This window comes from Belnapia mucosa, assembly GCF_016775475.1.
GTDB classification, from domain to species: domain Bacteria; phylum Pseudomonadota; class Alphaproteobacteria; order Acetobacterales; family Acetobacteraceae; genus Belnapia; species Belnapia mucosa.
The window spans coordinates 1-57,671 of sequence record NZ_JAEUXJ010000017.1; the positions used below are offsets into that span (position 1 = coordinate 1).

The 57,671-nt window shown below is 68.3% G+C and carries 38 protein-coding genes and 6 pseudogenes (1 of these 44 running past the window's edge); 30 read left to right on the forward strand and 14 right to left on the reverse strand.

What is annotated here, in order from left to right; translation table 11 throughout:
• Positions 1-513: 513 nt before the first annotated feature.
• From JMJ55_RS25160 to JMJ55_RS31735, 3 genes are all read left to right on the forward strand, one after another.
• On the forward strand, positions 514-2,739 hold the full coding sequence (locus JMJ55_RS25160; RefSeq protein WP_202828377.1) for a hypothetical protein: 2,226 nt from the start codon (positions 514-516) through the stop codon (positions 2,737-2,739).
• A 187-nt stretch (positions 2,740-2,926) separates the two neighbouring features.
• Positions 2,927-4,003 carry a hypothetical protein gene (locus JMJ55_RS25165; RefSeq protein ID WP_202828378.1) on the forward strand — a complete coding sequence of 359 codons (1,077 nt, stop codon included), beginning with the start codon at positions 2,927-2,929 and terminating at the stop codon, positions 4,001-4,003.
• A 2-nt stretch (positions 4,004-4,005) separates the two neighbouring features.
• The gene (locus tag JMJ55_RS31735; protein WP_202828379.1) at positions 4,006-4,788 is read left to right on the forward strand and encodes an SH3 domain-containing protein; all 783 of its coding nucleotides are present in this window, start codon (positions 4,006-4,008) and stop codon (positions 4,786-4,788) included.
• A gap of 300 nt (positions 4,789-5,088) precedes the next feature.
• On the opposite strand, the gene JMJ55_RS31210 is transcribed toward JMJ55_RS31735, so the two are convergent.
• The gene (locus JMJ55_RS31210; RefSeq protein ID WP_236034038.1) at positions 5,089-5,379 is read right to left on the reverse strand and encodes a hypothetical protein; all 291 of its coding nucleotides are present in this window, start codon (positions 5,377-5,379) and stop codon (positions 5,089-5,091) included.
• A gap of 347 nt (positions 5,380-5,726) precedes the next feature.
• Positions 5,727-5,906: pseudogene (locus tag JMJ55_RS32120) on the reverse strand (hypothetical protein); the annotation flags it as partial.
• A gap of 81 nt (positions 5,907-5,987) precedes the next feature.
• Here JMJ55_RS32120 and JMJ55_RS25180 point away from each other — a divergent pair.
• The 3 genes and pseudogenes from JMJ55_RS25180 to JMJ55_RS25190 all read left to right on the forward strand — a co-directional run.
• Positions 5,988-7,019 carry an IS110 family RNA-guided transposase gene (locus JMJ55_RS25180; RefSeq protein ID WP_202828439.1) on the forward strand — a complete coding sequence of 344 codons (1,032 nt, stop codon included), beginning with the start codon at positions 5,988-5,990 and terminating at the stop codon, positions 7,017-7,019.
• 369 nt (positions 7,020-7,388) lie between these two features.
• Entirely contained in the window at positions 7,389-7,694 is a 306-nt protein-coding gene (locus tag JMJ55_RS25185; RefSeq protein WP_202828381.1) for a hypothetical protein, read from the forward strand.
• 39 nt (positions 7,695-7,733) lie between these two features.
• Positions 7,734-8,048 (forward strand): annotated as a pseudogene (locus tag JMJ55_RS25190) (IS110 family transposase); the annotation flags it as partial.
• A gap of 214 nt (positions 8,049-8,262) precedes the next feature.
• Here the strand turns inward: JMJ55_RS25190 and JMJ55_RS25195 are convergent.
• Positions 8,263-9,933, reverse strand: a complete 1,671-nt coding sequence (locus tag JMJ55_RS25195) for a hypothetical protein (protein WP_202828382.1) — start codon at positions 9,931-9,933, stop codon at positions 8,263-8,265.
• Positions 9,934-10,141: 208 nt separating this feature from the next.
• Here JMJ55_RS25195 and JMJ55_RS31215 point away from each other — a divergent pair.
• A pseudogene (locus JMJ55_RS31215) lies at positions 10,142-10,288 on the forward strand (IS3 family transposase); the annotation flags it as partial.
• A 114-nt stretch (positions 10,289-10,402) separates the two neighbouring features.
• Here the strand turns inward: JMJ55_RS31215 and JMJ55_RS25200 are convergent.
• The 3 genes from JMJ55_RS25200 to JMJ55_RS25210 form a co-directional block, all read right to left on the reverse strand.
• A complete protein-coding gene (locus JMJ55_RS25200) occupies positions 10,403-11,113 on the reverse strand; it encodes a peptidoglycan-binding domain-containing protein (RefSeq protein ID WP_202828383.1) in 711 nt (236 codons plus the stop codon).
• 347 nt (positions 11,114-11,460) lie between these two features.
• The gene (locus JMJ55_RS25205; RefSeq protein ID WP_236034039.1) at positions 11,461-12,255 is read right to left on the reverse strand and encodes a Crp/Fnr family transcriptional regulator; all 795 of its coding nucleotides are present in this window, start codon (positions 12,253-12,255) and stop codon (positions 11,461-11,463) included.
• Between the two features lie 305 nt (positions 12,256-12,560).
• Positions 12,561-13,172, reverse strand: a complete 612-nt coding sequence (locus tag JMJ55_RS25210) for a hypothetical protein (RefSeq protein WP_202828385.1) — start codon at positions 13,170-13,172, stop codon at positions 12,561-12,563.
• A 735-nt stretch (positions 13,173-13,907) separates the two neighbouring features.
• Between JMJ55_RS25210 and JMJ55_RS25215 the strand changes: the two genes are divergently transcribed.
• The 18 genes from JMJ55_RS25215 to JMJ55_RS25300 all read left to right on the forward strand — a co-directional run bounded on the left by JMJ55_RS25215 (position 13,908) and on the right by JMJ55_RS25300 (position 39,091).
• Positions 13,908-15,908, forward strand: a complete 2,001-nt coding sequence (locus tag JMJ55_RS25215) for a serine/threonine-protein kinase (RefSeq protein ID WP_202828386.1) — start codon at positions 13,908-13,910, stop codon at positions 15,906-15,908.
• A 66-nt stretch (positions 15,909-15,974) separates the two neighbouring features.
• Positions 15,975-17,621, forward strand: a complete 1,647-nt coding sequence (locus JMJ55_RS25220) for a serine/threonine protein kinase (protein WP_202828387.1) — start codon at positions 15,975-15,977, stop codon at positions 17,619-17,621.
• 50 nt (positions 17,622-17,671) lie between these two features.
• Positions 17,672-18,589 (forward strand): type VI secretion system protein TssA, encoded by a 918-nt coding sequence (locus JMJ55_RS25225; RefSeq protein WP_202828388.1) that lies wholly within the window; start codon positions 17,672-17,674, stop codon positions 18,587-18,589.
• A gap of 46 nt (positions 18,590-18,635) precedes the next feature.
• The gene (gene tssB / locus JMJ55_RS25230) at positions 18,636-19,148 is read left to right on the forward strand and encodes a type VI secretion system contractile sheath small subunit (protein ID WP_202828389.1); all 513 of its coding nucleotides are present in this window, start codon (positions 18,636-18,638) and stop codon (positions 19,146-19,148) included.
• Positions 19,149-19,169: 21 nt separating this feature from the next.
• Positions 19,170-20,675 carry a type VI secretion system contractile sheath large subunit gene (gene tssC, locus JMJ55_RS25235; RefSeq protein ID WP_202828390.1) on the forward strand — a complete coding sequence of 502 codons (1,506 nt, stop codon included), beginning with the start codon at positions 19,170-19,172 and terminating at the stop codon, positions 20,673-20,675.
• A gap of 66 nt (positions 20,676-20,741) precedes the next feature.
• Entirely contained in the window at positions 20,742-21,224 is a 483-nt protein-coding gene (locus JMJ55_RS25240) for an Hcp family type VI secretion system effector (protein ID WP_202828391.1), read from the forward strand.
• Between the two features lie 98 nt (positions 21,225-21,322).
• Positions 21,323-22,132 carry a type VI secretion system accessory protein TagJ gene (locus tag JMJ55_RS25245; protein WP_202828392.1) on the forward strand — a complete coding sequence of 270 codons (810 nt, stop codon included), beginning with the start codon at positions 21,323-21,325 and terminating at the stop codon, positions 22,130-22,132.
• The gene (gene tssE, locus JMJ55_RS25250) at positions 22,125-22,865 is read left to right on the forward strand and encodes a type VI secretion system baseplate subunit TssE (RefSeq protein ID WP_202828393.1); all 741 of its coding nucleotides are present in this window, start codon (positions 22,125-22,127) and stop codon (positions 22,863-22,865) included. The genes JMJ55_RS25245 and tssE overlap by 8 nt, the downstream gene beginning before the upstream one ends.
• Positions 22,862-24,772, forward strand: a complete 1,911-nt coding sequence (gene tssF, locus JMJ55_RS25255) for a type VI secretion system baseplate subunit TssF (RefSeq protein ID WP_202828394.1) — start codon at positions 22,862-22,864, stop codon at positions 24,770-24,772. The genes tssE and tssF overlap by 4 nt, the downstream gene beginning before the upstream one ends.
• A complete protein-coding gene (gene tssG, locus JMJ55_RS25260) occupies positions 24,736-25,812 on the forward strand; it encodes a type VI secretion system baseplate subunit TssG (RefSeq protein WP_202828395.1) in 1,077 nt (358 codons plus the stop codon). Before tssF ends, tssG begins: the two co-directional genes overlap by 37 nt.
• A gap of 19 nt (positions 25,813-25,831) precedes the next feature.
• Positions 25,832-28,480 (forward strand): type VI secretion system ATPase TssH, encoded by a 2,649-nt coding sequence (tssH, locus tag JMJ55_RS25265; protein WP_202828396.1) that lies wholly within the window; start codon positions 25,832-25,834, stop codon positions 28,478-28,480.
• A gap of 363 nt (positions 28,481-28,843) precedes the next feature.
• The gene (tagH, locus tag JMJ55_RS25270; RefSeq protein WP_202828397.1) at positions 28,844-30,487 is read left to right on the forward strand and encodes a type VI secretion system-associated FHA domain protein TagH; all 1,644 of its coding nucleotides are present in this window, start codon (positions 28,844-28,846) and stop codon (positions 30,485-30,487) included.
• A complete protein-coding gene (tssJ, locus tag JMJ55_RS25275; protein WP_202828398.1) occupies positions 30,484-30,957 on the forward strand; it encodes a type VI secretion system lipoprotein TssJ in 474 nt (157 codons plus the stop codon). The genes tagH and tssJ overlap by 4 nt, the downstream gene beginning before the upstream one ends.
• Positions 30,954-32,306: a type VI secretion system baseplate subunit TssK gene (gene tssK, locus JMJ55_RS25280; RefSeq protein WP_202828399.1), complete on the forward strand. Its 1,353-nt coding sequence runs from the start codon at positions 30,954-30,956 to the stop codon at positions 32,304-32,306. The genes tssJ and tssK overlap by 4 nt, the downstream gene beginning before the upstream one ends.
• Positions 32,307-32,338: 32 nt before the next feature.
• Positions 32,339-33,709 carry a type IVB secretion system protein IcmH/DotU gene (gene icmH / locus JMJ55_RS25285; RefSeq protein ID WP_202828400.1) on the forward strand — a complete coding sequence of 457 codons (1,371 nt, stop codon included), beginning with the start codon at positions 32,339-32,341 and terminating at the stop codon, positions 33,707-33,709.
• Between the two features lie 50 nt (positions 33,710-33,759).
• Positions 33,760-37,383, forward strand: coding sequence for a type VI secretion system membrane subunit TssM (tssM, locus tag JMJ55_RS25290; protein WP_202828401.1), 3,624 nt, complete (start codon positions 33,760-33,762; stop codon positions 37,381-37,383).
• A complete protein-coding gene (gene tagF, locus JMJ55_RS25295; protein ID WP_202828402.1) occupies positions 37,380-38,195 on the forward strand; it encodes a type VI secretion system-associated protein TagF in 816 nt (271 codons plus the stop codon). Before tssM ends, tagF begins: the two co-directional genes overlap by 4 nt.
• Positions 38,196-38,252: 57 nt before the next feature.
• Positions 38,253-39,091, forward strand: a protein-coding gene (locus JMJ55_RS25300) for an IS5 family transposase (protein WP_202828403.1) whose coding sequence is annotated in 2 segments (ribosomal slippage) — positions 38,253-38,640 and positions 38,640-39,091 — 840 coding nt in all. Because the reading frame shifts where the segments join, the coding sequence is not laid out codon by codon here.
• Positions 39,092-39,193: 102 nt separating this feature from the next.
• Here the strand turns inward: JMJ55_RS25300 and JMJ55_RS25305 are convergent.
• Positions 39,194-40,426, reverse strand: a pseudogene (locus tag JMJ55_RS25305) (IS3 family transposase).
• Between the two features lie 907 nt (positions 40,427-41,333).
• On the opposite strand from JMJ55_RS25305, the pseudogene JMJ55_RS25310 reads away from it, so the two are divergent.
• Positions 41,334-42,333 (forward strand): annotated as a pseudogene (locus JMJ55_RS25310) (IS630 family transposase); the annotation flags it as partial.
• Positions 42,334-42,385: 52 nt separating this feature from the next.
• Here JMJ55_RS25310 and JMJ55_RS25315 read toward each other — a convergent pair.
• The 4 genes and pseudogenes from JMJ55_RS25315 to JMJ55_RS25330 form a co-directional block, all read right to left on the reverse strand.
• Positions 42,386-42,562, reverse strand: a pseudogene (locus tag JMJ55_RS25315) (IS5/IS1182 family transposase); the annotation flags it as partial.
• Between the two features lie 101 nt (positions 42,563-42,663).
• Positions 42,664-43,362, reverse strand: a complete 699-nt coding sequence (locus tag JMJ55_RS25320; RefSeq protein WP_202828404.1) for a hypothetical protein — start codon at positions 43,360-43,362, stop codon at positions 42,664-42,666.
• A 4-nt stretch (positions 43,363-43,366) separates the two neighbouring features.
• The gene (locus tag JMJ55_RS25325) at positions 43,367-46,987 is read right to left on the reverse strand and encodes a DUF4123 domain-containing protein (protein WP_202828405.1); all 3,621 of its coding nucleotides are present in this window, start codon (positions 46,985-46,987) and stop codon (positions 43,367-43,369) included.
• Between the two features lie 37 nt (positions 46,988-47,024).
• Positions 47,025-47,363 carry a PAAR domain-containing protein gene (locus JMJ55_RS25330; RefSeq protein ID WP_202828406.1) on the reverse strand — a complete coding sequence of 113 codons (339 nt, stop codon included), beginning with the start codon at positions 47,361-47,363 and terminating at the stop codon, positions 47,025-47,027.
• A 298-nt stretch (positions 47,364-47,661) separates the two neighbouring features.
• Between JMJ55_RS25330 and JMJ55_RS32125 the strand changes: the two genes are divergently transcribed.
• Entirely contained in the window at positions 47,662-48,204 is a 543-nt protein-coding gene (locus JMJ55_RS32125) for an IS4/Tn5 family transposase DNA-binding protein (protein WP_202828407.1), read from the forward strand.
• A gap of 47 nt (positions 48,205-48,251) precedes the next feature.
• A complete protein-coding gene (locus tag JMJ55_RS25340; protein ID WP_202828408.1) occupies positions 48,252-48,596 on the forward strand; it encodes a hypothetical protein in 345 nt (114 codons plus the stop codon).
• Between the two features lie 208 nt (positions 48,597-48,804).
• Here the strand turns inward: JMJ55_RS25340 and JMJ55_RS25345 are convergent.
• Positions 48,805-49,643, reverse strand: a protein-coding gene (locus JMJ55_RS25345) for an IS5 family transposase (protein ID WP_202828409.1) whose coding sequence is annotated in 2 segments (ribosomal slippage) — positions 48,805-49,256 and positions 49,256-49,643 — 840 coding nt in all. Because the reading frame shifts where the segments join, the coding sequence is not laid out codon by codon here.
• A 373-nt stretch (positions 49,644-50,016) separates the two neighbouring features.
• Between JMJ55_RS25345 and JMJ55_RS25350 the strand changes: the two genes are divergently transcribed.
• Positions 50,017-50,784 carry a hypothetical protein gene (locus tag JMJ55_RS25350; protein ID WP_202828410.1) on the forward strand — a complete coding sequence of 256 codons (768 nt, stop codon included), beginning with the start codon at positions 50,017-50,019 and terminating at the stop codon, positions 50,782-50,784.
• Between the two features lie 215 nt (positions 50,785-50,999).
• Here JMJ55_RS25350 and JMJ55_RS25355 read toward each other — a convergent pair whose 3' ends face one another.
• Together JMJ55_RS25355 and JMJ55_RS25360 are read right to left on the reverse strand one after the other, a co-directional pair.
• Positions 51,000-52,871, reverse strand: a complete 1,872-nt coding sequence (locus tag JMJ55_RS25355; RefSeq protein WP_202828411.1) for a type VI secretion system Vgr family protein — start codon at positions 52,869-52,871, stop codon at positions 51,000-51,002.
• Between the two features lie 274 nt (positions 52,872-53,145).
• A complete protein-coding gene (locus JMJ55_RS25360) occupies positions 53,146-55,275 on the reverse strand; it encodes a S41 family peptidase (RefSeq protein ID WP_202828412.1) in 2,130 nt (709 codons plus the stop codon).
• A gap of 248 nt (positions 55,276-55,523) precedes the next feature.
• On the opposite strand from JMJ55_RS25360, the gene JMJ55_RS25365 reads away from it, so the two are divergent.
• Positions 55,524-57,671 carry the 5' portion of an ATP-binding protein gene (locus tag JMJ55_RS25365; RefSeq protein ID WP_407927559.1) on the forward strand. 1,236 nt of this gene lie beyond the right edge of the window, so only the first 2,148 of its 3,384 coding nucleotides appear in the window; the start codon lies at positions 55,524-55,526; its stop codon lies off the right edge, out of view.

The following is a 57,671-nucleotide window of genomic DNA, read 5'->3' on the forward strand; positions in this document are numbered from 1 at the left end:
CCGCCCAGAACGCTTCTCCTATGTCACCTTTTCAGGCCCAAGTTCGCCAGACGCGGCTTTCAAAACAGCCTGTAAGTGGGAACGACTTTCAGAAAGCTATGAAGCAGGACCATCCTCTAGCGATGGAGTATGTGGCTCGCCTTCTGCGACGCACAGTTAACCACCATGGTCCAGTAAAAAGACACGAAATAGATTCATGGCTGCGCAGGGACGCCGTGGCAGAGTTTCGAACCTTATTAGATGCGCCCTAAGCCCGACTCATGTGAGGCATTTCGGCAAGCAATGTCGTCATTCTCGGCGTCGGACGGGCAGATATCTGCAGGTATGCTTTCGATTCAAGCAGAAGATTAATAAAAAGACCGGAGGGAGATTAAAATGGGGCCCACGAATCAGGAAGATCGGCATCGTGGCTTCCGACCTCGAGCTTGGGCCGCCACAGTTAGAAAGATAACTGCCGGCCTAGCACGTTGGCTCGCTAAGATCGCCTTCGTCGTGTTAGCAAGCATCTGTATTGTGGCCATATTTGGCTTTGCCCTGATATTTATATTCCCCAACGCCACCGTCGGCGAAGCCGCTGACTTCCTGCTGACCAATGCCCGTCCGCCTGAGGACAGAGAGTTGCCGCCAACTGCCTACGCAGTGCCCTACGCGGCTGCCGACCTTCAACGCATCGGCGGGCAGGGACATGGCCTGAGCTGCAGCATCGATCCGTTCATTGAGCGGCTTGTCTTCGCCCCATCGTGGATCGAGCAGGTCATTCGTCCTGCCCGGACGGGGAGCGAGGAGGAAGCTTCGATTTCCCTGCAGATGCGCCAAGCATGTGCCTTCCACGACCTCTGCTACCGCCACGGCGCCGCGACCTACGGCTACACCCAAGCCGACTGCGATTACCTCCTACTGGAGCACGCGTATCGGATCTGCCAATACATCTACGGGCCGCAAAACGTTAACTACTGCATCAGGAGATCTCGACTGGTCGTGCTCGGCGTCCGCATCGGCGGAAGGGAGTTCTTTCGGCCTGCCGACGCCATCGCTGAAGTCGATAGCACGAATACTAGTCCTGACGGCCCTTGCCGCGTTGCCGACTGGTCGCTCGTTGCCGACGCCTGTGCATCTTCGTATTTCGAGTTCGACCCCTACCCGATACGTGCTACGAACTACACGGTTTATCGCGTTGCTGACGCTCCCGAGCATTGGGCAAATGAGGTTCGCCCACAGAAGGCGCTCTACGTCTTCCGCGTGAGGCCGTCAGGAACCCAGGTACTGATTTTGGGCTGGGCCAATGGAAGGCATCCTGAGGTCTGTGACGGGTATGAACTGCCCGGCACTTACGGGTTCCTCAACATCGCACCGCAAGTAGTCGCATCCGTGGCGGGAGATGAGTGGTTCACTTGGTGGCGCCGACATGACCTCGCCGGGACGGGCGGCAGTTTCGCGTTCCTATCGCCACGTCGTGCTAGGCTGGCTGACTGGAAGCGCCTCTTCCCTGGAGCCAAAGAACTTCAGGCTGACCTATCGGAGGCGGCGATGTGCACGCCGCTGCCGCCGGTGCTGCATGACGACGGTCCTCCAGCCTCCTTCGAAGTCAGAGTTCGCCTCAAAAATAGCAATGAGCGCAACAATGATGATTTCGATCCGAACTTCTCGGAGATACACACCGCTCCGGGGATAGCGCCACATGCCGGTGTTCGTCTGATGGCGCTCCGGACTACCTTATGCGGACGACTCCCTTGCCATCTGGACGTCGTCTTCAACCCAACGGGACCTGAGATCCAAGAACAGAAAGTAGAACCTCTCATCGCGCGCGACGCACTGAACCGCAATAAAGAAAGAGGGGATGTTGTGGATTTCTACCGCAACTTCCAAACCGCCCCGATCCCCTTGACCGGACCGACCCCAGACAGACCGGTGCTTGCATGGATGGTGCGGGGCGATAGAGACGGTCAGGCTTATACGAACTCGGCTCTTCTCAGGCGGTTGCGCGTTTTCGAAGAAGATCGGGGTGGCAGCGCAGGAGTAGTTCGGCTTACCGGTCTTCTTGAAGAACACGAACCGCTCGCGGTTCTCGCCAGGACTACGATGCATCCCAGACTGGTCTCGATTGCAGCCGGCCGCGTCGATGCTGGCCGGGTGTCTATCCGCGAATGGGCCCTGCCGCCGCAGCGCACAGTTGAGGGGCAGCCGACGCAGACAGAGTTCAGTCGTCTGCGTATGTCTGCTCCGGCCTTTCATGGGGCCCGGACGGAGACGGTCCGTGTCACGACAGTGAAATCATCAGCACCACTGCGCAGTTCGGAATGCAACGATCCGAATGATTCGTTGGATTGGACGTGGATGACGCGACCGCCAACAGTGATGGCCTCCAAATTCGGCGAGGTGAGGAGTGACGCAATGGTCGTCTTCACACGCTTGGCGCTGGGCGAGTATCGCCAGGAATCGGAGGTCCCTCAACCTGCCGCCAATTTCGCACTTGAGGTGAGGCTTCTCAAGCTTGCCGTTGGACCGTCCTGCGAGATGTCAGAAATTATCGTCTACTCGCCGGAAATTTCCCTGACGGCCGCCAAAGAGGGTCCGGAAGCCAACAAGCCTCTCGCCGAACGCAGGCTTGCTCTCTTGCTTGCGCAAATGCGGTCACGTCCTGTGTTGCCGGCTTATCTGCAGCAAGGGGGAAGGCTGCATCTGATTATTCCTGATCCTAAGACTCCGGGCCGTTCCCTCCTTCTCAGGACGACGGAGTAGTCTTTGCATCGTACGCGACCCCGACAGAGTGCCCGCGGCCGCCCTCGCGTTGGTTCACCATTCTCTGCGATCTTGACATTGTTCGGGCTGAGCTTTGAAGATATGCGCCAGGACAAAAAAGGCAAGAAGGGCAATGGCTGGAGGAACTGACGCCGACCCACCGAAGTGGTGGGTCAGGTGGATATTATTGCCGACCCTGCTTCTGGTGCTGGTAGTTGTACTCCTCGCCTATGCAGTCGGCTGGATTGGCGGTTCCCCAGCTGCATCAGGAACCTCCGTCACGACTGGGGGCGGCATAGGTCCATCCGTCCAGATTCTGCTCGTCGCGATGGTGTTCCTAGCTCTTCTCGCCGGCGTCGCGGTCGTGTTCCGTGCGTCTGGGATGCAGTACCAGCCTGAAGCGTTCGGACTTCCAGCCGGCACCATCAGCGCCCTGCTAGCGCTAGGACTCCTGATCCTCTTCAGCGTCTTTGGGCCGCAGATGGTCGAGAGGGTATTTTCGGCGCAGAATGCCCCTTCGACAGCGCTCCATGCGGTCATGGTCGGGCCAGGCGTCGTAGGGGTCGAAAGCCTGCCCCCAGATGACCGCTTCAGGCGGATACAGCAGGAAGCAGAACTCCAGACACAGCGATTGCGGAGTTTGGGACTTGTGGTCGTCCCCCAGCCCGTGCGGGAACCGAACAGCCCGCCGGATATCAGGCTGAACTTGTACGAGCCGCACGACAACGCGCGCGGCATCACGTTCGCCCGTGAATTCCTGACCATCCTCGCAACCTTGATGACTACCATCATCGGTTTTTACTTCGGTTCGCGTTCCACCATTGCAGCGGTAGCTGAGGAGCGCAAATCCGGCGCCTCGAGGGCTGACGCGGCTCCCGTGAGTGGCCAGACGGGCGCGACCCCGCCGGAGGCGCAGCGTGGCAAGCTGACCGAGTTGGCGCGTTCGCTTGATACGGCCAAGAAGGCCATCGCGGACACGACCGCGCCGTTGACAGCCGAGAGGAGGGTGGAAATCAAGGCTCAGCTGGACGCAGCGGACGCGGCCCAGCAGGAGGCAGCCTCCCGCAGGACGGCGGCGGAGGCCGCAATCGTCAAAGTCGAGGAACTAAGCCGTAAGGCCGGGGCCGGCGACACCTCTGCCAAAGCGGACCTCCCAGGCGCACAAACCGCCGCCGGTCAGGCGCTATCCGAACTGGCGACGGCCGTTGCTACGGTTGAGCGGCGCCAGGGAGAACTCTCGACCGCAGAGCAGGCGGAGGGCTAGAGATGACTGTTGGAACCTTGCTGGCCGTCACCGCCTCCAGCGGTCTCCACCTGCGGGCGGAACCCGAAAAAGCAGCAAAGAGCCTACGTGTCCTGCCGACCGGGGCACGAGTCGTGGAAGCAGAGCAGCAGCGAGGGACGCCGGCGGAATGGGTTCGGGTCCTAGCCGACGGCGCCCAGGGATTCGTCGCGGCTACTTTTGTCGCCCCGGTTGCGACGGTACTCGCGGCGCCATCCCGTTCTATGTCACAGCCGATCGCGCCCGACCGTCGTAGTTCGGATCCCTTGCTCCTGCACCCGACGTTCCGGGCGAAGGCGCTGGCGGTAGTCGATGCCCTTAACGCCGAAGGCATCCCCTTTCGACTCTTCGAAGCCTATCGCGCTCCATCACGGCAGGCCTACCTCTACGCACAGGGTCGCACGCGGCCGGGGGACATCGTCACCAAGGCTGTCCCGTGGGCGTCCTACCACCAGTATGGGCTGGCCGGTGACTTCGTGCTGTTCGAGGACAGCCGCTGGAGCTGGGATGCCGCAGGTCACCGCCGCGCTTGGTGGGACAGGCTCTGGGTCATTGGCGAGGAGAACGGTCTCGAGGCCCTGAAGCGGTTCGAGCGCCCTCACCTGCAGTTGGCGAGGCTCGAGGTCGGGGACCTACAGGCAGGCAGATTCCCGAGCGGAGGCGACAGCTCTTGGCTCGACAACTTGGTTTGGCAGATTGAGGCCTGGGCCGGCCCGGAGCGGGCCCCGCCGAGTCCCGGCGAACGACCTGCTTTATCCGATGCCTGACTACCGTCTTCCGAACGTGGAGCCCCCTGCTTCAGTAGCTGATCCTGCTTTCCATGTGGCGAGCGATGATGGGCTCTGCGACGGGATTGAATGACTTCTGACGTGATCGTCCGTGCCAGCACAAAGGCCAAGCCTTTGGAACCTGCGACAGCCATTCCTGCTGACGTCGCGCCTCAACAGCCGTGTCCAGCTCCGGGTCTCAGCCAGCGCTGTACCACAAGCAGCGGCCAATCTTTGCCGACAGTGTAGCGGCTGGATGAATGCTGGCTTTCCCGCAATTCCCGTGCCGGCGTTGCGCTGTCATGCGGCATGTATCACGCGGGCACGGAGCAGCGCGAAGCCTGCTCGGTCATATATGGTGCGCTTGATCACCTTGATGCGGCAGATCTGTCCCTCGGCCGGGCTGGTCGTCCAGGGCAGGCTGAGCGCGGTCTCCACAGCGGTGATATCCTTTTGCAGCTCGGCGACGAGGTCGGAGAGGTACGTCCTCTCCGCGACGGCGAGAAGGTCTGCCAGGGGCTCGTCACTCTTCTTTCGTAGGACGCCTCCAAGCCGCTTCGCGGCAGCGGCTGTGGCTGCCAGCGTGGGCACCTGCTTCGAGCAGCCGCGCGGCGAAGGCCCGGTCGGGCCGCGACAGGGTCCGAGGTTCGGCCGTCAGTAGCCGCGCCACGCGCCGGCCCGAGGGCGGTCGCCATGGCTTGCCGTTGGCGGTCCGGGGTGCCCGAGATCCGTCCGGCTCCGCCCTGCGGCGGTCTGTTGCCCAGCTGCGGACGATGGCGTCGCGGCCCGGAACGTCCAGTGCCTTCAGTTCCCGCCATAGCAGGGGCGGCGTTGTGGCACCCCTCGGCCCAGCGGCGCTCCAAATGGTCACGGTAGGGGTCGAGCACGCTGCCGCGCTGGGGCTGCCGCCAGGATGGCATGGCGCCGGCGCGGAGCCACCGCCGCAGTGTCTTGCGGTCGACGCCGAGCTGGCGGGAGATCGCGCTCAGCGAGGCGCCCGCCGCGTGCAGGCGCGCCGCCTCGTCGAACCGGCCCTGCCGACGCGCGCGTGCCGCAATGCTCGGGCGCCGTGCAGTGTAAGATGGCGTAACGGGCCGGCCGCCGGCGTAGGCAGCCAAGGTGGTCGTCCCTCAGACTGATGGTGTCACGACCGGGGTCGGGCCGGGGTGGCCTGCCCCAAGCATCAGCGAGGGATGATGATGGACCATTACGCTGGGATCGATGTGTCGCTGGAACTGAGCAGCATCTGCGTGGTGGACGCCACCGGCCGGATCATGCGCGAAGCCAAGGTAGCGAGCGAGCCCGAGGCGCTGATCACCTGGCTGCGCGGGCTTGACCTCGAGCTGGCGCGGGTGGGGCTGGAGGCCGGACCGCTATCGCAGTGGCTCTACGCCGCGATGCGCGAGGCCGGCCTGCCGGTCGAACTCCTTGAGACCCGACACGTGCGCGACGCGTTCAAGGCAATGGCGGTCAAGACCGACCGGAAGGATGCGCGCGGCATCGCCCAGCTGATGCGGCTCGGTTGGTTCCGACCCGTGCACTGCAAGTCGGCACCGGCCCAGGAGACCCGGGTCTTGTTGTCCGCGAGGAAGGTGCTGCAGACGAAGCGCATCGACGTGGAGATGAGCTTGCGCGGTCTGCTACGCGGCTTCGGGCTGAAGGTGGGGCCAACCACTGCTCGGAATTTTGCCGGGCGGATCCGGGAGCTGGTCGAGTACCACCCGTGCCTCACGGCTGTTGCCGAGGCGTTGCTGGCTGCGCGCGAGGTGCTCGGGGTGCAACTGGCCGGCCTCGAGAAGCGCCTACGCGACGCGGCACGGACCGATGATAGAGCACAGCTGCTGATGACCACGCCCGGCGTTGGCGTCATCGTGGCGCTCACCTTCGTCTCGGCCGTCGACGACCCCGGGCGCTTCCGATCTTCGAAGGCCGTCGGTGCCCACTTCGGCTTGACGCCGCGGAAGTACCAGTACGGGGAAACCGACGTGACCGGGCGTATCTCGAAGGCCGGCGACGCTGGCGTCCGGACGGCGCTCTACGAGGCGGCGAATACCATTCTCACCCGCGCCGTGAAAGGTTCGGCGCTCAAGAGCTGGGCGGCCCGCATCGCCGCCCGTACAGGCATGAAGAAAGCGAAAGTCGCCTTGGCGAGGAAGCTCGCGGTGGTGCTGCACCGGATGCTCGCGGACGGCAAACCGTTCGTCGCCGATCGCGCTGCCCTGGCGGCATGAGACAGAAGGAGAGATAGCGGGTTCGGGCGGGCAAGGCATCAACCGCCTGAAGCGAGGTCCCGTCGCCGGGACGCTGGATCAGGTCAGGCCGTATACGGTCAGGCAGCGCCGCAAGGATGACTGCGCGTTGTAAGATTGGCCGACCTGCTCCTCATCCAACACCATCAGGTGGCGGCCATGCGCCGACCCCGGACAGAAGCGAGACACCGGCGAGGGGATTGGCGCTCAAGAGGGTTGACTACCGAAGGCCCGTTACAGAAGGCCGTATGTCCGCCGTCAAGCCCGGGATGGTTCGTCCTAAGATGCGTGTGGTGAATCCGAGGGTGGCCCACGCGAACCGGGTCATTCTCAGAGCAGGGAGGACGGACCATGACAGAGACTGGCACCGTTTTCGTGGGCATCGACGCGGCCAAGGCCAAGCACGCGGTGGCGGTGGCCGAACCTGGCCGGAGCGGCGAGGTGCGGTATATCGGCGAGACCGACGCGGCCGCCGACGCCGTGCGCAAGCTGCTGACGCGCTTGGCTGCGAAGTATGGAAAGCTGCACATCTGCTATGAAGCCGGTCCGACGGGGTACGGGTTGTATCGGCAGGTCATCAGCCTTAGCCATGATACCAAGAAGTCGAAGTTCCGACCTGCGGTCCGTAAGGCTGGTGCTTCAAAAAGTACCGGGTGACCGGTGGGCCCAAAGGTGGAACCTTCGTGCGCTTGGTATGATTGCACCGTTGTCGCGCCATCACAGATCCCGCGCAAAGCCGGAGGCCGGGTTAAGACCAACCGCCGCGATGCGGTCCAGCTGGCGCGCTTGCTGCGCGCGGGCGAACTGACTGCAGTCTGGGTACCCGACGAGGAGCATGAAGCGATGCGTGATCTGGTTCGCGCGCGGGAGGCAGCTGTCGACGATCTGCAACGCAAGCGGCAATTGATATCGTCGCTGCTGCTGAAGCATGGCCGGGTCTACTCCGGCAAGACGACATGGGGTGCGATGTACGTGCGCTGGCTGCAGGAGCAGAGCTTTGCCTACCCGGCGCAGCACGCCCGCAGTAAGATCGGGAAGCCCCGGGACGCATAAGCGGAGATGCGGTAACCAACCCGCGGATGGGAGCATGATCACCGACGTCCATTGGCCCCGCCCCTCCCCTACGCAACCACCTTGGCCCGCTGTCGATAGCGGGCGATGTCGCGCGCCAAAATGCATTGACTGCGGACATCAGAGCGTCTCCTAGGGACGTAGTATTTCACCCTCACCTGCAGACAGGATCGTCTGTCTGTTCCTGGGGGGAGCGCCGGGAGGTTCGACAGACCGGAGGGATGCGGCTCACCTCGAGATACAATTCCCGAATGAAGTCGAGCAAGTGGACGCTGGAGTGATCATTGTGCCCGTCCATAACATTCGGTTCCGCCCGCACATTCCAAACGACGGAATTCGGGACGGCTGGCAGGCCGTGATTGAGTTGCTGAGTCTTCAACCGCAAGCCTGAACAAAAATCCCGCACTCCTCGATTTTCCGTCGCCGCGAAATTTCTGATGAACTGCTTGGCGTGTGCCACTTCAGCCTGCAAATTCGTCTCGGCAGCGGCGTTCAACTCATGCCTGGCTTCTTCGCTCCCCCTTTCATTGTTGACCCTTTCGAAAAAGCGACCAAGATTCGTCCACCCTTCGCAAGTTCCCCTCTCATAGCCTTCAAACCTCAGAAGATGAGTGATATAGCTGTCGGTATGACCAGGGGTGCTGAAGAAAGTCTTTGCTTCTTCGTTTCCTACTGTCTCCTCCATGAGCCAATTAACACGGCGTCCCCAGCCAAACGCTGTGTGCGTAGCAAAGTCGGTTTCAGATGTTACCGAAACAAGCATTGGTGTCTGATAAGAGGTGCTCGCGCTCGGTCTTGATGCAATGCGGTGCAGAGGTGTGAAGCGAGACGCTTCGAACGCCGGGTTCAGCAGAACGACCAGATCGGCGTAGCGAAGGTTAGCTGGCCCACTCTGGTCGATAGAGTGGTGATGGGCCACTGTCTCCAGGAGAGCTCCTGCCAACGAGTTGTAAAGGATCCAAGCTCCGAAGCTGTGCCCCACCATGACCGTGTTGACACGCGCCTGCGGGCGAGCCGGGGTTGGGACCCATGAGCAATCGTCGAAACCCGGCGGGGTGCGGCCGTCGTGTAGCTGGGTTCGGTTCCTTTCGCATCGGAAATTGCGAAGCCGATTGAAGAGCTCGCGCGTCGAACCTTGCGCCACACGCGCCGCTGCCTCCTTTCTTCCCCAAAAGGTGAGCAGTTCAAGACTCGAAAACGATGTCGATAGCCCGCGCCAGCCGACATAAACTCCTACCACTCTACGGCCGGTCTCCCGCTCCGCATGAGCGGCCGCCGCCAGGAGATTTCTAAAGGAGATAACATTTCCATTGTCATAGCTGGCGTTGTGGCGCCAACCATGCACGAACACTATGAGGCTTATGCCCTTGCCGCTTTGCACTGCATCGATTTCTTTCAACCCATCGAGGGTGCGGTCGATTTGATAGGGCGCGCTGCCGACATCGTTCAGACCTTCCGGGTATTGCAATCCTTGATCGGTGAATTCAGCAAAGAAGAGATCATAATCGTCCCGGCGCTCCCAAATCTGGTTTCCACAGCCATTGCTAGCTTCATCCCTCATGGATGCGGGTGTAGCATTTAGGTTTTGGGGAGGGCATTTATGTCCGTTTGCAGTCCAAACTGTCCGGAATGGGCGTGGATCGCCGGGATCAACTAAGAAGTTGATGGTCAAAAAGGCCAGGAGCAAGGTCAGGATCACCCCGCCAATCCAGGCGAGAAAACCTCTAAAGGCGCGCCACTTCCGCCCCTTCGGCTGTGCGGCTGCACCCGGTGCCAGCTTGGCAACTGGCTTAGCTACCCCATTGCCTACCGGATTATTATTCATTGCAAACCCCACCTCCTCTTCAGTGCGAAGAGAAGCTAAGTCGTGCCGCGTTTCCACCCCTTTTTGTGTGCATGTCGCGTGCAAGGGGCGTGCCCTGAGCACTTCTTCTCCATCGAACGCCGGTCGGCCCTTGAGGCGTGGATTGCGCCGCTAGACCAGATGTCCGTCTGAGGCGGGCCACCCCGCCTCAGACGGACATCTGGTCTAGAATACCGTCCGCCCACATGCTTCTCTTTGCTTTAGGCCACCAGCGCCGGAGGTGGTTATTCCAACCATCGCCGCTTGGCCCGCAGCGCTACGCCGACCGGCGCCGCCAAGCACACAAGGCGTGGTGCCTAGGCCAACATTGAACTAACATTCGACGCGGACCACCCGATGGGGGCCGATCAGTGTCACCTGCTCAAGGCAGCTGACTTGCCGATAGTAATGATGCTGCAAAGCAAGTTTCGATCACCCTGCTTGCGCAACTCTACTCAGCTTCGAGGTCAACGCCAAGTTTAACCGCTGTGACAGTCCCAACTTGTCCATCAACAACGAGCCCCTTCATCGCTTGGAAGGCAGCAACAGCCGCAGCCGTATTTCCTCCAAATTTGCCATCAATCGGGCCAGGGTCAACGCCAGCGCTGGCAAGTGCGCGTTGTATGGACTTGATTACGGACCGTCGCATATTGGGGGCGCCAATTTTGTAAAGTATCGCAGGTAAGTCGACTTCGAGCCCATCATCGGGTAAATCGTAGTCAAACTTCGGCAGAAGGATGCCAGTATCCCAGTAACGGCCGGCCGCTTTGTCTGCAACAACTCCGTAAGCTTTTCCTTTTGCTTCGACTGTGCCTCCTTTCCCGTCACTGACCGCGATGTGGCCCATCGCCCCTTGTTCGGGCGGGAAGCGGAGAAGAACCCCTCCTATCGTTCCGGCTGCAAGTTTCCAGTCTACCCGCTTTCCAAGCTTTGCAGAATCCGACTCCCAAGCGCCAGTATAAGCTTCCGCAACCGCTGGATTTCCGTTGTTATTTAGACATCCATAAAGATAACCTCCAACTTGGTAGACAAGCCACGACATGAACTCCGCGCAGTCCCACGGGCCGTGCCAGTTGGGATTATTTTTAGGCACGAGTACGTTTACGTACTCCTCGCCGATCCTAGTCCTAGCAAGTTTTAGCAACTCGAGACCTGACGGCATTTCAACCTCCTAAAGTTATTTTTAAAAGCATCACATATATCTGTTAGCCTGCATTATTCACGATGGCTGGCGTACATAGCGTCTACACCGTGCGCCACGGCGGGAAGGCCGGAGGGGGGCAGATGCCGCCAATGGCACCCGGTGCGCGCGAGATGAGCGGTTTCAGGAGCTGGAACTGCTCATCTGTCAAGGCTGGCCGGAGCCGAATTTCCCAACCAGTGCGCGATCAGTTGGCGTCCTCATGGCGGTTCCCGAAGGCAAGAAGCCGCCCGCAACGCTGCTCAACAGGGCAAGATCAGCCCGTCAAACCAGTGCTCTCACCCGTTCGCAAACAGATTCTCATAGCGTCAGTTATCCCGCCCATGCAGCTTCGCCTCGATTGCCGCCTGGAGAACCTCGGGCCGCAGCACCACGATGGCGCGGCGGCTCGTCTGGATCATCGCTTGACGGGACAGTTCCGAGAGTTCCCGCGACACCGGCTCCCGCCGGGCGCCTATGCGGGCGGCGATGACATGGTGCGGAGGTGGTGGGCTGATGACGCGCTCGCCGCCACTGCCGCGCCTGCGGGACAGTCGCAGGAGCTCCGCATAAAGCCGATGCCGCACCGGCAGCACCGTGAGTTCCACCAGGCGGTCGCTCTGTGTCCGAATCCGGTCGGTCAAGATCCGCATCAGCCGCAGGGCCGCGTCCGGGGACTTGAGGATCGTCGTGAGGAAGACCGTGGCGGGAATGACGCACAGCCTAGAGCGGTGCAGGGCGGTGACGTTCGCCGAGCGTGGCGTTCCGCGGATAGCCGCAAGTTCGCCAAAGAGTTCCCCGGCGAACACGTCGCTCAGGAATACCTCCTGGCCCGCCGGCGTGCGGACAAGCACCCGCAGGCTTCCGTCCTCGACGAGGAACACATCCGTGGAGAGGTCGCCATAGTCCAGCACCGCTTCGCCGGGATCGACCCAGCGCCAGCGGACCTGGGCCGCAAGCTGGGCGATCTGCGCCTCCGGCAATCCGCGGAACAGCTCTTGGCGGGCGAGCTCGGCGGCGCTCCTGGCGAACCGGCCCGCCGGCTCGTCATGCCCGGAGTGCGGCTCGGCGGAACCTATTCCCGCGCGCGCCGACCATTGCCCGGCAGCTATGTCGGAGGCCAAGTGGGCCAGGTCCTCTCCGCGGCTCCCGCCTTCATCCGGATCAAAGCCCCGCGCCGCTGCAGGCCGTTGCTGGACTACCATTTTCCGGCACTCCTTCTTGCTTCAATGCCCGTCTCCAACCAGCACACTCTTGATCGGATACGAACAGGAAGCGTGTGCGAAATAGCACAGGGTCGAGGCGGAACCCCTTACCAGTCCTGCGCACTGCTCCGCCCCGCGCAGCCCGTCCCGGCTCGGAACAGGACGGGAGCGCGGTACAGGCGGCAGGACAGTCGGCGTGCCGCCTGCTCCCGTCCGCTCGGCGCTCATGCCGCCGGCCCGCAGCCGGGCTGGCGCAACTCGGCGGGAAATTGCCTGACCATCCCGCCGACCTCGTCCCGCAGCCCTGGCTCGCCGATGTTCAGGGCTTGGATGACCATCGTGGCGCACCGCATCTGCTGAAGCCAGTCCCTGGCGAAATCCGATGCCTGGGGCGAAAGCGCAGGTCCCACCGATGCCGTTCGGTAGGCGGCAATCGCGGGCGTGGCGACTTCGGGGAAGTAGCGCCTCGCCGCTTCCGCCGCCGTGCTGCGGCTGGCCGGATCGCGCGGGATCACCTTCGTCTGCTGCCAACTCCGCACGAGCGGAGCGAGCTTCGCTACCCATTGGCCATGCGCCAGTATGGGTCGCATGAGCCGCAGCTTCGCGCACCCGTCGGCGAGATCGGCCGGTGCCGGTTGCCCATTCGCCCCGCCCGCGCCACCACCGCAGGCTTGTTCGCCAAGCTCTGCGGCGCTCTGCCCTGCGGCGAGCGCCTTGGCGTCGCCGTTGCTGCCCAGCCCGGCACCCGCCGCGAGCGACAGTAGCTCGATGCGCTCCGCGGAGGCCGGACCATGGCGGCCGGCTTGGCGCAGCGCAAGTTCCGCGATCTCAGCCATCTGCGGACCGATCTGACCGGTGCAGTATGTCCGCGTCGCCTGGCCGGGGCCGGGTGGGCGCAGCCTCAGGGCCGGCTGGGCAGCGCCCGGCTGCTGCGCCGATGTGTCACGGCAGACGGCATGGTCGTAGAGCGTGACCTGCTCGAATCTCTGCCGCAGCTGGGCATGCTTGTCCGAGGCGCAGGCCCCGAGAGCGAGCAGGGCGACGGGCGCCGCGACGCAGGACCACCAGGTCCTTGCTGATTGCCTTCCGACCGGAGGCCACATCCGTTTCCTCCCCTGGCGCGTCCCCCGACCCGCTGGTCCTTGCCTCGGCGGCTCCGAGGCGGCGGCGGCAAGATCCCGCCTGCCGCCGCTCCGGACACGGCTCCGTCACCGGGGTGCCGGTGCGCGGCCTCGAGGCATCGCGTGCTGCGTGCCATCCTTTGACCACATGCCGGGCCGGTTTCGAAATGCGCTGGCCTGACCCGTCAGTGCTCAACAATCTGCCGGCTCGCCCATATCAACAGAGTCCGCGCGAACCGGATGCGTAACATTTAGGAATGCAGTCTTGTCGATACCATGAGCTTCGGGGGCGGGACAAACACCAATTCTACACCTCCTGCCGCGGCGCACCCCCCCCGGGATTCTTCCGTGCCCCATGTCCGGCCGACGCCCGCCCGGCGGTGTGCCCAATGGCACAGGCATCCGGCGCACCGGGCGATATGGGAGCGGGCCGAACCGTCGGGGATCGACATGCGAAGCAGCGAGGATGCGCAGGAGCTCCCCATCCGTGCCGGCGCCGGCGCGCCTCCCGCATCCCACGCCTTGCTCCCGGCATGCCTCCCTCCGGAGGTCGAGCGGCGGTACGAGATCGGGCAGCGGCTCGGGGAGGGGGCGGCCGGTGTGGTCTACGACGCCCTCGACCGTAACCTTGGGCGGCGCGTCGCCATCAAGCTGGTCCGGCGCCCGCTGGGGGGCGGCCCCTCACCGGATTCGGCCTTCGGCCGGCTACGCGTGGAAGCCCAAGCTGTGGGACGCCTATCCCACCCCCACATCGTGGCCGTCTTTGACCGCGGCGAGTCATCCGAGGCTGCCTGGATCATCATGGAATTGGTGGACGGGGAGTCGCTCGAAGCCCTGCTGGATCGCGACGCATGGTTTCCGCTGGCAGAGGCCGCGCGGATCATGGAGCAGCTCCTGTCCGCACTCGCCCACAGCCACGCGCAGGGCGTGGTGCATCGCGACGTGAAGCCCGCCAACATCATGCTTGCCCGAGACCGGCAAGTGAAGCTCGTGGATTTCGGCGTCGCGCAGGCCGGTGGCTGCCCGGCAGGCACGCTGACCGGGACCGTGCTGGGGACGCCCAGTCACATGGCACCTGAGCAAGTGCGCGGCGAGCCGACCGACTACCGCGCGGACATCTGGGCGGCTGGTGTCGTGCTGTACCGGCTGCTGACCCGGGCGAAGCCCTTCGCTGGCGATCTCTCCGCGGTGACCTACCGCATCCTGCACCTGGATCCGCCCGCGCCTTCCCAGGTCCGCGGGGCGGCGGTGGCGGCTTTCGACCCGGTGCTCGGAACCGCGCTGGCCAAGCGGCCGGAGGACCGGTACCAGAGCGCTGCCAGCTTCGCCGCGGCGATCCGCGAGGCCGCGAGCCTCGCAACCGCTGCGTCGGGTGCCACCACGGCATCGCCGCCCACCGGGACGATGGCATCACATGCGCCAGGACCGCACCGGCGGAACGGCGAGGGCCCGCGTGGCATGCAGCGATGCCTTCCCCGCGGCGGAAGGGCGGGCCGATGGCTCAAGGCGGCGACGGCGGCTGCGGTCGGTGCGTCACTGCTGGGAGGCGACCCGCGAGACCGGCCGCACCATCCGAGTCCACCCACCGAGCGCGACGACGGCCGGGCGCTGCCACAGGTCCTGCTCCAGCCTCGGGAGCCCGTCCTGCCTCCCTCCGGGGGCGAGCCGCCGCAGCCGCCGTTTCGCCCCCCTATCGAACGATCCGCCGCCGCCACCACGCCGCCTACGCCCAGCGGCGCGACCGGCACGGCGGCGGTTACCGCCGCGGGCCATGCGCCGACCTGGGAGGTGCCGCCAGAGGCGCAGAAGGTGCGGCCCGGGACCGAGGCCAAGCCGGATCCGCGGCCGGCCCTGCTTCAGCAGGGGCGGCAGGTGACGATCTGGTCAGGCGCAAATCTGCGGGCGGACCCGCGGGCGCGGGCAGCGGTGCTGCGCACCATCCACCCCCGCACCCAACTCCGACTCTTCGCCGGATCCGGCGAGTGGCTGCAGGTCGGCGAGCTGGAGCCCTGGGGCTGGGTGCACGAAAGCCGCGTCCGACGCACGCCGAGGCCTCCCCCGGCGCCGCCTCCGCCCATGATGGACGCCGCGGCCGCCGACGCGGTACCCGATGCGGAGACGCTGGTGCAGCACGGCGACGCCATGCTCGCCCTCGGCGACCTCGGGGCCGCGAGGGCATTCTACGAGCGCGCCGGCTTTGTGTTCGGCCACGGGGCGGGCGCAGCGGGCGGCCCCTCGCAGTCCCGGTGGCCATCGGCCCAGGCCGAGCCGGACGCGGTGCGTGCGCGGCCTGGCGGCGGCGCGGAGGCGGCGTCACCCCGCCGGAGCCTCGGGCGCAGCAGGGACGAGCAGGCGGACGATGTCCTGCCTGTGCACTCCTCCGAAGCGCACCCTCCCCTGCGTGCCGGCCCTTGGCGCGCACAGGCCGGCGCCGCGAATCCTCCCATGTGACCGAGGGCACAGATCCGGGTTCGTCCCCGGGGCCAGCCTTGGACATCAGCGTGCGGAGGCGGTGCCATGAACTGCATCGAGGACCGGACCGGGGCAGGGCATGCCGTCCAGACCCGCCTTCGCCTGCCACCGCCGCACCTCCCTCCGGAGATCGCCGTCCGGTACGAGATCCGCCGCAGGGTCGGCACCGGCCCGGACGGCGCGGTCTACGAGGCTCTCGACCACTTGGTGGACCGGCGCGTGGCGCTCAGGCTGGTGCCTTGTCCCGGCGCGGAGGAGGCGCAACCGTATAGGCACGGCGGATCCGGCATCCTGCCGTTTGTGGCGGCGCGGACCGCCGCACGGCTCGTGCACCCCAACATCCTCCGCATCTATGACCTCGGCCGCTCGCCAGAGGTGGCCTGGATCGTGATGGAATTCGCCGGTGGCGAGTCGGTCCGGAGCCTGCTCGACCGTGGCAGCCGCATCGCTGCATCCGACGCCGTGTTCCTGACGAGCGACGTCCTCGCCGCACTGGCCTTCGCCCACGCGCAGGATGTGCTGCACGGAGACATCAGGCCGGAGAAGCTGTTTCTGGTGCCCGATGGATCGGTGAAGGTCACCGGCTTCGGCCGTCCCGACAACCGGGCCGGGTCCGGGACGGGGAAGGCCACCACACCGGCCGCGGCGGGCTACCTCTCGCCGGAGCGGCTGCGCGGCGGAGCGGCGGACCGGCACGCCGATCTCTGGGCGGCGGGAATCGTGCTGTTCGAATTGCTGACCGGCCGGCGGCCTTTCGAGGACGGGGACGCGCCGCCCGCAGGGCACCGGATCAGCGAGGAGGACGGGCTCCTACCGGCCCTGTGTCGGGCCGGCGTGCCACCCGTCATCGGCCAGGTGGTGGCGCAGGCATTGGCGACGGACGCCGCCGCCCGATTCCCGAGCGCCGCCTCTTTCGGCCGAGCGCTCCAAGCGGCCTCGGCCTCGGCAAGCACCGAGGCGACGGCCATCCTGAGGCCGGGCGCACCGCATGCTGGCCGTGGCGATCGCCTGCCGGCGCCGCCACAACTCCGGGTTTGGGGCGCGCGGGCGGCCACGCCAGGCCGGATCCTCGGCCTTCCACTGCGGGCGAGCGGGCGCGCCGGCGGTGCTGCCGCCGCGCTCGCGCTCTGCGGACTCGCCGCGGCGCTCCTGCCCCGCGGCGACGCGCTTCTCTGGCTTCCGCCCCCGCCGGCCGTGGCGGTGTCCGGGCCGGCCGTCGAGGCAGGCCCACCCCCGTCGGACGCGGGTGGGCAGGGGTCGGAAACCTTGGTGCAGGCCGTGCCGCCCCGCTCCGCCGAGGAGCCTGCACCGGCCACGCCGTCGGAACCGGATCGCCCTGCCGTTGCCGCACCGCTCCCGGCTGTGGGTGCGGATCAGGCGGAGCCGGCGCCTGCCGACCCAGTCGCTCCGGCGCCATCCGCAGCGCCGCGGATTCCCTCACCCTTTGCGCCAGGCAGCGCCATACTCATGCCGGTGGGGGCCAATGTGCGGGCCGGTCCGCAAAGGGACGCGAGGGTGGTCCGCCTAGTCGGCCGCGGCACCCGCCTGCAGGTCTTCGAGCGCAGCGGCAACTGGGTCCTCGTCGGCGGTGGCAACGACGGGCCCTGGGGCTGGGTGTATCTGCCCCGGCTCGGGAACCCGGCCGCTCCGGCACCGCCGGCAGGTGGTCCGGCCGCACCGGGCGGCCGGTGACGTCCCGGCGGGCGCCTCACGCCAACCTCACATAGCGAGATGCATCCCGCATGCCCTTCGACCCCGCCGCGCTGCTGGCCCCGGTGAGTGATGCCTGGCCCTGCGGCGAAGCCTTGGACGACATTCCAGCCGCTGGCGAGCTCAGGGCCCTCGCAAGCTCGCCGCAGCGCGCCAACTGGTCGCGACAGCTGGAGCGGGCGGTCGCACTCGCCGCCAGGTCACGCGACCTTCGTGCCTGGATTTGGCTTGCGCGCGCCGCCCTAGGCGCGGAAGGAGTGGCCGGCCTTGCCGCCGGCCTGCGCCTCATCGCGGACGGGCTGCAGCGGTACTGGGAGATCCTGCCGCCGCAGCACGCGGACGAGGCGGACCCGCGTGAGCGCTTCATGGCCCGGCTCTCGGCGTTGACGCAGCTTGGCGTCACTAATTTCGGCTGCTCCCTGGACCAGATTCTCGGCAGCGGCCGCACGGTCATCGACCTGCGAGCCGACCTCGAAGCGATGGCCGCGGCGGCGGCGGCGGACGAGGCGACGCGCCATGCCGCCGCCGAGGCGCGGGCCGCGATCGCGGATATGAGCCAGACCTTCGCAGCGCGCTTCGGACCCGGGCGCGATCCGCAACTCGGGTTCGAGGTTCTGGCCGCCGGCCTTGCGGCGCTGGAAGCGCGGCTCGCGGCGGGCGGCGGCCCGGCTACGGCCGGCCCGCCGGCGGCGGCGGCGGCGGGTGCCGCCGCCGCGCCCACGGGCGGCCAGACGCTGCGTTCGCTGGCGTCGCGCGAGGAGGTCGTCCGGGCGCTTGACCTAGTGCTGGACTACTACGCGTCCCACGAGCCCTCGAGCCCTGTGCCCCTGCTCGTCGGCCGCGCCAAGCGGCTCGTGCCGCTCTCTTTCCTCGACGCAATCAGGGACTTGGCCCCGGGCGGCCTCAGGGAGCTCCAGGCCGTGACAGGAGTCACAGACGGGAAGGACTGACCGGCCGCATACCGGGGGAGTCCATAGGCGTTCGGAGGAGAGACCAATGCCGCAGGAACAGGGTCAGAAATTCATTCAGCGCAACCGGGCGCCGCGCGTGCAGATCGAGTACGACGTCGAGATTTACGGATCGGAGAAGAAGATCCAACTTCCCTTCGTCATGGGCGTCATGGCGGACTTGGTGGGCAAGCGCGAGGAGCCGCTGCCGGCGGTCGCCGAGCGGAAATTTCTCGAGATCGACGTGGACAACTTCAATGACCGGCTGCAGGCCCTGCGCCCGCGGGTCGCCTTCACCGTCCCGAACGCGCTCTCCGGCGAGGACAACATGGCGGTCGACATTACCTTCGGCAGCCTGGACGACTTCGCTCCGGACGCCATCGCCCGCAAGGTCGCGCCGCTCAGGACGCTGCTCGAGGCGCGCGAGCGCTTGGCGCACCTGCTCACCTACATGGACGGCAAGGACAACGCCGAGCAGCTGATCGGCAGGCTGCTGGCGGACCGGCCGCTGCAGCAGGCGCTGGCCACGGCTGCGGCCGCGCCCGCCGGCGAGAACGACTGACCCGAACCGCGAGGAGGACACATGTCCGATCACCAAACACTCGAGCAGGACCGCGCCGCGCCGGGCGAGGCGGTGGAGGCCGACCGGTTCGACTCCCTGCTAAGGGGTGCTTTCCGGCCCCGCGACCGCGAGCAGGAGGCGCAGATCCGCAGCGCGGTCGAGGTGCTCGTCGGCCACGCGCTGGAGAACGCGGCGCTGATCTCGGGCGACGCGATCAGGACCATCCAAGCCATGATCGCAGCCCTCGACGAGAGGCTGACGGCGCAGGTCAACCTTATCCTGCACCACCCGGACTACCAACGGATGGAGGGCGCTTGGCGTGGCCTGCACCATCTGGTCAATAACACCGAGGTGGACCAAACGTTAAAAATCCGGTTCATGAGCATCTCCAAGGCCGAGCTTGGTCGGACGCTCGAGAAGTTCGAGGGCGCGGCCTGGGATCAGAGCCCGGTTTTCAAGAAGGTCTACACCGAGGAATACTCGATGTTCGGCGGCGAGCCCTTCGGCTGCCTCGTCGGCGACTACTACTTCGACAACAGCCCGGGCGACGTCGCCCTCCTCGGCAACATGGCCAACATTTGCGCCGCGGCGCACACGCCCTTCATCGCCGCTGCGGCACCCACGCTCTTCGGCATGGAGAGCTGGCAGGAGCTGATGAACCCGCGCGACTTGGCCAAGATCGCCGGCACGCCCGCCTACGCCAAGTGGACCTCTCTGCGGAAGAGCGAGGACAGCCGCTACATCGGGCTGACCGCCCCGCGGGTGCTGGCGCGGCTGCCCTACGGGGCGAAGACCAGGCCAGTGGAGTCCTTCGACTTCGAGGAGGACGTCAGCGGCACGAACCACAACCGATACTGCTGGATGAACGCCGCCTACGCCATGGCGACCAACATTACCCGCGCCTTCAAGCTGTACGGCTGGTGCACGCGGATCCGCGGCGTCGAGGCCGGCGGCGTCGTCGCCAACCTGCCGGTCCATACATTCCAGACCGACGACGGCGGAGTCGCCATGAAGTGCCCAACCGAAATCGCGATCGACGACCGGCGGGAGAAGGAACTCGCTGATCTGGGCCTGATGCCGCTGCTGCACCGCAAGAATACCGATATCGCAGCCTTCATCGGCGCGCAGTCCCTGAATAAGCCCGAGGAGTACGAGGACCCGGACGCCACCGCGAACGCCCACCTCTCGGCGCGCCTGCCCTATCTCTTCGCGGTGTGCCGGTTCGCGCATTACCTGAAGGCGATGGTGCGGGACAAGATCGGCACCTTCAAGGAGCGCGAGGACATGCAGGAATACCTGCAGTCCTGGATCACCAGGAACTACGTCGACGGCAACCCCGAGGTTTCAGGAGATGCCGGCAAGGCGCGCCGCCCGCTGCGGGCGGCCGAGGTCGTGGTCGAGGAGGTCGAGGGCAACCCTGGCTACTACAACGCCCGTTTCTACCTGCGACCGCACTACCAACTCGAGGGCGTCAACGTGAGCCTGCGGCTCGTTTCAAAGCTGCCTTCGGTGAAGGCAGCAGCCTGATCGGCGCGGAACACCCCGCCACCGAGTCACCACGCACAACCAGCCCCCATCAAAAGGAATCCTGCCATGTCGCACGATATCTTCATCAAGATCGAAGGCGCGAAGGGCGAAGCCAAGGACGGCGCCCACAAGGAGGAAATCGACGTGCTCGCCTGGAACTGGGGCATGTCGCAGTCCGGCTCGCGCCACGTCGGCGGCGGCGGCGGCACCGGGAAGGTTACCATGCGGGATATGCACTTCGTGCACTACATCGACAAGGCGACCCCCAACCTGATGCTGTTCTGCTGCAACGGCAAGCACATCCCTAGCGCGGAGCTGACGGTCCGGAAGGCCGGCGAGAAGCCCGTCGAGTACATGAAGGTGAAGATGACGGACGTGCTCGTCGCTTCCATCGACACCGGCGGCTCCGGCGAGCAGGAGCGCCTGACCGAGACGGTCAACCTCAACTTCGCCAAGGTCGAGGTCGAGTACACGCCGCAGAAGGCGGACGGCTCGGGCGAGGCGCCGGCCACCATGGGCTGGGACGTGGCGAAGAACGAGAAGGTCTAGCGGTGCGCCCCGCCGTGGCAGGGTGCCGGCGCCGCCCGTGTCCGGGCGATGCGGCGGCGCCGGGCTTCGGTCGGCGCCGTCTGGCATCGGAGACGTGCATGACGAACCCTGCCCTACCGTCCGGGACCTCGCTGCGCGAGGAGGTCGTGGCCGCCGTGGCCGCCATCCGCGCGGCGCCGCAATCTCCCGCACCACGGATCGCCCTGTTCCAGCTCGCGGCCGTCCTCGGCGACTGGGAACGGGCCCGGGCACAGCTCGAGACCCTGGCGGCGCTGGACCCGGAATTCACATCACTGGCCAGGGTCTATGGCGGGCTCATCGCCTCGGAGCGGGTCCGCGGACGGGTCTTCGTCGGCACAGAGCGCGCACGGGTGCTGGGCGAGCCGTCGCCATGGCTCCTCCTAATGGTCGAGGCCCTCTGGCTCGAAGGCAGGCGGGGCGCCGCCGGCGAGGCGCAGGCCCTCCGCGCTCAGGCACTCCGAGACGCCGCAGCGCGGCCCGGCCAGATCGGGACGGAGGAATTCACTTGGATCATGGATGCCGACCCACGCCTCGGCCCCACGCTGGAGGTGGTCGTCGAGGACCATTACCAGTGGCTTGCGCTTGACCGGGTTCGGGAATTGCGGGCCGAGGCGCCGCGGGCGCTCCGGGATCTCGTGTGGCAGCCGGCCACCATCCTGCTGGCGGGCGGCGCCGAGGTCCAGGCGTATCTCCCCGTGCGCTACCCGGGGTCGGAGGCCGAGGAGGCGGATGCCGTCAGGCTCGCGAGGGAAACCCGCTGGACCGGCGCGGCCGGCTGCCAGCGGGGCCTCGGCCAACGCGTCCTCGCTACGGACCGGGGCGACCACGCCCTGCTCGACATTCGCAGCCTGCGGCTGGACCAGGACGCGGAAAACCGAGATGCTTAGCCCCTTTCCGCGGGAGCGCCTCCAGCCATCCCTCTTCGACCGGCTTGAAGACGGCCTTGCCCCAGTGCTGGCGCAGCTCGACCGGGACCTCCGCGCGCTGGATCGGGCTCTAGACGGGGCGCAGCGCGCGGCGCTGGCGCGGTTGCTCGAGGCGGAGCACCCCGGCGGCGGAGCCGCACGGCCGGGAGGGGCCGAGGCGGGCGGCTTCGACACCCTCGGCCCAGAGGACCGGGCGCTGCTGGACCGCGTCCTCAAGGCGGAGGGCGCGCGGCGACTGCAAATGCGCCGCGGCGCGGCGCTCTCCGCGGCCGGGCTCCGCGACGCGGTCCTGCGCGACCTGCGGAACCTCCTCAACACCACCGCTGCCGAGGCGCGCCCGGAGGAGGGGGAGCCCACACTCCCTGGCCTTCCATGCGTAGCGGCCAGCGTCCTGAACTACGGCATCCCCGCGCTCGCCGGGCGCGTGCACGACGCCGAGGGACTGCTCGCGCTCGCGCGACACATTGAGCGCGCAATACGGCGGCACGAGCCGCGCCTTCGGAACCTGCGGGTGCGGCCCGCCTCCGAGACACCCGCGTCGCTGGGCGCCGCCGCGCCGGCCGCTTGCCCGGTCGCGCTGACCATCGAGGGCGAGCTCTGGGGCTATCCGGTGCCCGAGCACCTACTCGTCCGCACCGTCCTCGACTTCGACGCCGGCCGAGCCGAGCTCACCGGGCTGGATGCGCCGTCGTGATCAAGGATCCCCGCTTCCTCCGCTACTACGAGCAGGAGCTCCGCTTCCTGCGCGACCTCGGCGGCGAGTTCGCCAGCGAGCACGCGCGCGTCGCCAACCGCTTCGGGCTCGACGCCGACACCTGCGCCGACCCGCATGTCGAATGGCTGCTCGACGGCTGCGCCTTCCTCGCAGCTCGCGTGCAGCAGAAGCTCGACGGCGACTACGCGGTGCTGACCCAGCACCTGCTCGAGATGATCTACCCGGACTACCTGGCGCCGACGCCGGCCACCGGCATCGCCGTGCTCGAGCTGGCGCCGGACGCGCCGCCGTTGGAGCAGGGCTTCACCCTACCGCGCGGCAGCCGCTTGCAAAGCCGCCTCCTGCCGGAGGAGGGGAGCCGCTGCGTGTTCACCACAGCGCAGGCCGTGACCACTTGGCCCATCGAGATCACCGAGGCGAGCTACCTCGCCCCAGCGGCGCTGGCGGCCCGCGGCCTTGGCGCTGCCGCTGGGCGAGCGCGCGCCGGCCTCCTGCTGCGACTGCGCACGCGGCACGGCATCCCCCTGGCGGGCTTGGCGCTCGACCGCCTGACCCTGCACCTCGCGGGCCGGGACCGGGTAGCGCAGCTGCTCTACGAAGCCCTCATCGGCCATTCCAGCGGGCTGGTGGGCTGGCTGGAGGACACGCGGGGCGGGACGCCGCTGGCGCTCGACGGGCGCGTGTCCCGAGTTGGGTTCGCCGAGGACGAGGCGCTCTTCCCACCCTCGCCCCGCGGCTTCTCCGGCTTCCGCTTGCTCCGCGAGTATTTTACCCTGCCGGACCGGTTCCTCTTCGTCGCGCTCGACGGACTCCAGCCGCTCCTGCGGCGCGCCGGTGCTGGCACCGCGGCCGAACTGGTCGTGCTGCTCGACCGCTTTGAGCCGGCGCTGGAGGGCGCGGTGACCAGGGACCGGTTCGCCCTCTTCGCTACCCCGGTCGTGAATCTGTTCCATCGCCGCGCGACGCCGATCCAGGTAGAGCCCAACGAGGAGCAGCACCACCTCGTGGTGGACCGCTCCCACCCGCTGGACCATGAGGTCTTCGCGGTCACCGGCGTCCAGGGCTTCGGGGCGGAGGGCCGGGAGGCCTGCACCCTCGGCCCCTTCTACGCCGTGGCGGCGCGCGACCGCTCCGCCCCTGCGGGATACTTCACGCTTGAGCGCCGGCCGCGGCTACTTGGCGAGCGCGAGCACCGGCTGCGCGCCGCCCGATCCACCTATCTGGGCAGCGAGGCTTGGCTCGAGCTCTGCAACGCGGAGGGCGGCCCGCTGCGCCGGGATCTGAAGCGCCTCGACGTCGAGGTGCTGGCGACGAACCGCGACCTGCCGCTGCGCCTGCCCTTGCCGGCCGGGGCGATCCACCTCACCCCCGACGATGGCGGCCCCCTCGCCGGCGCCCGCATCCTCGGCACGCTCACCGCCCCGCGCCCCTCCCCAGCGGCGGTCGAACCACGCGGCGGCATCTGGGGGGAGGTCGCCTGGCGCCTGATCGGGCACCTCGCGCTGAACTACCACTCGCTCGTGGAGGGTCCCGGGGACCGCGGCGCTGACGCCCTGCGCGGCCTGCTCGAACTCTATGCCGGCGCGGCCGGGGCCCCGCAGCTCGTGCGGCACGCCGAGGCGGTGCGCGGCGTCGCCGCGCGCGCCGTGACCGGCCGGTTACCAGGCGGCGGGCCCATCACCTTCGGCCGTGGCCTGGAGGTCACGCTGGAACTGGCCGAGGCTCCCTTCCAGGACGGGAGCGCCTTCGTCCTCGGCGGCGTGCTGGAGGCATTCCTGCGCCGCCACGTGGCGCTCAACAGCTTCGTCGAGACCGTGCTGCGCACCTCCGAACGCGGGGAGATTATGCGATGGCCGAGCCATACCGGCAGCCGGCATCTCGCCTGACCCCCAACGGCGCGGCGGGGCCTTCCGTGCAGCGGGAGAACCACGAGCTCGCGCCGTTGCTGGCGGAGCCCGAGCGCTTCGGCCTCTTCGCGGCCCTGCGGCTGATCGAGGCGGCGCACCCGGACCGGCCGCGGCTCGGCGAGGCGCGGCGGGCCTGCGACGAGCCGGTGCGCCTCGGCCAGCCTCCGCACCTGCACTTCCCCCCGGCTGCCATCGCCGGCTTCGAGGCCGCCCGTGGCGGGCGGCCCGCCCGCCTCCGCACCTACGCCTTCGGCCTGTTCGGCCCGCAGGGGCCGCTGCCGCTGCACCTCTCACGCGAGGCGCTCGCCCGGGTCCGCCACCGCTCGGACCCGGCGCTGGCCGAGTTCTGCGACGTGCTGCACCACCGCCTGCTCTCGCTCTACTGGCGGGCCTATGCAGGGGCCCGGCCCGCGGTGGAGCAGGACCGGCCGGGCGCGGGCCGGTTCCGGCACCGGCTCGGCGCGGTTGCCGGGCTCGCCGGCCCGGGCTTCGCCGATCGTTCGGCGCTGCCGGACGGGTTCTCGCTCCATGCCGCCGGGCTGCTCGCGCTGCAATCCCGGCCGGCCGAGGCCCTCACCCGGCTGGTGTCCCTCTACTTCTCGGTGCCGGCCGGGGTGCGGGAATTCGTCGGCGCCTGGCTCGACATACCGCCCGGGGCACGGACCTACCTCGGCGGCCTGGGCTCGGCCACGCCCCGGCTCGGTCGGGACACCGTAGTCGGCACCCGCGTCCATCTGCGCGAGCACCGGTTCCGCCTTATCCTCGGCCCGCTCTCGCTACCCGACTTCCTGCGCTTCCTGCCGGACGGCGAGGCGTGGGAGCCGCTGCGGGCCATCACGCGGCGCGTCCCCGGCCCCGAATTCGACTGGGACCTGCAGCTCGTGCTGCGGCGGGAGGAGGTGCCCGCCACCGTGCTCAGTGCGGGCACCGGCGGTGTCCGGCTCGGCTGGACGAGTTGGATTGCGACGCGGCGGCGGGAGCGCGACGCGGACGACGTGGTGCTGCTCGGCAGCGGGTGAGGCAGGTAGGGAGGCAGGGATGTCCACGATCAGCCGCGACGTCGTCTTCGGGAAACTCGGCGGCACCGCCATGCGCACTCTGCGCGAGGCCTTCGACTTGGCCCGGCTGCGCGGCGACGGCCCGCTCGAGCCGGTGCACTGGCTCGCCATCCTGCTGCGAACTGAGGGCAGCGACTTGCCGCTCATCCTGGAGCGGCTGGGGGCGGCGCGGGAGGAGGATCTCCATGCCCAGGCGCGGCGCGCCCTGGATGCGCTGCGCGGCGCCCGCTCCGCGCGGCTCGATTTTGGCCTCGACCTGGAGCTGGCGATCGAGCGCGGCTGGATCAGCGCCAGTCTGGTGTTCGGCGGTGACCGTATCCGCACCGGCCACCTCCTCCACGCCATGCTCGAGGAGCCTCGGCTCAGGCGCCTGCTCACTGAGATCTCGGGCGCCTTCCGCGGCATGGACGCCGCGGCGCTGGCGGCACGGTTCCAAGAGCTGACCCGCGGCTCCGCCGAAGCGGCGGAATCGGCTGCCGCCGAGCCGTCCCCATCCGCCGCTGCGGCGGCCAACGCGGCGGCGCCGCCTGGCCGGCAGGGAGGCGCCCTCACCCGCTTCACGCGGGACCTCACCGAGGAGGCTCGAGCCGGCCGGATCGATCCCGTCCAGGGCCGGGACGCCGAGATCCGCGAACTCGTGGACATCCTCATGCGGCGGCGGCAGAACAACCCGATGGTTCTCGGCGAGGCCGGCGTCGGCAAGACGGCGCTGGTGGAGGGTCTGGCCCGACGCATCGCCGCCGGCGAGGTGCCAGAGCCGATGCGCCGCGTCCGCCTGCTCGCACTCGACGTCGCGGCGATGCAGGCGGGAGCCTCCGTCCGGGGCGAATTCGAGAGCCGCCTTAAGGCCGTGGTGGAGGAAGTGGCGGCCTCGGAGCGCCCGGTTGTCCTGTTCATCGACGAGGCGCACACGCTGATCGGCGCCGGCGGCGCTGCCGGGACGGGCGACGCGGCCAACCTGCTCAAGCCGGCGCTGGCCCGCGGCACGCTGCGTACCATCGCCGCCGCCACCTGGTCGGACTACAAGCGGCATATCGAGCGGGACGCCGCCCTCGCCCGTCGCTTCCAGGTGGTGCAGGTGGACGAGCCCACGGAGGCGGCGGCCACCGGCATCCTGCGCGGCATGGCGGGCGTGCTGGAGGCGCATCACGGGGTGCAAATCATTGAGGAGGCACTGGCGTCGGCGGTGCGGCTCTCCTCGCGCTATGTCCAGGGTCGTCAGCTTCCGGACAAGGCGGTCGCCCTGCTCGACACTGCCTGCGCACGCGTCGCGATGAGCCAGGGCGCGACGCCGCCGGCGCTGGAGGACACGCGGCGGCGAATCGCCGACCTCGAGCTTGAATCCGCGGCGCTGTCGCGCGAGCGCCGCATCGGCCTGCCCGATCCCGACCGCGAGGCGGAGATCAACCGGGAGCTCGCGGCGGCGCGCCACGCGCTGGCCGGGCAGGAATCGCGCTATGCCACCGAGCGGGAGCTGGTCGGCCGGATCCTGGAGCTCCGCGCCGAGCTGCGCGATAGCACGGTCATCGACAGCGGGGCGCCGCCGGAGGGTCTGGCGCGGCTCCGTGGCCTGCAGGAGGAGCTGGTCGCGCTCCAGGGCGAGGCGCCGCTGGTGCTGCCGGCGGTGGACCGCCAGGCCGTGGCCACCATCGTCGAGGCCTGGACCGGTATTCCGGTCGGGCGGATGCTCACCGACGAGATCGACGCCGTGCTCGGCCTGGAAGGAGCGCTGCGGCGCCGCGTAGTCGGACAGGATCACGCCCTCGGGCAGATCGCCCGGCGCATCGAGACGGCCCGGGCCGGTCTCGAGCACGAGGGCAAGCCGAAGGGCGTCTTCCTGCTGGTCGGCCCCTCGGGCGTCGGCAAGACGGAGACCGCGCTAGCCCTGGCCGAGCAGCTCTTCGGCAGCGACGCGCATATCATCTCCATCAACATGTCCGAGTTCCAGGAGGCGCACACCGTCTCCACCCTCAAGGGTGCGCCCCCTGGCTATGTCGGCTACGGCGAGGGCGGGCGCCTGACCGAGGCGGTGCGCCGCCGGCCCTACAGCATCGTGCTACTCGATGAGGTGGAGAAAGCGCATCCGGACGTCCACGAGATCTTCTTCCAGGTCTTCGACAAGGGCGTGATGGAGGACGCCGAGGGGCGCCGGATCGACTTCCGCAACACGCTCGTCATCCTCACCTCCAATGTCGGATCGGAGCTGGTCATGCGCCTCGCCGCCGATCCCGAATTGCGGCCGGAGCCCGAGACCTTGGCCCGGGCGCTGCGCGAGCCGCTGCTGCGGGCCTTCCCCGCCGCACTGCTCGGCCGCCTCACCGTCGTGCCTTACCTGCCGCTGGACGACGAGACGCTGGGCGACATCATCCGGCTCCAGCTCGGCCGCATTGCCGGACGCGTCGCGCGGGCTCAGGGCGTGCCCTTAACCTACGACGACACGGTGGTGGAGTTCATCCACAGCCGCTGCACCGAGGCGGAGAGCGGTGGGCGCATGATCGACGGCATCCTCACCGGCACCCTTCTGCCCGCGATGAGCCGCGAGATCCTGGAGCGGCTCCGGGACGGCCGGCCGCTCACCCGCATCCATGTGGGCGTCGCAGACGGGCGGCTGGTCTACGCCTTCGACTGACCGCGCGCCGCCTCCGCCCCAGCCCCGCTGCCACCGCCGTCGGGCGGCCCGGGGCTGTGAGCAACGGCACAGATCCCGCCGCGCCGCCGTCGCATGGTTGCGGCACGCCGCCGAGGCGGGACACCGCGGGCTGGGCCGGAGCACAGGCCGGGCCGGAGTGGGCCGGGGACCGCGGCGGGCAAGCGGTGGAGCACGCGGGGAGCATGCGCATGCAAGGGAACCACGGTCGCCGCCCGAGGGGCGGGAGCCCGATCCGGACGCAGCCGTCGGCTTATGGCCCGGCGACCTCGCGGCCGAGCCGGCGGCCCTGCCACGCCGCCACCACGGCGGTCGCCCCTGCAACCGGCGACCGGAGCCCGGATCATGGCCTCGCCTGACCCCGGCGCCGCCGCGACGTGGCAGGCTGCGGCCCCAGTAACCAGCCTACTTGCCATTGTCATCGAAGAGACCGGCGAGCGGCGCGAACTGGCGGCGAGCGGCACACTCTCCGTCGGGCGTGCCCGGCACAGCGACCTGCTCCTGGCGGAACCGGGCCCGAACCCGACCGCCTCCCGCCGCCATTGCGTCTTTGCTCTCGGACCAGACGGGGCCAGCGTGACCGACCTCGGCAGCACCAACGGGACACGGGTGAACGGCACCGCCGTCGTCCCGTACGAGCCAACGCCGCTTGAGGGCGGCGAGGTAATCGAGATCGGCGCCCATCGCTTGGCGGTCGTGCTGACGCAGCGCGCGCCACAGGCGGAGGCCGCGGACCTCGTCGGCGGCGATTCCTCGGCGGATCCGTCTGCGGCCGGAACCGGCCAGGCGCCCGGCTGGCGGCCACCCGCCCAGGACTGGCCGGAGGACGAGGCCGGGACCGGGACGCAGGCGTCCTCGGGGGGCCTGCGGGGGGACCCGCTGGCGGGCGCCTTCCGCGAGGCGCTCCGACCGCTTCTGCGCGGCGACAGCGGCACCGCTGCCCCTGCCACGCCCGCTTGGCCGCGGCCGGGCGGCGATGCGCCGCAGCACGAGGCGCTTGTCCCGAACCTCGCCGCGGCGGCCCCACGGGCCGAACTGGCGGATGCGTCCGCAGCGGTCGCCCTGCAGCCGGAAGGCGCTTCCCTTGGTCCCGTGACCGCGTGGCACAGGGCTGATCCCGTGCTCGAACCACTTGTGGCGGCGGAGGCGGATGGCCCGGCGCTGCCGGAGCCGGCGCGCGACCCGTTCGGGCCCGGCCCCGCCGGCGGCGCCGCTGCGCCGGCTGGCCTGGACCGGCGGTCCGCGCCGGGCGAGGCCGGGTGGGATCTCCCGCCGCTCGCGGACCTCTCCTCCATCGCCCCTACGTCTCCGGCCGAGCGAGAGGCGCACTGCACGGCGGTTCCGGACTCCCCGCTGCTCGCTGCTTTCCTCGTCGGGGCGGAGCAGCCGGCATCCCTCGTCCAGGGCAGGGACCCGGAGGAATTCTTCCGTGACGCCGGCCGGATCTTCGCCGGCCTCGCCGACGGCCTGCGCAGGCTGCTGGCGGTGCGTGCGGCGGTGAAGAACTATGCCGGGCTGGAGCGGACGCAGATCGGCCCGGTCTTGAACAACCCGCTCAAGCTCTCGGTCAACGGCCGCGAGGCCGCTGGCGCGCTGCTCGGTGCACGAGGGGAGGGCTACCTGCCCCCGGCGGCGGCCGTGGAGGCGAGCCTCCGCGACCTGAAGGCACATGAGCTGGGTGTGCTCGACGGTGTCCAGTCCGCCCTCGAGCAGGCGCTCGGCGAATTCTCGCCCGCCGCGCTCGAACACCGGTTCGGCAGCGCTGGTGGGCTGGCGGCCCTAGTCCCAGGTGGCCGGCGCGCCCGGATGTGGGACCTCTATCAGGAGCGCTACGCCGAGGTCGCGGCCGCCGCGCGCGCCCACCTGCTGGGCCATCCGAGCAACGTCTTCCGCGCCGCCTATGCCCGCGCCGCAGCCGCGGCCACCACTCTTCCGCCACCGCCGCCACCGCCGCCGGGCGGGACCGCCTCCGGGGGGGGGGGCGCATGAGGCGGCGCTCCCTGCCCGCCCTGGCGGCCAGCCTCGCCGGGCCTGTCCTGGCTCCCCCGAGCTGCGCCAGCCGGCCCATGCCGACCCGGCTGGCGCTGCGCGTCTCGGCGAGCGACGACGTCAACCCCGATGGCGCCGGCATGCCGAAGCCGATCCGAGTGCGCATCCTGCAGCTCGCCGGCATCGCGGCGCTGTCGCGGGCGAGTTTCTTCGCCCTCGACGCCGACCCGGCGAAGGTGCTCGGCACCGACCTCCTGGCCTCCGAGGACGTGCTCCTCGGCCCCGGCCAGGCAGTGACCCTGGAGCAGGAGGCGAAGCCCGGAACCCTGTACCTCGGTGTGGTCGGGGCATTCTTCGCCATCGAGAGCGCGCGGTGGCAAGCCTGGGCCCCGGTCAGGCCGGGCGCCAGGAACGCCTATGTCGCCCGGCTCGGTACCGCCGCGGCGGCGATTACCAAGGGGGAGACATGAGCAGCTTCGGTCGCGTCCTCTGGTCGGAGGGCATGCTCCTCCGCACCCAGCACCTGCAGCAGCAGGACCGCTGGGCCGAGGGCCTGGTGCGCTCGGCGACACTCGGCCTTCGGCACCATGGCTGGGGCTTCCGCACGCTGCAGGTCGAGCAGGGCCTGCTGGCCCAGGGCAGGCTCGCGCTCCGTCGCGCGAGCGGGGTGATGCCGGACGGCACCCCCTTCTCCTTCCCGGACGGCGGCTCCTGCCCGGAGCCGCTGGAGATCGCCGCCGGGGCAGCGCAGCCGGTGGTCGCGCACCTGGCCCTGCCGGTGCAGCTCGCCGGCGCGCCGGAGATGGATCCGCCCGGGCGGGAGCCTTCCGGCCTGCGCTACGCCGCGCGTGAGGTCGAGATCCGCGACAGCGTGGCGCAGGCCGACGCGGCCACGGCGCCCCTGCACGTCGCGGAGCTGCGCTTCCGCCTGCTCGACGGCACGGGGGCGCCGCGCGACGCCTATGTGACCCTGCCCGTCGCTAGGGTGGCTGCGGTGATGGCCGATGGGACGCTGGTGCTGGACGAAGACTTCCCGGTGCCGTGTCTCGGCTTCGGGACCTCGCCCTACCTGGCCGGCGTCGTCGAGGAGCTCGTCGGCAAGCTGGAGAGCATCGCCCGCGAGCGGGCCGCCTTCGTCACCGGCCGGCGCGCCCATGGCGCCGGCGACCTCGCCGACTTCATGGCGCTGCAGCTCTGCAACCGCTACCTCGCCGGCGCGCGGCACCTCGCGGCGCAGCGCGCGGCGCACCCGGAAGACCTCTACCGTTGGATGCTCGAGCTGCTGGGCGAGGCCTCCAGCTTCGCGGTGCAGGATCCGGTGGCGCCCGCGGTCGAGCCCTACCACCACGCCGAGCCCTGGCTCTCCTTCCGGCCGCTCGTCGCCGCGCTGCGGCGCGTGCTGCTCGACCTCGCGCGGCCCGACCGGCGGGCCATCCAGGTCCCGCTCCGCCTGTTTTGGAGCGGCGCGCGTGCGGCGGAGGTGCAGGACCGGTCGCTCTTCGCAAAGGCGCATTTCTACGTCGCTGTGCAGGCCCCTGCGGCGCCGGAGGTGATCCGGCAGCGCCTGCCTGGGCAGATCACCGTGGGCCCGGCCGAGGACCTGCAGAGCATGGTGCGCTCGGCGGTGCCGGGCATCGCGCTGCGGCACGTGCCGACGATCCCGCGTGAAATCCCGGTGCGGCGGCAGATGGTCTACTTCGAGCTCGACCGAACAAGCGAGCTGTGGGGCCGACTGCAGAATTCCGCGGGGCTCGCCATTCACGTCACCGGCGAGCTGCGCGAGGGCATGGAGATGGAGTGTTGGGCCGTCCGCGGCTGACGCGCGGCCGGCGGCAGGGGAGTGCGCGTGGCATGGACGGCAGCAGCGATCCCTTCGGCCCGATGGACGCCGACACCACTTGGCTCACCCGGCCGATGCCCGGCGGGCGGGCGGCGCCGGCCCAGGCGCCGCCGGCACCACCCGACCGTCCGCGTGAGCCGACACCGCCGCGGCCACCGCACCGCGCCGGGTCCGTCGCCGCCATCCTCGGAACCCCGGGGCGGGGGCCGCTCGTGGAGTGCGCCTTCGGCCTGCTCTCGGTGGTGCCGTTGCTGCGCGCCCACACGCCGCCGGCGCCGCCGGCGCAGATCCGAGTCCAGCTAGAGGAGGAACTCCGGGTCTTCGCCGATCGGGCGCAGTCGCGGGGCGTGGAGCAGCGGCAGGTCGCGCTCGGCCACTATGCGCTCTGCGCCCTGCTGGACGACGCGGTGCTCAACACGCCCTGGGGCGCGCACGGGACTTGGCGATCCAGCAGCTTGGCTGGTGCCCTGCACCACGATGCCGCTGCCGGGGAGCACTTCTTCGGCTACCTGGAGCAGGCTCGGCGGCACCCCGAGCGCAGCCGTCCGGTCCTTGAGCTGATGGGGGCCTGCCTCGCACTCGGCTTCCAGGGCCGCTACCGCATCGCGCCACAGAGGCGGCTTCCGGCGCTGCAGCAGATCCGCCGCGACGTTCTTGCCACGCTGCGCCGCCTCGACGGGGCGGGCGAGGGTGAGGATCTCTCGCCGCACTGGCGGGGTGCCGCCCTCGCCCCCGGGCCCGCCGCCCGGCGCATCCCGCTCTGGGTCTCCGCCACCGGGGCGCTCACCCTCCTAGGCCTCGCCTATGCCGCCCTCCTCCTGGGGCTGGGTGCCGCGGGCGAGCGGCTCGACGCCGCCATTGCGGCCCTGCCGCCGGCCAGCCCGGTGGCCATCCTGCGTTCCGCCGCGGCAGAGACCCCGGCGCTGACGCCGGTGCCGGTGCCGGCCGATTCCGGGCTCGAGGCGGGAATCCGCGCCTGCCTCGCGAAGTCGGGCTACGATGAACCCGGAGCCGTTGGTGGGCTGCCGGAGGGGCTGCGCCTCCGACTTCCCGATGCGGGCCTCTTCGCCTCGGGCAGCGCCGAACTGCGGCCCACGGTCCAGCCGCTCCTGCTCTGCCTGGCGGAGAGCCTGAAGGGGGCGGAGGGGCGGGTCGCCATCCTCGGGCACACCGACGATCGGCCAATGCGCACTCCGCGTTTCCCGAACAACTGGGAACTCTCGCTGGCACGGGCCGAGGCCGTGGCCGCGGTCCTCCGGCCCATGCTGGGTGGCGAGCGGCTCCGGGTCTTCGGCCGCGCCGACACTGAACCGGTGGCGCCGAATTACACCGAGGCGGGGCGGAGCCGCAACCGGCGCGTCGAGGTGCTCCTCCTCCGATGAGTCGGCCGGTGCCTGCTCCGCTCCCCCCACTCCCTCCCGAGGATCCCGGGATGACGCCCCTCGCTGCCCCGTCACTGCTGTCCGCCCTCCGTGCCCCCTCCTGGGTCTGGACCCTGGCCGGCACCGCCATGCTCGCGCTGCTGGTCTGGCTGTTCGGCGACCTCCTCGGCCTCGGTAATGCGCATCCGCTCGCCAGCCCGGAGGCCCGGCTCCTGGCCATCCTCGGCATCGCCCTGGCTTGGGGCGCCTGGACCCTCGTCCAGCGGGTGCGCGCGCGCCGGGCAAACGGCCGCATGGCGGCGGCCCTGGCGACGCAGGCGACGACGGGCGGAGACGGTCCGGCGGGCTCGGCCGAGCTGGCCGAAATCGAGCGCCGCTTCGTGCAGGCGCTCGGCCGGCTCAAACGCCGCCGGCTCGGCCGGCGAGGCAACCGGCGCTGGCTGTATGAGCTGCCATGGTACGTGATGGTCGGCCCGCCCGGCTCCGGCAAGAGCACCGCCCTGGCCCAGGCCGGGCTGAGCCTCCGCCTCGGACAGATCCAAGAGCTGCGCGGCATCGGCGGCACGCGCTACTGCGACTGGGTATTCACCGACGAGGCCGTGCTGATCGACACCGCCGGGCGCTACGTCACCCAGGACAGCGACCCACAGGCGGATCAGACGGCCTGGCTCGGCCTCCTCGATCTCCTCCGGAGACAGCGGCCGTGGCGCCCACTGAACGGCATCCTCGTCACCCTCTCGGTCCGCGACCTGCTGGAGGGCGACGGTGTCGGCGGCAGCACGGACCACGCCGCACGCATCCGGGCCCGGCTCGAGGAGATCGAGGAGCGGCTGGGCCTGCGCCTGCCGGTCTACCTCCTGGTCACCAAGGTCGACCTGGTCTCCGGCTTCGAGCCCTTCTTCGCCGACCTGACCGAGGCACAGTGCGAGCAGGTCTGGGGACACACCTTCCGCCACGACGCGCCCCGGGCCGGGGCGCCGCCGGCCCCTGCGGAGCTGCGGCAGGCCCTGGCCGGCTTGGTGGAGCGGCTGGACCGCCGGGTTCCGGGACGGCTCGCCGAGGAACAGGACCTCGAGCGGCGCGCCCTGATCTTCGGCTTCCCCACCCAGGTCGCCGGTCTGGCGGAGGCGATCCAACGCTTCGCCGAGCGCTGCTTTCGCGACTCCGCCTATGAGCGTGGTGCTTGGCTGCGCGGCGTCTACCTCACCAGCGGCACGCAAGCGGGCACACCGATCGACCGGCTGATGGACTTGGTCGCGCGCGGCCTGGGTGGGACCTCCGCCGCGCCGACGGCGACTGCCGCCGCGGGCGGCGAGCGCAGCTTCTTTCTCAGGCACCTGCTCGAGCAGGTGGTCTTCGGCGAGGCGGAGCTGGCGGGCCGCGACCTCGCCCGGGAGCGGCGCGAGCGGCTGCTCCGCCGGGCCGTGCTGGCCTCCCTCGCGCTTCTCCTGGCGGGTACCGGCGCCGCCTGGGGCTGGAGCTTCGCAGCAAACCGGGCGCGCCAAGCGGCGACCGAGGAGGCACTCGGCACCTGGGCGCAGCAGGCGCGGCCCCAGGCGCTCCCGTCGCTGACCGCAGCGGATGCCGATGTCGCGGCGGTGCTCCCGCTGCTCGACCGGATGGCTGGGATCAGGGCGCGGTTCGGAGACGAAGACCCGATCCCGATGCGGCTCGGGCTTTCGCAGCGCGTCACCGGCGAGGCGCAGCTCGGGGCCGCCTACCGCACCGCTCTGGCTCGACTACTGCTGCCCCGCTTGATGCTGGCCGCCGAGGCGCGGCTACGGGTGCGCCCCTTGCCCGCAGGCGAGCTGGTGGACGGCCTCCGGGCCTATCTCTCGCTTGTCGGACTCGCGCCTGCGGAGACGTCGCTGATCGAGGCCTTTTTCGCCCGCGAGGCCACGCTCCGCTCCGCCGCGGCGGTGGCTTCCGCGCGCCGCCACCTCGCTGCCCTGGCCGGCATCCTGCCCGAGCTGGACGCCAGCGAGCGGCCCGCGCCCGACGGGCGGCTCCTGGCCGAGCTGCGCGCCGCCCTAGCGGAGGTGTCCTTGCCGCGGCGCGCTTACGAGGCGCTCCTCGCGGACCCCGAGGCCTCTGGCCTGCCCGAGTGGCGCCTGACGGAGCATGCCGGCCCGAACGCCGCCATCGCCTTCGTTCGGCACTCGCGCCGGCCGCTCGGCGCCGGGATCCCCGGGATCTTCACCCATGCGGGCTTCCATCGAGTGTTCCTCCGCAAGCTCGGGGAGGTCGCGCGGGCAGTGGACGCGGAGTTCCAGGTGGTCGGCGCCCGGGCCGCGCCGGAGGCACCGGACGCGGAGATCCGCACCCTTCAGGCCGACATGCTGCGGCTCTACTACGACGACGCGGTGGCGCGGTGGCACGGGCTCCTGCAGGACCTTGCGCCCGTCCCGCTCACCGGCCTCGACCAAGCGATCGAGGTCACCAAGGCGCTGTCCGGCCCGAGCTCCCCCCTCAAGCTGCTGCTCCGGGCGGTCTTGCGCGAGACGGCGCTGACGTTCCCGCCCGAGCCCACAAGAGAAGGGGCACAGCCCGCCGATGCCGAAGGCCGGCAAGCCGCAACGCGGATCGGCAGTGGTAGCGGTGGCGGAACTGGCGGCACCCGCCGGCTCCTGCTCCTGGACCGGGCTGCCGGCGAGGCTGCCGAGCTGCCGGGCGCTCCCGTCGAGGCGCGCTTCGCCTATCTCCGGCCGCTTGTGGAGGGCCTGGACGGCGCCCCGCCGACGCTCGACGAGGCGCTTTTGGCCCTGGCTGCCCTGCATGCGCGGCTCGCCGAGGTGGCGGCAGCCCCCAATCCGAGGGAGGCCTTCGCCCGGCTCGGCCCGGGCATCGCCGAGCCGCTCGGCCCCTTCGCCCGGCGGCTGCCCGAACCGGCGCGGCCGGTGATCGAGAGCGTGCAGAAAGGGGTTGCCGACCTGGGGAAGTCCGGTGCGCGGCAGCAGCTCAATGCGCTCTGGCGGACCGAGGTGCTGGAATTCTGCCGCAAGGCCACAGGCGGCCGCTTCCCCTTCGCCGTGGGCGGCAAGGCCGACGCCATGGCCGACGACCTCGCGCGGCTCTTCGGGCCGGCCGGCCTCATCGATAGCTTTGTGAAGGGCCCGCTCGCCGCCTATGTGGACACCACGCGTCCCACCTGGGCCGACACGCAGGGGATCGGGCTCGCGCCCGGATCGCTCGCGCAGCTGGCCCAGGCCAGGCGCGTCGCCGCCACGCTCTTCGGCGCCAGCCCCGGCCAGAAGGCATCGTTCAGCCTGGTGCCGGTCTCGCTCGGCGGCACGGCGCTGTCGGCGACTCTCGACCTGGATGGCCAGGAGCTCCGCTACGACCATGGGCCGGCGCGCCCGGTGTCCTTCGTCTGGCCCGGACCTGCCGGCACCGGCACCGTCCGGCTGAGCTTCGCGCCGGCCTCCGGCGGGCCGCCTGTGACGGTGGCCAGGGACGGACCATGGGCCCTGCTGCGGCTGCTGCACGAGAGCGGCAGGCTCGAACGGACGGGCCAGCCAGAGGTCTTCCAGGCGGAGCTCGGTGCGGGCGGGCACCTGCTGCGCCTGCGGCTGAGGGCCGCGAGCGTCGAGAACCCATTCGACCTCGCCGTTTTCTCCCGCTTCGCCTGTCCGGACACCCTGGTGGCGGCCGCCGCGGGGAGTACCGGCCGGTGACTGGGGGCGACGCCTTCTCGGCCCCGCCCGGCGCCTTCGGCAAGCTGCCGGGGCATGCAGACTTCATCCTGCGCGGCCTCCCCGCCAGCTTCGCTGATCCCTGGCACGCCTGGCTCGCGCGCGGGCTCGCGGCCGCTCGGCGGCTGATGGGGGCGCGGTTCGAATCCGCGTATATGGTGGCGCCGGTCTGGCGCTTCGCGCTGGCCCCAGGGGCCTGCGGGCCGGAGGCCGCACTGGGTATCCTCCTGCCGAGCGTGGACGCGGTGGGTCGCCTGTTCCCCCTCACCCTGGCCACCATCTCTCCGTCACTTCCGGTGCCCCTGGCACTCGCCGCGGCGCACCTATGGTTCCAGGCGCTAGAGGAGGTCGGCCGCGAGGCGCTGGCCCAGGACCCGGAGGCGGAGGCCTGGGCGTCGCACCTGGCAGGGCTCGCGCCGGGTCCGGCGCTGCGGCCCGCCGCCGCCCAGGCGGGCGGGCCGGTGCATACACGGCTTCCGGTGGATTGCGGGCATCGGGTCACCGCCCCGGCGGCCCGATGCCCCGGTTCCGCGGCAGGGGGCAATGCCCTCCTCTGGTGCTATGGCTCGCCCTTCGTCCGCTCCTGCGCGCTCGTCCTACCGAGGTTGCCGGAAGGGCCGCAATTCGCGCGGTTGCTGTGCGACCTGGCGCCGCCACCGCCCGGGGGAATGCGCCGTGAGGCCCGGCGGGCGGCGCGGCGCGGCCTCCCGTCCGGCCGCCCCGGGGCGGCGCCGCGCGCGACGGCGCCTCGTAGGTATCCGCCCTGCCTTAGTGTCCATCCGGGAACAGATTGAATGATCTGAATCGGTTGTGATTGGCTCTTGGCGGCGATGGCCGGAAGAAGAGCGTGCATGTGGACACCCGAGAACCGGCCGAAATACGACCGCAGCAAGCTCCGCTACCCGAGTGATCTGACCGACGAGGAATGGTCGATGATCAGCCCTTTGATCCCGGGTGCGAAGGGCGGCGGCAACAAGCGGACGATTGACGTGCGCGCGGTGCTGAATGGGGTGATGTACATCCTGAGCACCGGCCGCCAATGGGCGGCGCTGCCGAAAGACCTGCCGCCGCGGAGCACGGTGAACGACTACCTCCGGCGCTGGGATGAGGACCGGACGCTCGATCGCATCCACCACGCGCTCTACGTGCTGTGCCGGGAGCAGGCTGGACGCGAGGCCAGCCCGACGGCGGCAATCATCGATAGCCAGAGCGTGAAGAGTGCGGAAAAAGGGGGCGCTGCATCGACCCCTCGGGCTATGAAGCGGGCAAGAAGATCAAAGGCAAGAAGCGGCACGTCCTGGTCGACACCCAAGGTCTGCTGATGCAGGCCATCATCCACGCCGCCGATATCCAGGACCGCGATGGTGGCGTGCTGCTGATGGGCTCGCTGTTCGGCCTCTACCCCTTCCTGCTGAAGCTCTACGCCGACGGCGGGTACCAGGGCGCCAACTTCCAGGCCGGACTGCGCACGGCCTGCCGCCAGATCAACCTCGAGATCGTCAAGCGGTCCGAGTTGCGCAAGTTCGTCGTGCTGCCGAAGCGGTGGATTGTCGAGCGCTCCATCGCCTGGCTCAATCGCTGCCGACGATTGGCCAAGGATTGGGAGTGCCTGAACCGTCGCGCGCTTGCCTTCCTGCGCTGGGCCTCCGTCCGTCGCATGCTCCGAAGGCTATGTCAGAAAACCACATGATCCCGGACGGACTCTTACGGTTAACCCACATCTTCGGTGTGCTCCGATGGAAATGCCGAAGGTGATGTACCGCCCGCGGTTTCTGAGACACCTGATTGAAGGCTATGCGGCGAGAGCCGCGGTTGAAAGCTGATCCTGGCGAACGGCGTCCGGTGTTCTGAAGCCGGTGGCGCTCAATGAGCCATGTCGAGTTGTAAGTTTTGCGGAACTCGAGGAGTGCCTGGCGGAGCTGCTCGACGGTGTCGAGGGTCCGGACCCAGAGGAGGTTTTCTTTCAAGGTGCGGATGAAGCGTTCGGCGCAGCCATTCCCCTCGGGCGCCCGCACGAAAGCGGGCGAGCTCTCGATGCCGAGGAACTTCAGCCTGCCTTGGAAGGCGTCGGACATGTACTGGCTGCCGTGGTCATGGCGCAGCGACAGGCCAGTCGCGATGTCCTTGGCGAAGCCGCCGAAGTGCTGGCGCACGCCTTGGCGGAGAGGTTCAAGGGCCTCGAAGCGGGTGCCGCGCCGGGCGGCGTGGAGGCCGACGCACTCGGCGCCGTGGTGATCGATGGCGACGAACACCGCCGCTTGGCCCTCGCCCGTCCAAGTGGTGGTCATGTCAGTAGCCCACATGGTGTCCAGGGTGTCGGGGATGATGGTGCCGTCGTGGTTGCGCGGGCCTCGAGGCGCTCCGACCCGAGACGGGGCGAGCAGGCCGTGCTCGTGCATGAGCCGCGGTACCCGGCGCCTGGAGGTCCGGACCTCCCTCATACGCAGCCTTGCCCAGACCTTTCGGTGACCTTCGCCATGGAAGGGACTGGCCGCGAGGACGGCCCGGGTCGCCTCCAGCAGCGCCGCATCCGGCATTGGCCCGGTGGGCCCTCAACGTCCAGGTGGCTCCACCCGGGACGGCAGGCGCTGGCGGTAGACGGTGGCGCGGGCTGCCCGCCAGACCCGGCACACCCGGGCCAGCAGGCCATGGGCCCTGCCGCTGCTGGGCGAGGCGGTCAGGCTCATGGCCGTGACCTCCGCTGGATCAAAGGGCGGCCGCCCTCCAGAGCCGCCACCTTTGCCTCCAGCAGCTCGCGCTCAAGCAGCATCTCACCCAGCCTAGCCTTGAGCCGTTCGCTCTCCAGCGCCTCGCCGTCGCTATGCCGTGCCGCCAAGCTCGCCTCGCCAGCCGCCAGGAAGGCGTCGCGCCAGCCACTCAGCGTCGCCGCTGTGATGCCCAGCGCCCGCGAAACCGTCTCCAGATCCTCGCCCCGAAGCAGCCGCAGCACCGCATCCCGCTTGCGCTGCCGCGACATCCGCCCACCCCGGCCAGGACCAGCGGCATCCGTCGTCTCTGTCGTCATCATGCACCCCACCCGCGGATACCGTCCGCTTACGGAGTGTCTCGACCAACCGTGGGGCGGAGGAGGGGCCGCCACCGCCCACAGCGAAGTTCAAGATCTCTACCCGAAAGTGTCGAGCCTGACATGCCGAACGGCTGAGAATGATCCGGTTGCGAATGGTGGTCGGGCGGGAGTTGGACAACAGAAGGATTGGCGACCTGTCGGAGATTGTTCGCTCCCTTGAGCTCCTCGCCAGGGACGTGGAAAAGCTACTGATCCGGCGGCACTGGCGTGAGGGCGATCTGGCACTACTGGAACTGGAAGCAGCAGCAGCCCGGCTGGGGCTGCACGTTCTAGACCAGGCATCGGTACGAGAGTGACGGTGCTGGCTCCAGGAGCTACTGCCTCTGGGCCAGTCAGCTATGCTGTGGCCATCCTATGTCTTGGTTGCCGTGCTTTAGCCGCGCTGCGGCGGGTGTGTTGCCCGCCTGCATCAAGTGCGCCCGGGCGGCGACATAGGCGCAGAGCGTCTTCAGTGCCAAGGCCTGCAGGGCATAGACCTGGGCGGCGGCCAGGGCTGCGGCACCAGCTGGAGCAAGGGTTCGGCTCTCTTAGACCGGCACCACCGCCGGCGGTCCAGCCTCGGCCGCTGCCCCGCCATCCTGTTGTCCATGTCCCCTGCCCCGTCCCCGGTAAGGCCTAGATTCTCGCGGTTCACCGCGATGCGGCAAGTCTTCCTTCACTTGTGGTAAGGGCGGCATCGCATGTGAGGGGAAGCTTACCGCAACTGCGGGAAACCGGCGCTTCCAGTGCGGCAAACCGTCCATCAAGCTGTCCTGAGGCATCTTGTTGCACGAGTGGCCCAGTTGAGCGCGTTGGAGTAAGCTGGCGTAGGGCGAGCCCTCGAACCTCGAGCGCCCGCGGCGAGTTGGAGGCACGGCTGCGCCGTCGGAAGGTGGGCCGTAACGACGCGCTGCGGGCACAGATCGTGCTGCTGGCGGCCGAGGGGTTGAGCAACCTGGCGGTCGTGGAGCGGCTCGGGGTGGCCCGCATGACGGTGGCCGTGTGGCGGCGCCGTTTCGCCGAGCGGCGGATGGATGGGTTGGCCGAGGAGCCTCGTCCGGGCGCGCCGCAGACCGTCAGCGACGAGAAGGTAGCGGAGGTCGTGACGACGACATTGGAGACCCTGCCGGCGGGTCGGACGCACTGGAGTTCGCGCGGCATGGCAAGGGCGGCCGGGCTGGTGCAGCGCATCTGGAAAGCGTTTTTCGCTCCAGCCGCACCGGGCTGAGACCTTCAAGCTCTCGGCCGATCCGTTGTTTGTCGAGAAGGTCCGCGACATCGTCGGCCTCTATCTCAGCCCACCGGAGCACGCCTTTGTGCTGTGCGTCGACGAGAAAAGCCAGATCCAGGCCCTCGACCGGGCGCAGCCACTGCTGCCGCTGCGCCCTGGCCAGGTCGAGCGGTGCACACACGACTACGAGCGCTGCGGCCCGACATCGCTGTTCGCCGCACTCGACGTGAAGGCCGGCACCGTCATTGGCAAGTGTATGCCGCGGCACAGGGCCGCGGAGTTCCGACGCTTCCTTGACACGGTCGAGACCCGCGTGCCGGCGAACCTTGATGTCCACGTGTTGATGGACAACGCTGCAAGCCACAAGACGAAGCTCATTCAGAACTGGTTCGCCAAGCGGCCGCGCTGGCACGTCCACTATACGCCGACCTCGGCCTCCTGGATCAACCAAGTCGAGCGGTTCTTTGCGCTGTTGACCGACGACGCCATCCGGCGAAGCGCTCACCGCTCAACAGCCGAACTCGAGGCCGCCATCAAAGCCTATATCGACGCGCACAACGCCGAGCCGAAGCCATTCACTTGGACGAAAAGCGCCGAAGACATCCTTGCTGCCGTCCAACGCTTCTGCCAACGCACCGTGCACGTTCAAGCAAAGTGCCGGAAATTTCAATATCAGGATACTAGGCCTGGCCGCCGGGCGTGGTCCGCCGCGGCGCCTGCCATCCGGCGACCGCGGCCTCGTCGAGCCAGAGCGTCAGGTCACCCCGCCGCCTCAGCCCGGCCTCATAGGCCGGCCAGTTCCGGACCCGGTAGCGAGCCTTCGGGATGCGGTGGCAGCGGGCGGCGTTGTGCTTGAAAGGCATGCTCGGGAGCGTAACGGTTCGGCCGTAGCCGGGCCACCCGCCCCGGCTCCCGGCGGTTCCCTGCACCAACACCAACGCACACGGCACGTGCAAACTCAAGCTCAGGTCGTGAAGAAATCTCGGCCAACACTCCTGACGTCCTCCTCAGGGTGGTTCACAGCCTCTTCGGCGAGTTTCCGCGCAAGGTCCATGTCGACCTCTTTGTACAGTTCGAGCAGCCATCCGAACTCCTCGTAGGAGGCATCCTGAAGGATGGGCTTCGCAGCTTGCTCCAGATGGACTTTGAGCCACTCCGTAGGCAGGGAGAGCACTATCCTCCTGCTAAGGTGAGTCTGGCCGTGAGTGTAGCTCGCCAAGGCCAAGAGGTCTTCCAGCAGCTCCATCTTCTGGTGCGGCTTTAGAAGTGCAGCGGTGTCCAGTGCTGCCCGCCTGCATCTTCCGGTGGCGTTCATGGCGTGCCGCAGAATCTCCACGGCAGAATCGCATTCTCTCAAGAAGCCATCCTGCGCCAAGCGGGAAGATCTGTGCGCGCTCACGAAGCTGCGCCAGAGTTCCTGATCCTGTCGGGTCGGCTCTTCGCCGCTGCTTCCGTGGTCGGTATCAGCCAAGGCCTCTCTGACTTCCTCCGCCGCGGATTCGTTTTCCCACGAGGACGGGCCGTGGTGTAGGAGGCCACTCAAGCTGCCCTGACTCCGTGCCACCAGCTCATGGCGTGCTCGGATTTTGTTCTCGTACGCTGCAACGACATCCCGCCAAAGCTTCGCGCAAATCTCGCGCCGGGAGTCCGACTTCCTGGTCATCTCCCTAGCTCCCGTTTTCCTTCACCGTCTTAATCTCCCCGAACTTCTTCAGGAACTCCTCGGCCGACATCGGGCGGGTGGGGTATATGGTGTGATGCGTCGGCCCATGTGGCCCACCCACGTCTTTACCATCGGCCCGAATCCCAAGCCCCTCCGGCAGCTCGGTCCCGGCCGGGACTTTGTATGGCGTGAACCCCGATGGCAGTTTGTTCTTGTCGGCAAAGGATGAGGCTCCGTCGGGCCAACCATCCGGAGGGCCTGGCTCCAGATTTCCTTCGGCATCCGGGATGAGATCTGAATTCTGGTTTGGCTTCGTGTTGACCCCTTTTATGCGGGGCGGACGAGGTGCAGTCTTATTCCCGCCGATATAGACATCCTGCGGCACCGTCGTCTGGTGCCCTCCTTTGTCCCCTTTGCCATCGTCTCCGCCGCCCCCGGTGGAGGCCATGGCGGCGGCCGTACCGCCGCCGACCGCCGCCCCGGTGCCAGCAGCAGCCATCGTCCCCACGGACACCCCTGGCACCGTGACCGTCGTGGCGCTCACGGGAACCCCAGCATAGGCGGGCTGCAGCACCGGCAGGCGGAACGAGGACGGTGGGAAGCCACCGCTACCGTTGATGACCCCGCCCAGGGCGCCGAAGGCTCCTCCCAGCGCGACCGACTGGGCGAAGTCGCCCCAGTCCCACGGCATTCCCGGCGTGAAGGCGCAGGTCGCCGTATAGCTGATGGCGCCGCTCGCCATGCCGGCGCCGATGAAGGCCGGTATCCCCACCGGCCCCAAGAGGAACGGCAGTGCGGAGAGCGCCCCAACCACCGCGCCCTTCAAGGCCGCACCCAAGATGCAGCTCAGGCAGAAATGCTCCTGGTTCAGCGCCTCATTCAGCCCGAAGCCCACCGCTCCCGCCGCCGCCCCGGCGGCGACCAGCAGCAGCGGCCCGGAGATCGGCGCCGTCATGACGACGAGGGCGCCAACCGCGACGCTCGCCGCCACCACGGCGATCGTCTTCCAGCTCAACAGACCGAGCGGATCGCCGTAGTTAATCGGATCGTTGCCGCAGTAGCGGTAGAGGTTCAGGCCGGCGAGGTAGCTCACTGGGTCGCGGCTGGTGTACCGCCCCAGCCGGGGGTCGTAGTAACGGAATCGGTTGTAGTGCAGGCCGGTTTCCTCGTCCTCGTACTGGCCCGTCAGCCGCCACGGCTGGCGAACCTGCCCGATGGCGATGCGTGCCTCGCCGAAGGCGGCGTAGTCCGCCTCCCACACGATTCCCCCATGCGTATCGGTCAGCCGGCGCGGCACCCCCGAATGATCGGTGTGGTACTGGTAGACCCTGCCGGCCTCGCGCAGCAGCAGCGGGACATGGGACTGCGGCCAGTAGAGATAGTCCCGGACCTGCCTCTCGGGCGCTGGCGGCCTCACTGTTCCGCCATGCCTGGCGGTTTCGCCAACCTCCCGGATCAGATGCTCCCCCGCCCAGACGTAGCGGGTGGAGGTGGTGCACTCCAACCCCGCGGGCCCGTAGCGCGAGGACTCCTTGCGCACGCGGCGACCCAGCGCATCGTAGCCGTAGCGGACACGCCACCGCCCCTCCTGCTCGGCCAGGACCAGGCGGTTGGACAGGTCGTAGCGGTAGCGCCAGCAAGCCGCGCCGCTACGCCGCTCGACCAGGTTGCCCCGCTCGTCATAGGTGCAGCGCAGATCACCCTGGGCGAGAAGCTGGTTCAGCGCGTTGTGAAGCGCCGCCTGGCCGTTGCTCCGCACCCGGTTGCCGGCGCCGTCATAGGCGAAGCGCTCGCTCGCTCCGGGTGAGAGGCCGTAGACGGCAAGGAGCTGCCCCTCGGCGTCGTATTCGTAGCGCGCGATGCCGAGGCGGGAATCGGCCCTCTCGCGCAGCCGGTCCTCACTATCGTAGCTATAGGCGGTCTCGAAGAGCAGCTCGGCCGCGCGCTCCACCCTCAGCGAGGTCGTGTGGCCCGCGGGGCCCTGCCGCGCGGTGGCGACGAGACCTTCCGGCGAAATCAGCCGCCACGCACTGTCCTGGCGCGCATACTCGAGCCGGTACCGGCGCCCGGTCCAGTCCGTGATGGCTGTCAGCCGGAGGTCGGCGTCGCGCTCGTAGCCGATCGTCTCGCCCGTGGGGTAGGTGAACCCAACCAGCGTGCCGGACTCGTCGTACGCGTAGCGCATGACAGCATCGCCCTGGCGCTCCTCCACCAGGCGCCCGGCGCCGTCATAGGCGAAGGTGATCTCGCCCAGGGCATTGCGGGCGGCGACCAGCCTTCCCGCCGCGTCGTACTGGAAGCTCGCTTCGCTGCCATCAGTCCCGGCCAGCCGGGTGACATGGCCGGCGTCGTCGCAGGTGACTTCCAGGCCGACGTCGCCGGGCAGGAGGATGGCCCGGAGGCGGCCCTGTGGGTCGTACCGGTAGCCCTCCCGACTGCCATCCTGGTACACCATGGCGTCCGGTCGGCGCCACTGCCCGTACTCGAACCGGGTGGTGGCGCCGTTATCGTCGGTAAGCGCCGCCAGCTCGTCCTCGTCGTAGGTGAAGCGCTCGGTGCGGCCGAGGCGGTCGGTGAGGGCAGTGACGAAGCGGCCGGCCTCATCGTGGATTCCCGGCGATCCGGTGTCGCGGTATTGGATGCTGGCGCGCGATCCGTCCGGGAATCCCAACGCCTGCAGCCGCCCGTGCTCGTCATGCACCGCACGGAAGCGCTCCTCACCGTCCCGCGCCACGCGTGCGAGCCGCCCAGTTGCGTCGTAGGACAGGTTCAGGATCGAGCCCGAAGGCAGCGAGAACTCCAGCAACCTGCCGTCCGGGTCGTTGGTCAGGCGCCACCTGCGGCCGAGCGGGCTCGTGGCGCCGCCGACGAAGCCTTGTCGATCGAAGGACAAGCGCGTGGTGTGCCCCTTGCGGTCCGTGAGCAGGATATCCTCGGTCTTCGTCTCCCGGACCGCGGTCTGGGGCGTGCCCGCGAAGCTGCGTAGGAGCGCGTCACCCAGGTTCTTGCGGCGAAAGGCGGCGAGGTGGGCGTCGCGCAAGCGGAACCGCTCGCCGACGGCGGGCCGGGTAGCCGGTGCGGCGGCGGTGGCGGTTCGGTACGCCGCGTAGCTAGTGCCGTCTCTGCCGGCTAAGACGAACGCATCTATCGGACCGAAGAAGGCGTCGAGCTCCTCCGCGGTGCAACTCCTCAGGAACACCGGCAGGAGGCGCGGATCGTAGTAGCGGAAAAGCCAGGGCTCGCCGGTCGGAGAATGCACGGTGAGGAAGCGCCGGAGGTGGTGGCGCACGGCGGCGAACCCCGCCCTGGAGGCCAGCAGGATGCCCCAGGGTCGGCCACTGGGCTCCGCGGCCAGCCGGGCGGCGAATCCCCTGTCAAGCTGCGCAATGTATGGCGCCTTGTTGCGGAAGTTCTCCGCAGCCCAGCCCCGGAACAGGCAGCAGCCGCGGTCAGGGCCGAGCGCCTCGACCTCGGTGGGGACGGCCGGAGCGCCGCAGGCGTCAATAACGGCGTAGAGGACTCCGCGGTCCGCCCAGCCCTCAAGTTCTGCGGCGGCGACGCGGCGGGACGCGATCGGTGCCTGCTGCCGGGTAGGCGTGGCCTGCCGGAAGCTGTCCTGGCCCATCCGACGCCTCCCCGAAGGATTTCCCCATCAAGCCGGTTCATGCCTTCACGAATGGGGCCCCGGCCTGCCGGGCGGCATCGAGGGCGCCCGTTCCGCCGACCCCGCCGTCCCCGATCAGCACCGTCAGCGCGCCAGTCACGATGCGGCCGCCATGGCAGGTGGTATCCCCAATACGGGCCGCCTTGCTGCCGGCGATCAGCACCGAGGGCGAGCCGGAGCCGATCTTGGCCGGGCCATCTGCGCAGGCCGCGGTGTCCCCCACGCGCGCCGTCGGCATTCCCTCGATGAGCACGGTCGGCTCGCCCGTCACGATGGGGCCCCCGGGCTTTCCTATCGGACACGCTTCAAAGTCGGAAATCCGTGCGGCCTGGGGCATATCCCGTCCTCTACTGTTCCTGCAGGACGACGGCCAGTTCACGGTATTTCGCGGCTCCGGGATGTGCCGTATGGCACACGGTAAGCGCGCCCTGCGGCGCCGGTACGCAACATCGGTACATCCTGGCCGTGCGCGCCCTGTGCCTTCCGAAGCCGCGAGAGAGAGGGAGCAGCCCAAGACGGAGCGCGACGTCCCCAAGCGGGCAGCCTTACCGTTACCCACATCTTCAGTTAGCCCATTGCTTTTCATGAATCTGCCGCGATTCTGTTGCCGTCGCCGGAGTACGGAGGTGGCACAGATGCGAGCCGGAACCAGCAGCAGCGAAGCCGCTTGGCAGGAAGACGAACTTTCCGCAGCGACCCTCCTCGATAAGCGTCTTGCCCGTCGACTTCGACGATTGCTGGATCAACTGTCCGCCGCGCTGGGCAAGCCAATTCCAGCAGCCTGCGGCGACTGGGCAGCGACAAAGGCGGCCTACTGCTTCTTCGACAACCCACGTGTAACCGAACATAGCGTTCTTGCCGGCCATTTCGCCGCGACCGCGGCACGCATAGCGGCCTGCAGGACACGACCGAGTTCATCTACAGCCGCACGCAGCCGGGAAAGATCGGCTTTACCAAAACCATCAATGCCGGGCGCTACAAAGCTGGCGGCCCAATGCGCAAACCTTATGCGGGATGCTGATGCACTCGAGCCTGCCGTCACCCTCGCCGGGACACCTATCGGCCTGACAGCGGTGAAGTTCTGGACCCGATCGAGGTTCAAAGGACGCTCGCGCTCAAGCGGCACATCAAACCCACGCGCGTATCGATCGAGACGAAGGAAAGCTATCGATGGCTAGAAAACCTGCGCCAGTCCATCGAGCTCGTCGGTGCACCCGAGCGCTGCGTGCATGTGGGTGACAGGGAGAGCGACATCTATGAGCTGTACTGCACCGCGCAGGACCTCGGTACCAGCTTCCTCGTGCGGGTGCAAACCAATAGGCTGGCTGTGCGGCCTGCCGATGCTGCCCCGCGCAAGCCTGCTCATCGTGTCCTTGCCCAGCTGGCGGCATTGCCTTGGGCGGGGCTGCATCGCATCATGATCAATCAGGGCGAAACGGCTTGGCTACAAGTGAAGTTCGCAGCCAGCAACACCTTGCCGCCGGTGGGCAAGCAGAAGCGCTACAGTCCGCAGGCTCTGACCTACATTCACGCGTTGAAGAAAATCCGCCGTCCGGGCGTGAACCGATAGACTGGAAGCTGGTGACCAACTCGATCGAATTAACGAGGTCCGAACGCGACCACGCCTCCAACGGCCAACGCTCGCTGACTACCTAGTCGACCTTGAATAACTCCGTCAGGCCGCCTGGGCTGTAATCGGGTCACGTTCTGCCCAATCGCCTGTCTGGATGAGGCCGGCGAGAAGACCGAGCAGAAGGGCCCTAAGAGTCCATCCGGGATCATTTGTTTTTCTGACACAGCCTTCGGAGCATGCGGCGGACGGAGGCCCAGCGCAGGAAGGCAAGCGCGCGGCGGTTCAGGCACTCCCAATCCTTGGCCAGTCGTCGGCAACGATTGAGCCAGGCGATGGTGCGCTCGACGATCCAGCGCTTCGGCAGCACGACGAACTTGCGTAGCTCGGATCGCTTGACGATCTCGAGGTCGATCTGGCGGCAGGCCGTGCGCAGTCCAGCCTGGAAGTTGGCACCTTGATACCCGCCGTCGGCGTAGAGTTTCAGCAGAAAGGGGTAGAGGCCGAACAGCGAACCCATCAGCAGCACGCCACCGTCGCGGTCTTGGATGTCGGCGGCATGGATGATGGCCTGCATCAGCAGGCCTTGGGTGTCGACCAGGACGTGCCGCTTCTTGCCTTTGATCTTCTTGCCCGCGTCATACCTCGGGGGGTCGATGCAGCGCCCCCTTTTTCCGCGCTCTTGACGCTCTGGCTGTCGATGATCGCCGCCGTCGGGCTGGCCTCGCGCCCGGCCTGCTCCCGGCACATAACGTAGAGCGCGTGGTGGATGCGGTCGAGCGTCCGGTCTTCGTCCCAGCGTCGCAGATAGTCATTCACCGTGCTCCGCGGCGGCAGGTCCAACGGCCGCGCGGCCCACTGGCAGCCGGTGCTCAGGATGTACATCACCCCGTTCAGCACCCCTCGTATGTCCACCGTCCGTTTGTTACCGCCGCCCTTCGCGAGCGGGATCAGCGGGCCGATGATCGACCATTCCTCGTCGGTTAGATCGCTCGGATAGCGCAGCTTGCTGCGGTCGTATTTTGGCCGGTTCTCGGGCGTCCACATGGACGCCCTTCTTCCCGCACCCGCCGCCAGGAGCCAATCACAACCGATTCAAATCACTCGATCTGTTCCCGGATGGACACTAAGGTGGGCGAGGATCTTGCGGATGTTGTGACCGCAGCTGCAGAGGACGAAGAGGGCGTGGATCGGCAGCCGGTTCTACCGCGTCATCGGCAACCTGCCAGGCGAGGCCTTCGTCTGCGACAACCTGGCGCTGCTGCACCAGGAGCGCGGCGACGCGGCCGCCGCCGCCCGGGTCTGACGCTACGCGCTTGGCCTCACGAGGGCATCGGCAACCCGCACCTCGCCGATGTGCAGGCGGCCGGGCGCACCGGCTTCCTGGAGAAGCTCCGGCACGGCGGCGGATGGGGCGTCGATGCCCCTCGATAGCGGCGCCCTGGGCGGTGTGCTGGCGCATGGCGCGGCCAGTGCCCAGGCCGCCGCGGAGGCGCGCGGCGCTGCCGCCGACGCCCTGCCCGGGGGGCCGCCCGCTGCGCCGCCCGGTTCGCCGGGGTCGACCGAGGTGGTTGTCCCCGCCTGGCGGGGCCAGGGGCATCAGGGCGCGGTCGGGCTGCTCGACATGGCGGACCCCGTGATGTCCGCCGGGGACCGGGGGCGGCTGGACGCCACGGCCCTCGGGGGCGTGCCGGGCGCGCTGGCCATGGCGGCCGGCGACGTGAAGGGCGCCGAGCGGTTCAGGGCTCTCATGGCACACGAGTACGTGGAGGTTCGCTTGATGGAGCAGGGGGTGCCCTACATCTCTCCCGATCCGAGCGTCTGGGACAGCAGTGGCACCTACCGGGGGGACGGCGAGTATTTCGGTGCCCACGACCTAGCACCAAATGCGAACAAGCTGCCGAACCAACCACGGGAGAACCTCTTCAGTCACTATCCTTCCCGCGGCTGGCCCGAACCCAGCGAGAAGTGCAACTCATCCGGATATACCTGCAGCGTGCAGCATCCATCCTGGATGGTCTCCAGGCTTCGCATTGCTGGCCTTTTGGCGACCTTCCGTCGTTATTCGGCGTTAATGGAGCAACTGGCGCCGGAGGTGAGGATTATGTCGCCCAAAAACTCCACCGATACGGCCTCCCAGGAATCGTGGTCGAGCTCTCGATCAGTTCGATTCGCTGGCTCCATATAGACTGGCCGTCGCTAAGGCGAGCGCCCGTTGACGATCCGTACGACCCGTTGCTCACCTTTTTCGAACGAGGATTTCTTTTTCGGGTCGAGAATGGGTTCGTTCCCACAGGCAGAGCAATGGTGCCAATTGGGCCTATCGGGGACAACCTGAAGCGGGCGGGATGAGGAGTCTCCCGCAGCGGGGCGCGGCTACAATGCCACGCTGGCAGGATGGCCTCAGTTGATCTTCACCAGCGCGCCCTTGATCGTGTTCGTCCCCTGCGCCGTGCTGTTCACCAGCCCGCCCACCGTCTCGACCGAGGTCTTGCCCGAGAACGAGATCGTCTGCGCGTCCAGGATGATGTTCTTCGCGCTGATCTGCACCAAGCCATCCTTGTCCATGGTCAGCGTGCTGAGACCGACATGGAGCTGGATGTAGGTCTCGGCCTCCACCTGGACGTTCGCCTTGGTTGATCTGACTAGGTTCTGGCCCTTAGAGTTCCGCTCCGCGGACTTCTCCACGACGGTGTGCGTGTAGGTCCCCGTCGCCACCGTGTGCGTCTCGTCGTGTTCCACCACGCTCTTCATGTCGTGTTGGGCGTGCAGGTAGACCTGCTCCTTGCCCTTGGTATCGTCAAAGGTTAGCTCGCTCGAGCCGCCGCCGCCCTTCGTCGAGTTGCTCCTAATGCCGGACTTCACCGCCGCGGCCGGCAAGCCGTGCGGCGGCCGCTGGTGCGCGTTATAGACGCGCCCGGTGATGATCGGCTGATCCGGGTCGCCCTCCAGGAAGTCGACGATTACCTCCTGGCCGATGCGGGGGATTTGGATCGCGCCCCAGCCGGCGCCGGCCCAGGCCTGGCTGACGCGCAGCCAGCAGGAGCTGTTCGCGTCGGACCGGCCCAAGCGGTCCCAGTGGAACTGCACCTTCACCCGGCCGTGCTCGTCCGTGTAGATCTCCTCCCCGGCCGGGCCGGTTACGATCGCCGTCTGCGGTCCCTGCACGACGGGGCGCGGCGTCAGCCGGGCCGGCCGGAAGGGCTGGCGCGTGCTCATAGCCTCAATGGCACAGCGATACGGCTCGGAGGCCGGTCCCGCCTCGGTCCGCGGCGGCTCGACCTCGACGACTGTGTCCATCGCCAGCACGAGGTGCTCCGTGTTCTGCTCGGCCCGTGGGAAATTCGCCAGGGCGAAGCGGTGCCCGCAGGCGAGGCCGACGGCATCGCCCGTCGCACGCACCCGGCGCCGGTCCGCCCGCAACTCCTCGAGCCGGACCCGCGCGCGCGTGTCCCCCGTACCCGCGCTGACAAAGCGCCCCGGGTAGTCGTAGGCCTCCTGGTCGTCGCGCGGATGGCAGGAGGCTTCGTGGCCGCCGGCCTCTAGCGGCCTGGATGGCTGCTTAAAGTCGAAGCTGCGCATCGCGGTGCGCGCTGTCCGGGCCCGCGCCAGGATCTCCCATCGGTCGAGGTGGTCGCGTTCGCGGCGTGCCGGATCGCCGGGCGGGAAGAAGGGCACGGTGCCGTAGCCCGGCCGTTCCGGGCACCTCGACGGATCGTCCACCAGTACCATCTCGTGCCGCCCGGCGGAGTGCTCGAAGAAGAAGAACACGCCCTCCTCCTCGAGCAGCCGGCAGACGAAATTGAGGTCGCTCTCGCGGTACTGCACGCAATAGTCGCGCTCCGCGTAGTGGCCGCTGAGGCGTTCCCGCAGCGGGCCGCCATGCGCGGCCACCACCCGCTTGACGATCTCGATTGCGCTCAGGTGCTGGAAGATGCGGCAATCCGTGCGCCGGCCCAGGAACCACAGCCAGGGCACCAGGACGAGGTCGTACCGCGCCTGGTCGCTCACCTCCCCCCTGAACGCCGCGTCGGCGACGATGCCATGGATCGGCCGCACCCCGCCTTCGACCTCGATTTCCACCGTGACGCCGGAGCCGAGCAGCCGCTCGAGGTCGATGTCGAAATTCGGGCTCAGCAAGGTGAGGTCGTAGGAGAAGACCCGGCTCACCTCCTCGCGGCCGGTGAGGCGGAGGAGGGTCATCGGAGAGGGTGCCTCGAGATGGAGCCGGGCCTCGCGCTGCTTCGCCACGATGGAGCCTTCCTCCTTCCACATCCTCGTCTCGGATGAGCCCAGGGCCGCCCATCGCTCCGCTAGCGCGGCCCATGCTCGAGGCGTGCAGAGTGGTCGGTTTCCCAATCCTCACGCCGTGCGCTCGGTCACACTCCCAGCAGGCAGGAGAGGGAAGCGCAGCGATGGACACCATCTGGGGAAACACAGGATGACCCGCCGGCCCGCGCTCGCCCGCGGCGCCACGTTGCCCCGCCAGCCGCCACGACCCTGCCGTCGTCTCGGGTCGTGGCAGGCGGTCCGGCTGCGATCGCCCGAGCTATTGGAGTCGGATCTTCCGCGTCGCCACCGGCGTCGTCCCGTTATCGTCCGAGTAGCCCTCGAGCCGGAGGAGCTTGCCCTTCCCCGCGTCCCACCCCCGGATCTCGTAGGGGTGGACGCCATTGGCCACGTGCGCCGTGACCCGTGCCTTGTTCTCCTGATCTAGGAAAAGCTTTAGTATGTCGATGTTGCCGGTCTTAATCCTTGCGACGATCGTGTCGCCCTCCTTGTAGCAGGAGGTTTCCCGGAGCTGGCAGGGCGACCTCTCCTTCTTAAGCTCCTTCAGGAGATCCGCCGCCGTCTTAAGGAGGTCTTTGTTGTCCTCCAGCACGTCGGCACGCGTCATCCGATGGGGGAAATCCCGAGTGACGCCGCCGTTGTGCAGTTTCCCGCCGTCGCTCAGCACACCCCGGATGGTAACGCGCAGGTCCGTGTCGAGTGGACGCTCGAGTTTCAGGGGCCATTTGGGTTCCCGGAGCCAGTCCTGAGGTTTTTCGCCCTGCGCGGCGGCGGCATCTTTCAGCGTACCGAAGGCCCTCTTCGCGTGTTCAAAGTTCTTCCACAGCGTGGACCGCGTCACGACGTTGCTGCGCCCTCCCCCGGTTTTCTTCTCGGTGCCGAGAACCTTGCCGATTTCGTACTTTTTGAAGCCCGCAGCAAAGAGTTCGGTGGCACTGTAGCTCAGAGCATTAGTGATCAGTACCACGGGACCGTAGTAATGTTGCCCCACATTGTTGCACAAAATTTCCGAGCTGATTGGCGCGGGTTTAGAGTAGTGACGCGGCTTGCCGCGTCCCGGCCTTTTGGGCGCTTGGTCCGGACCCCGCCAGCGATACTCCGGGACTAGCTTGATGACCTTCCGACTAAGACCGGTGTTCCGGAACACCATCTCCTGCGGCTTGATGTACTCGGGTGTGAAGATCTGAAGTAGGCGCTCGGCCGCCAGTATCAGGCCGCCAGGGTTGTCGCGGACATCGAGGATGATGCCGTTCAGCGGCATCTGTGCGACAAGGCGGGCAAACTTCCGCACATAAGACCTGTGGTTGGCCACCTTGAAGCTGCGAATCCGGATGTAGCCGTACTCCTCTCCGGAACGCGCATTGTCCCCGGCATACGGCGTGACGATGCTCGCCTCGCAGTGCTCTGGCATCTCCAGCACCTTGTCGGCTCGAACGTTCGAGACGAGTTTCCGATCGGCCGGCTTCGCCCTCTCTGGCAGCCATGCCTGGCCCTCCTGCTGGTGCACGGTGCGCCGGAGTTGGCGCACGGCCTCCCGGCCATCGTCCAAGCCTTGGCCCAGGGCACGCCAGGTTTCGTTGCGACGTCCCACCTCCGGATCCTCCGACTGGATCGTGGCTACGTACCACGGGACCGGCTCCTCCGTTTCCTTTTCCTCGGCTTGACCTTCACCCGGCATTGTCCGGTAGGTCAGCTTGACTCCCCAATCGAGCGGGCAGCGCGCCCTTGCGAGTGGGACCGCGGTCATGCGGTCGAGGCCAAGACTCAGTTTGGTAGCGGCATTCGCGCCGGAGGTTTTGTCCCCGGACATCTCGACGGCTTTCGCCATCGGGTCTTCGCCCCAGCGTATGACCTCGACGCCGCGCTCGAAGTCCTTTGGAAGATTGTACCACGGAAGTTTCTTGTAGACGTTCGAGACGATGTACTTGCGCTCCCCTCCCTCCCAGCAGGCCTCGACCTCGAAGGGCAGGAAGGCCACCGCCTTATCGAAAGGCGGAGGCGGCACATAGCCTGTGTGCAAATCCCGCAAGCCGGTGAAGGCGCGGATCATTTCCGCGTGGAACTCGAGATCGTCCTCCCTCAGCCAGTCCGGGCCGCCCTTGCCGGCGTAGTTGTTTGCCCCTGCGTCCACCCGCTCCTTCAACTCCCGTTGAAGCGTACGGAGTCCTTCGAGCGGATCGCCACTCTCACCTATCTTGGTGATGTAGAGATCTTCAACAACGCTAATCGCATCGTCGACAATCTCCAGGCGCTTCTCAAGGTTCAGCACTCTCCTTCTTTGCTCGAGAAATTTGTCCAGGCGTTTCGCAGTCTCTAGATCCACCTGAGCGTCGCCGAAGAAAGGCGGAACGTTCCTGCTTGCGACATTCTTGTTCTGATCCTCCGCCATCTTGTTGTCCTCCCTGAGCCGGAACCAATGTGGTTCAGCGCCGCGGTCCGGTCCGCGCATGCGCTGTGGGTGGAGGCTGGGGCGGTTCATTATCTCTATGCCAGCTCGCGAAATCCGCCCTACCATCTGGCCGGGCCGCCCGACCGCCCGAGCCAGGAACAAGTCTGCCGTCGCATTGCCAGCCGGCGCAAGTGGACAGCAGGACCTGGCTTGGCCAAGTCGGAATGTAGAACAGGAACCGCGGATCAATGCTCTGCAGCAACTGCAGCACCATGAGCCCGAGCACCAGCCGGTACTGCGATGCCTGCGGCGCGCCGCTACCTTTTGCTTGCCTCGCCTGCGGCCACGCCAACCGTCCAGGCGCACGCTTTTGCGGCGGCTGCGGACGCGGCTTGGGGGAGACCACCCCGGCCGCGCCGTCACTGCCCCCGCGCCTAGCGGCGCTTCTGGGCTCCCGCTTTGCCTCAGAGGGCGAGCGCAAGCAGGTCACCGTGCTGTTCGCCGACATCCGCGGCTCAATGGAGCTCATCCAGGGTCTCGATCCCGAGCAGGCGGTGCAGCGGCTGGAACCGGCGCTGCAGGTTATGGCCAGGGAGGTGCACCAGTACGGTGGAACGGTGAACCACATGAGCGGCGATGGCCTAATGGCGGTGTTCGGCGCACCGCTGGCCTACGAGGACCACGCGGTCCGCGCCTGCTTCGCCGCGCGCGCCATGATCGAGAGCATCTCAAGCCTCGACCAGGACCAAGTGGAGATCCGCGTTGGCCTTAACTCAGGGGAGGTACTGGTGCGAACCAACGGCCATGACCTCTCCATGGAGTATGAGGCCGTCGGGCTGACCACCCATTTCGCGAACCGGATGGAACAGCTCGCTGTCCCTGGTACCGCCTGCATCACTGCGAGGACGGCGCAGCTCGCGCACGGTTTCGTCACGCTGCGCTCCCTGGGTCCGACCGCCATCAAAGGCGTTTCTCGCCCGGTGGAAGTCTTCGAGCTGCTTGGTGTCGCCGCGCAGACGCGCTGGCAGGCGCGCGCGGCGACCCAATGCCTGACGCCATTCGTCGGTCGGCGGACCGAGCTCGCCGTGATGTTGGAGGCACTGCACCGCGCCAGAGAGGGCCGTGGTCAGGTGGTGACGGTCTCCGGTGAGGCCGGCGTTGGGAAGTCGCGACTGGTGCACGAATTCCTGCGCAGCCCAGAGATGGAGGGCCTACCCTCCATCTCCGCAGCCGCCATGCCGCACGACCGGAATACGCCCTACAAGCTCACCGCCGGAATGCTGCGCTCCTGGCTCACCGTGGAAAACGAGGACGGCCAAGCCGAGATCGACGCGAAGCTTGTCGCCGCGACCGCAACGCTGAGGGAGGGCCGGGTGGTCGACCTCGCGCCTCTACGCTCGCTCCTCGACCTGCCGGTGCGGGACGCCGGCTGGAGCCAGCTTGAACCGGTGCAGCGCAGGCGGCGCACGCATGAGGCGGTGCGCTCGCTCGTGCTGCAAGCCGGCGCGGCTAGGCCGTCCATCCTTGTAGTCGAGGACATGCACTGGGCAGATGCTGAGAGCCAGTCCGTGCTGGAAGCCATCGTGGACAGTCTCGGCGCCGCGCGGGTGCTGCTCGTCGTTACTTACCGGCCGGAGTACCAAAACCAGTGGGCGCGCCTCAGCTACTACTCGCTCGTGCAGCTCGGCCCGCTCGAGGCGGGCGCCTCCGACCGGCTGCTGCGCAGTCTGCTTGGCGATGCGGCCGAGCTCGAGTCCCTCAGGCAACGGATCATCAAGCAGACTGACGGCATGCCCCTATTTCTGGAGGAGATCGCACGCACGCTGGTGGAGACCGGCGTACTTGTGAGCGAGCGGGCGCGCTACCGGCTGACGCGTAGCGCCGAGGAGGTGGAGATCCCGGCCACGGTGCAGACCGTACTCGCCTCGCGCATTGACCGACTGCCAGCCGAGGAGCGCATGCTGCTGCAGGTAGCCTCAGTCATCGGCAAAGACGTGCCGATCCCGCTGCTCCGCGCGGTCGCGGGTCTCTCGGAGGAGAGACTGGTCCGACTGCTGCTTGAGCTCCGCTCGCAGGAGTTCCTCTACGAGGTCACCGAGTCCTCGGGCGCGGAGTACACCTTTAAGCACGCCTTAACCCACGCGGTCACTTACGACAGCATGCTGATGCGGCGACGGCGGGCGCTGCACGGCCAGGTGATGTGCGCGATCGAGGAAAACTTCCCCGAGCGCATTGACGAGTTTACGGAGCGGCTTGCCGATCACGCGTTGCGCGCCGCAGAGTGGGCGAAAGCCGCTGGCTACTGCTGCAAGGCAGGCCATCGTGCCAATGCCCGCTCTGCTCATCAGGCAGCGACGACCTTCTTCGAGCGTGCCCTGGAAGCAGTGCACCACCTG

Excerpts from the sequence above, each read along its gene's own strand:
- JMJ55_RS31735 (WP_202828379.1), top strand. The coding sequence starts at position 4,006 with ATGACTGTTGGAACCTTGCTGGCCGTCACCGCCTCCAGCGGTCTCCAC.
- JMJ55_RS25180 (WP_202828439.1), top strand. The coding sequence starts at position 5,988 with ATGGACCATTACGCTGGGATCGATGTGTCGCTGGAACTGAGCAGCATC.
- JMJ55_RS25185 (WP_202828381.1), top strand. The coding sequence starts at position 7,389 with ATGACAGAGACTGGCACCGTTTTCGTGGGCATCGACGCGGCCAAGGCC.
- JMJ55_RS25195 (WP_202828382.1), bottom strand. The coding sequence starts at position 9,933 with ATGAATAATAATCCGGTAGGCAATGGGGTAGCTAAGCCAGTTGCCAAG.
- JMJ55_RS25200 (WP_202828383.1), bottom strand. The coding sequence starts at position 11,113 with ATGCCGTCAGGTCTCGAGTTGCTAAAACTTGCTAGGACTAGGATCGGC.
- JMJ55_RS25210 (WP_202828385.1), bottom strand. The coding sequence starts at position 13,172 with ATGGCTGAGATCGCGGAACTTGCGCTGCGCCAAGCCGGCCGCCATGGT.
- JMJ55_RS25215 (WP_202828386.1), top strand. The coding sequence starts at position 13,908 with ATGCGAAGCAGCGAGGATGCGCAGGAGCTCCCCATCCGTGCCGGCGCC.
- JMJ55_RS25220 (WP_202828387.1), top strand. The coding sequence starts at position 15,975 with ATGAACTGCATCGAGGACCGGACCGGGGCAGGGCATGCCGTCCAGACC.
- JMJ55_RS25225 (WP_202828388.1), top strand. The coding sequence starts at position 17,672 with ATGCCCTTCGACCCCGCCGCGCTGCTGGCCCCGGTGAGTGATGCCTGG.
- tssB (WP_202828389.1), top strand. The coding sequence starts at position 18,636 with ATGCCGCAGGAACAGGGTCAGAAATTCATTCAGCGCAACCGGGCGCCG.
- tssC (WP_202828390.1), top strand. The coding sequence starts at position 19,170 with ATGTCCGATCACCAAACACTCGAGCAGGACCGCGCCGCGCCGGGCGAG.
- JMJ55_RS25240 (WP_202828391.1), top strand. The coding sequence starts at position 20,742 with ATGTCGCACGATATCTTCATCAAGATCGAAGGCGCGAAGGGCGAAGCC.
- JMJ55_RS25245 (WP_202828392.1), top strand. The coding sequence starts at position 21,323 with ATGACGAACCCTGCCCTACCGTCCGGGACCTCGCTGCGCGAGGAGGTC.
- tssE (WP_202828393.1), top strand. The coding sequence starts at position 22,125 with ATGCTTAGCCCCTTTCCGCGGGAGCGCCTCCAGCCATCCCTCTTCGAC.
- tssG (WP_202828395.1), top strand. The coding sequence starts at position 24,736 with ATGGCCGAGCCATACCGGCAGCCGGCATCTCGCCTGACCCCCAACGGC.
- tssH (WP_202828396.1), top strand. The coding sequence starts at position 25,832 with ATGTCCACGATCAGCCGCGACGTCGTCTTCGGGAAACTCGGCGGCACC.
- tagH (WP_202828397.1), top strand. The coding sequence starts at position 28,844 with ATGGCCTCGCCTGACCCCGGCGCCGCCGCGACGTGGCAGGCTGCGGCC.
- tssJ (WP_202828398.1), top strand. The coding sequence starts at position 30,484 with ATGAGGCGGCGCTCCCTGCCCGCCCTGGCGGCCAGCCTCGCCGGGCCT.
- tssK (WP_202828399.1), top strand. The coding sequence starts at position 30,954 with ATGAGCAGCTTCGGTCGCGTCCTCTGGTCGGAGGGCATGCTCCTCCGC.
- icmH (WP_202828400.1), top strand. The coding sequence starts at position 32,339 with ATGGACGGCAGCAGCGATCCCTTCGGCCCGATGGACGCCGACACCACT.
- tssM (WP_202828401.1), top strand. The coding sequence starts at position 33,760 with ATGACGCCCCTCGCTGCCCCGTCACTGCTGTCCGCCCTCCGTGCCCCC.
- JMJ55_RS25320 (WP_202828404.1), bottom strand. The coding sequence starts at position 43,362 with ATGACCAGGAAGTCGGACTCCCGGCGCGAGATTTGCGCGAAGCTTTGG.
- JMJ55_RS25325 (WP_202828405.1), bottom strand. The coding sequence starts at position 46,987 with ATGGGCCAGGACAGCTTCCGGCAGGCCACGCCTACCCGGCAGCAGGCA.
- JMJ55_RS25330 (WP_202828406.1), bottom strand. The coding sequence starts at position 47,363 with ATGCCCCAGGCCGCACGGATTTCCGACTTTGAAGCGTGTCCGATAGGA.
- JMJ55_RS32125 (WP_202828407.1), top strand. The coding sequence starts at position 47,662 with ATGCGAGCCGGAACCAGCAGCAGCGAAGCCGCTTGGCAGGAAGACGAA.
- JMJ55_RS25350 (WP_202828410.1), top strand. The coding sequence starts at position 50,017 with ATGCCCCTCGATAGCGGCGCCCTGGGCGGTGTGCTGGCGCATGGCGCG.
- JMJ55_RS25355 (WP_202828411.1), bottom strand. The coding sequence starts at position 52,871 with ATGTGGAAGGAGGAAGGCTCCATCGTGGCGAAGCAGCGCGAGGCCCGG.
- JMJ55_RS25360 (WP_202828412.1), bottom strand. The coding sequence starts at position 55,275 with ATGGCGGAGGATCAGAACAAGAATGTCGCAAGCAGGAACGTTCCGCCT.